Annotated in this window: 50 protein-coding genes and 3 pseudogenes (1 of these 53 cut by a window edge); 28 read left to right on the top strand and 25 right to left on the bottom strand. The window is 66.4% G+C overall.

Going from position 1 to position 56791, the window contains the following annotated elements:
• Positions 1-271 precede the first annotated feature (271 nt).
• The 5 genes from DQ353_RS21645 to DQ353_RS09820 form a co-directional block, all read right to left on the bottom strand.
• Positions 272-418, bottom strand: a complete 147-nt coding sequence (locus DQ353_RS21645) for a hypothetical protein (protein WP_181578322.1) — start codon at positions 416-418, stop codon at positions 272-274.
• Positions 419-603: 185 nt separating this feature from the next.
• Positions 604-1842: an ABC transporter permease gene (locus DQ353_RS09805; RefSeq protein WP_113762582.1), complete on the bottom strand. Its 1239-nt coding sequence runs from the start codon at positions 1840-1842 to the stop codon at positions 604-606.
• On the bottom strand, positions 1839-2720 hold the full coding sequence (locus DQ353_RS09810; protein WP_113762583.1) for an ABC transporter ATP-binding protein: 882 nt from the start codon (positions 2718-2720) through the stop codon (positions 1839-1841). The genes DQ353_RS09805 and DQ353_RS09810 overlap by 4 nt, the downstream gene beginning before the upstream one ends.
• A 119-nt stretch (positions 2721-2839) precedes the next feature.
• The gene (locus DQ353_RS09815; protein WP_113762584.1) at positions 2840-3532 is read right to left on the bottom strand and encodes a response regulator; all 693 of its coding nucleotides are present in this window, start codon (positions 3530-3532) and stop codon (positions 2840-2842) included.
• Entirely contained in the window at positions 3529-4893 is a 1365-nt protein-coding gene (locus tag DQ353_RS09820; RefSeq protein ID WP_113762585.1) for a sensor histidine kinase, read from the bottom strand. Before DQ353_RS09820 ends, DQ353_RS09815 begins: the two co-directional genes overlap by 4 nt.
• Before the next feature lie 122 nt (positions 4894-5015).
• Here DQ353_RS09820 and DQ353_RS09825 point away from each other — a divergent pair, with 122 nt between their 5' ends.
• Positions 5016-6851 (top strand): glycoside hydrolase family 15 protein, encoded by a 1836-nt coding sequence (locus tag DQ353_RS09825; RefSeq protein ID WP_113762586.1) that lies wholly within the window; start codon positions 5016-5018, stop codon positions 6849-6851.
• A gap of 28 nt (positions 6852-6879) precedes the next feature.
• Here the strand turns inward: DQ353_RS09825 and DQ353_RS09830 are convergent, their stop codons facing one another.
• Complete coding sequence (locus DQ353_RS09830) at positions 6880-8070, bottom strand: metallophosphoesterase family protein (protein WP_286166723.1); 1191 nt, start codon at positions 8068-8070, stop codon at positions 6880-6882.
• Between the two features lie 433 nt (positions 8071-8503).
• Between DQ353_RS09830 and DQ353_RS09835 the strand changes: the two genes are divergently transcribed.
• A complete protein-coding gene (locus DQ353_RS09835; RefSeq protein ID WP_113762588.1) occupies positions 8504-8878 on the top strand; it encodes a VOC family protein in 375 nt (124 codons plus the stop codon).
• A gap of 62 nt (positions 8879-8940) precedes the next feature.
• On the opposite strand, the gene DQ353_RS09840 is transcribed toward DQ353_RS09835, so the two are convergent.
• The 3 genes from DQ353_RS09840 to DQ353_RS09855 all read right to left on the bottom strand — a co-directional run bounded on the left by DQ353_RS09840 (position 8941) and on the right by DQ353_RS09855 (position 11969).
• A complete protein-coding gene (locus DQ353_RS09840; protein WP_113762589.1) occupies positions 8941-9432 on the bottom strand; it encodes a hypothetical protein in 492 nt (163 codons plus the stop codon).
• A 456-nt stretch (positions 9433-9888) separates the two neighbouring features.
• A complete protein-coding gene (locus DQ353_RS21295) occupies positions 9889-10545 on the bottom strand; it encodes a DUF6318 family protein (protein WP_146755231.1) in 657 nt (218 codons plus the stop codon).
• Positions 10546-10691: 146 nt separating this feature from the next.
• Positions 10692-11969, bottom strand: coding sequence for an MFS transporter (locus DQ353_RS09855; RefSeq protein ID WP_113762689.1), 1278 nt, complete (start codon positions 11967-11969; stop codon positions 10692-10694).
• A 144-nt stretch (positions 11970-12113) separates the two neighbouring features.
• On the opposite strand from DQ353_RS09855, the gene DQ353_RS09860 reads away from it, so the two are divergent.
• Entirely contained in the window at positions 12114-12662 is a 549-nt protein-coding gene (locus DQ353_RS09860) for an acyl-CoA thioesterase (protein ID WP_113762592.1), read from the top strand.
• On the opposite strand, the gene DQ353_RS09865 is transcribed toward DQ353_RS09860, so the two are convergent.
• Positions 12659-13393 carry a FadR/GntR family transcriptional regulator gene (locus DQ353_RS09865; RefSeq protein ID WP_113762593.1) on the bottom strand — a complete coding sequence of 245 codons (735 nt, stop codon included), beginning with the start codon at positions 13391-13393 and terminating at the stop codon, positions 12659-12661. The genes DQ353_RS09860 and DQ353_RS09865 overlap by 4 nt on opposite strands.
• Before the next feature lie 177 nt (positions 13394-13570).
• Between DQ353_RS09865 and DQ353_RS09870 the strand changes: the two genes are divergently transcribed.
• The 7 genes from DQ353_RS09870 (at position 13571) to DQ353_RS09900 (ending at position 21761) form a co-directional block, all read left to right on the top strand.
• A complete protein-coding gene (locus DQ353_RS09870) occupies positions 13571-15184 on the top strand; it encodes an ABC transporter substrate-binding protein (RefSeq protein WP_113762594.1) in 1614 nt (537 codons plus the stop codon).
• A 108-nt stretch (positions 15185-15292) separates the two neighbouring features.
• On the top strand, positions 15293-16249 hold the full coding sequence (locus DQ353_RS09875) for an ABC transporter permease (protein ID WP_113762595.1): 957 nt from the start codon (positions 15293-15295) through the stop codon (positions 16247-16249).
• A 4-nt stretch (positions 16250-16253) separates the two neighbouring features.
• Positions 16254-18263: a dipeptide/oligopeptide/nickel ABC transporter permease/ATP-binding protein gene (locus DQ353_RS09880; RefSeq protein ID WP_113762596.1), complete on the top strand. Its 2010-nt coding sequence runs from the start codon at positions 16254-16256 to the stop codon at positions 18261-18263.
• Complete coding sequence (locus DQ353_RS09885) at positions 18260-19066, top strand: ATP-binding cassette domain-containing protein (protein WP_113762597.1); 807 nt, start codon at positions 18260-18262, stop codon at positions 19064-19066. The genes DQ353_RS09880 and DQ353_RS09885 overlap by 4 nt, the downstream gene beginning before the upstream one ends.
• Positions 19067-19158: 92 nt before the next feature.
• Positions 19159-20091 carry a dihydrodipicolinate synthase family protein gene (locus DQ353_RS09890; RefSeq protein WP_113762598.1) on the top strand — a complete coding sequence of 311 codons (933 nt, stop codon included), beginning with the start codon at positions 19159-19161 and terminating at the stop codon, positions 20089-20091.
• 6 nt (positions 20092-20097) lie between these two features.
• Entirely contained in the window at positions 20098-21081 is a 984-nt protein-coding gene (locus DQ353_RS09895) for an ROK family protein (protein WP_113762599.1), read from the top strand.
• Positions 21078-21761, top strand: a complete 684-nt coding sequence (locus tag DQ353_RS09900; protein ID WP_113762600.1) for an N-acetylmannosamine-6-phosphate 2-epimerase — start codon at positions 21078-21080, stop codon at positions 21759-21761. The genes DQ353_RS09895 and DQ353_RS09900 overlap by 4 nt, the downstream gene beginning before the upstream one ends.
• On the opposite strand, the gene DQ353_RS09905 is transcribed toward DQ353_RS09900, so the two are convergent.
• Positions 21758-22138, bottom strand: a complete 381-nt coding sequence (locus DQ353_RS09905) for an MbcA/ParS/Xre antitoxin family protein (protein ID WP_113762601.1) — start codon at positions 22136-22138, stop codon at positions 21758-21760. The two genes, DQ353_RS09900 and DQ353_RS09905, sit on opposite strands and share 4 nt — an antisense overlap.
• Positions 22139-22261: 123 nt before the next feature.
• Between DQ353_RS09905 and DQ353_RS09910 the strand changes: the two genes are divergently transcribed.
• The 3 genes from DQ353_RS09910 (at position 22262) to DQ353_RS09920 (ending at position 25375) form a co-directional block, all read left to right on the top strand.
• Complete coding sequence (locus DQ353_RS09910) at positions 22262-23125, top strand: SDR family oxidoreductase (protein ID WP_113762602.1); 864 nt, start codon at positions 22262-22264, stop codon at positions 23123-23125.
• Positions 23126-23235: 110 nt separating this feature from the next.
• Positions 23236-24648, top strand: coding sequence for a DUF222 domain-containing protein (locus DQ353_RS09915; RefSeq protein WP_113762603.1), 1413 nt, complete (start codon positions 23236-23238; stop codon positions 24646-24648).
• A 148-nt stretch (positions 24649-24796) separates the two neighbouring features.
• A complete protein-coding gene (locus tag DQ353_RS09920) occupies positions 24797-25375 on the top strand; it encodes a putative antibiotic biosynthesis monooxygenase (protein WP_113762604.1) in 579 nt (192 codons plus the stop codon).
• Positions 25376-25452: 77 nt separating this feature from the next.
• On the opposite strand, the gene DQ353_RS09925 is transcribed toward DQ353_RS09920, so the two are convergent.
• The 3 genes from DQ353_RS09925 to DQ353_RS09935 all read right to left on the bottom strand — a co-directional run bounded on the left by DQ353_RS09925 (position 25453) and on the right by DQ353_RS09935 (position 29632).
• Positions 25453-26436, bottom strand: a complete 984-nt coding sequence (locus tag DQ353_RS09925; RefSeq protein ID WP_113762605.1) for a diaminopimelate dehydrogenase — start codon at positions 26434-26436, stop codon at positions 25453-25455.
• A gap of 129 nt (positions 26437-26565) precedes the next feature.
• The gene (locus DQ353_RS09930; protein WP_181578324.1) at positions 26566-27048 is read right to left on the bottom strand and encodes a glutathione peroxidase; all 483 of its coding nucleotides are present in this window, start codon (positions 27046-27048) and stop codon (positions 26566-26568) included.
• Positions 27049-27223: 175 nt separating this feature from the next.
• On the bottom strand, positions 27224-29632 hold the full coding sequence (locus tag DQ353_RS09935) for a YhgE/Pip domain-containing protein (protein WP_113762606.1): 2409 nt from the start codon (positions 29630-29632) through the stop codon (positions 27224-27226).
• A gap of 349 nt (positions 29633-29981) precedes the next feature.
• On the opposite strand from DQ353_RS09935, the gene DQ353_RS09940 reads away from it, so the two are divergent.
• Both DQ353_RS09940 and DQ353_RS09945 read left to right on the top strand, forming a co-directional pair.
• Positions 29982-31742: an FMN-binding glutamate synthase family protein gene (locus DQ353_RS09940; protein ID WP_113762607.1), complete on the top strand. Its 1761-nt coding sequence runs from the start codon at positions 29982-29984 to the stop codon at positions 31740-31742.
• Positions 31743-31792: 50 nt separating this feature from the next.
• Positions 31793-32995 carry an MFS transporter gene (locus DQ353_RS09945; protein ID WP_181578325.1) on the top strand — a complete coding sequence of 401 codons (1203 nt, stop codon included), beginning with the start codon at positions 31793-31795 and terminating at the stop codon, positions 32993-32995.
• Here DQ353_RS09945 and DQ353_RS09950 read toward each other — a convergent pair.
• The gene (locus DQ353_RS09950) at positions 32992-34215 is read right to left on the bottom strand and encodes an enoyl-CoA hydratase/isomerase family protein (protein ID WP_286166724.1); all 1224 of its coding nucleotides are present in this window, start codon (positions 34213-34215) and stop codon (positions 32992-32994) included. The two genes, DQ353_RS09945 and DQ353_RS09950, sit on opposite strands and share 4 nt — an antisense overlap.
• A gap of 17 nt (positions 34216-34232) precedes the next feature.
• On the opposite strand from DQ353_RS09950, the gene DQ353_RS09955 reads away from it, so the two are divergent.
• The 4 genes and pseudogenes from DQ353_RS09955 to DQ353_RS22735 form a co-directional block, all read left to right on the top strand.
• Positions 34233-34622, top strand: coding sequence for a YidH family protein (locus DQ353_RS09955; RefSeq protein WP_113762609.1), 390 nt, complete (start codon positions 34233-34235; stop codon positions 34620-34622).
• Positions 34619-34954, top strand: a complete 336-nt coding sequence (locus tag DQ353_RS09960) for a DUF202 domain-containing protein (protein ID WP_113762610.1) — start codon at positions 34619-34621, stop codon at positions 34952-34954. Before DQ353_RS09955 ends, DQ353_RS09960 begins: the two co-directional genes overlap by 4 nt.
• A 776-nt stretch (positions 34955-35730) precedes the next feature.
• Positions 35731-36603, top strand: a pseudogene (locus tag DQ353_RS22730) (SpoIID/LytB domain-containing protein); the annotation flags it as partial.
• Positions 36604-37317: 714 nt separating this feature from the next.
• Positions 37318-37680 (top strand): annotated as a pseudogene (locus tag DQ353_RS22735) (right-handed parallel beta-helix repeat-containing protein); the annotation flags it as partial.
• A 10-nt stretch (positions 37681-37690) separates the two neighbouring features.
• On the opposite strand, the gene DQ353_RS09970 reads toward DQ353_RS22735, so the two are convergent.
• Complete coding sequence (locus DQ353_RS09970) at positions 37691-38626, bottom strand: LysR family transcriptional regulator (protein WP_113762612.1); 936 nt, start codon at positions 38624-38626, stop codon at positions 37691-37693.
• A gap of 84 nt (positions 38627-38710) precedes the next feature.
• Complete coding sequence (locus tag DQ353_RS09975) at positions 38711-38968, bottom strand: hypothetical protein (RefSeq protein ID WP_113762613.1); 258 nt, start codon at positions 38966-38968, stop codon at positions 38711-38713.
• Positions 38969-39102: 134 nt separating this feature from the next.
• Between DQ353_RS09975 and DQ353_RS09980 the strand changes: the two genes are divergently transcribed.
• Positions 39103-39597: a hypothetical protein gene (locus tag DQ353_RS09980; RefSeq protein WP_113762614.1), complete on the top strand. Its 495-nt coding sequence runs from the start codon at positions 39103-39105 to the stop codon at positions 39595-39597.
• A gap of 104 nt (positions 39598-39701) precedes the next feature.
• Here the strand turns inward: DQ353_RS09980 and DQ353_RS09985 are convergent, their stop codons facing one another.
• A complete protein-coding gene (locus DQ353_RS09985; protein ID WP_286166726.1) occupies positions 39702-40739 on the bottom strand; it encodes an LLM class flavin-dependent oxidoreductase in 1038 nt (345 codons plus the stop codon).
• A 45-nt stretch (positions 40740-40784) separates the two neighbouring features.
• Here DQ353_RS09985 and DQ353_RS09990 point away from each other — a divergent pair, with 45 nt between their 5' ends.
• Positions 40785-41447 carry a hypothetical protein gene (locus DQ353_RS09990; protein ID WP_146755232.1) on the top strand — a complete coding sequence of 221 codons (663 nt, stop codon included), beginning with the start codon at positions 40785-40787 and terminating at the stop codon, positions 41445-41447.
• 91 nt (positions 41448-41538) lie between these two features.
• Here DQ353_RS09990 and cspE read toward each other — a convergent pair whose 3' ends face one another.
• The 3 genes from cspE to nirD form a co-directional block, all read right to left on the bottom strand.
• Complete coding sequence (gene cspE, locus DQ353_RS09995; RefSeq protein ID WP_007271190.1) at positions 41539-41742, bottom strand: transcription antiterminator/RNA stability regulator CspE; 204 nt, start codon at positions 41740-41742, stop codon at positions 41539-41541.
• 245 nt (positions 41743-41987) lie between these two features.
• Positions 41988-42779: a sirohydrochlorin chelatase gene (locus tag DQ353_RS10000; protein ID WP_286166727.1), complete on the bottom strand. Its 792-nt coding sequence runs from the start codon at positions 42777-42779 to the stop codon at positions 41988-41990.
• Complete coding sequence (gene nirD, locus DQ353_RS10005; protein ID WP_113762616.1) at positions 42776-43153, bottom strand: nitrite reductase small subunit NirD; 378 nt, start codon at positions 43151-43153, stop codon at positions 42776-42778. The genes DQ353_RS10000 and nirD overlap by 4 nt, the downstream gene beginning before the upstream one ends.
• Positions 43154-43490: 337 nt before the next feature.
• Here nirD and nirB point away from each other — a divergent pair, with 337 nt between their 5' ends.
• The 4 genes and pseudogenes from nirB (at position 43491) to DQ353_RS10020 (ending at position 48254) form a co-directional block, all read left to right on the top strand.
• Positions 43491-46124: a nitrite reductase large subunit NirB gene (gene nirB / locus DQ353_RS10010; RefSeq protein WP_113762617.1), complete on the top strand. Its 2634-nt coding sequence runs from the start codon at positions 43491-43493 to the stop codon at positions 46122-46124.
• A pseudogene (locus DQ353_RS22580) lies at positions 46121-46453 on the top strand (uroporphyrinogen-III C-methyltransferase); the annotation flags it as partial. The gene nirB and the pseudogene DQ353_RS22580, both read left to right, overlap by 4 nt.
• 122 nt (positions 46454-46575) lie before the next feature.
• The gene (locus DQ353_RS22250; protein ID WP_286166728.1) at positions 46576-47142 is read left to right on the top strand and encodes a uroporphyrinogen-III C-methyltransferase; all 567 of its coding nucleotides are present in this window, start codon (positions 46576-46578) and stop codon (positions 47140-47142) included.
• Positions 47139-48254, top strand: coding sequence for a uroporphyrinogen-III synthase (locus DQ353_RS10020; protein ID WP_113762618.1), 1116 nt, complete (start codon positions 47139-47141; stop codon positions 48252-48254). The genes DQ353_RS22250 and DQ353_RS10020 overlap by 4 nt, the downstream gene beginning before the upstream one ends.
• Before the next feature lie 13 nt (positions 48255-48267).
• On the opposite strand, the gene DQ353_RS10025 is transcribed toward DQ353_RS10020, so the two are convergent.
• Positions 48268-49815 (bottom strand): MFS transporter, encoded by a 1548-nt coding sequence (locus DQ353_RS10025; RefSeq protein WP_113762619.1) that lies wholly within the window; start codon positions 49813-49815, stop codon positions 48268-48270.
• Between the two features lie 110 nt (positions 49816-49925).
• On the opposite strand from DQ353_RS10025, the gene DQ353_RS10030 reads away from it, so the two are divergent.
• Entirely contained in the window at positions 49926-50468 is a 543-nt protein-coding gene (locus DQ353_RS10030) for a TetR/AcrR family transcriptional regulator (protein WP_113762620.1), read from the top strand.
• A gap of 5 nt (positions 50469-50473) precedes the next feature.
• A complete protein-coding gene (locus DQ353_RS10035) occupies positions 50474-51733 on the top strand; it encodes an MFS transporter (protein WP_113762621.1) in 1260 nt (419 codons plus the stop codon).
• 14 nt (positions 51734-51747) lie between these two features.
• Here the strand turns inward: DQ353_RS10035 and DQ353_RS10040 are convergent, their stop codons facing one another.
• The 3 genes from DQ353_RS10040 to DQ353_RS10050 form a co-directional block, all read right to left on the bottom strand.
• Positions 51748-52374, bottom strand: a complete 627-nt coding sequence (locus DQ353_RS10040; protein ID WP_113762694.1) for a trimeric intracellular cation channel family protein — start codon at positions 52372-52374, stop codon at positions 51748-51750.
• An 85-nt stretch (positions 52375-52459) separates the two neighbouring features.
• The gene (locus DQ353_RS10045) at positions 52460-53011 is read right to left on the bottom strand and encodes a DUF1697 domain-containing protein (RefSeq protein ID WP_113762622.1); all 552 of its coding nucleotides are present in this window, start codon (positions 53009-53011) and stop codon (positions 52460-52462) included.
• Between the two features lie 126 nt (positions 53012-53137).
• Positions 53138-54445: an Nramp family divalent metal transporter gene (locus DQ353_RS10050; RefSeq protein ID WP_113762623.1), complete on the bottom strand. Its 1308-nt coding sequence runs from the start codon at positions 54443-54445 to the stop codon at positions 53138-53140.
• 407 nt (positions 54446-54852) lie between these two features.
• Between DQ353_RS10050 and DQ353_RS10055 the strand changes: the two genes are divergently transcribed.
• A protein-coding gene (locus DQ353_RS10055; protein ID WP_113762624.1) for a S9 family peptidase crosses the window boundary here: on the top strand, positions 54853-56791 show its 5' portion. Its footprint extends 20 nt past the window's final position; the window shows 1939 of its 1959 coding nt (coding positions 1-1939); the start codon lies at positions 54853-54855; its stop codon lies beyond the right edge, outside the window.

Genomic DNA, 56791 nt, shown 5'->3' on the forward strand with positions numbered 1-56791 from the left:
GAAGGCGTCGGCCCTGTTGCACCATGGGCCGGTCCCGCAGGAGCTGGCCACCAGGTTCTCGGCGGCATCCACGGGGAGTGGTTCTTTGGGTTTCCTTGGTGCTGCGGGCAGCACGCAGGCAGAGCTAGAATGGTTCACTGTCAGGGTCTTTCTTGTGGTTTTCTTGGTCGATAACCATTCAAGAAGGCCCTGACGTCTATCCGGGACAAGGCACGCGGGAAGCCCCGAAAGATGCCTACAAGATTACGGCGTCAAGGCGCCCGCACCACGCTCAAATCCGTAGAGCCACTTTTCCGTCGAACACTTGACGCCACTGGTCGGTTTGTACGAAGTAGGACGCCAATTGGTCCGCTTCTTCTTCTGCAACACGTTCGCCGAATGAGAGATCGCGTAGTACTTCCAGTTTTTGCCTAGTCATGGACGTTATTTTACCTACATGGAAGCCACTGGTGCGCAATGTTAACCAAGATTTTCTGGGATTTTTGAACGATTCAAATTTCAATTTGGGGTTGATACGGTGAATAAAATGTGAGTTGCCCAGAAGAGATTCGCATCCATCGAGTAATCCGATTCAGATTCAAGTCTGGAAAAGGCAACCTTCCGTCACTCCTCGAGACTCAGCGCCTTGCGCCAGGAGAGTGCCGATCCGGTCTGCATGATGGCCCGGCGGTAGATCTTCTCGCCGAACAGGACCATGGCCCAGGCTGCCGCAACGGCGACGGCCAGCGAAACGAACGGCTCCCACAGCGGAACATCGCTGCTGAGCAATCGGATGGGCATGGCCACCGAGGAAATCACCGGAACGTAGGAAGCAACGACCAACAGCGTGCCCTTCGCGTAGATGCCGGTGAACAACACCGCCACCAGCACCATGATCACCGGACCTGTGGACTGCTGCAGGTCCTCGGTGCGCGAGGCCATCGCACCGAGCGCCGCCCACACCGCGGCCAGGATCAGGAATCCGGCCAGGAAGAAGGCCAGGAACCAGCCGGCGGTGGCGAACACCACTGAAATGAACGGGACCTGGGTGGGCATCATGTTCAGGGCCAGCAGGCCGATCCCCACGAACAGGCACAGCTGCCCCATCGCCAGGATCATGTTGCCCAGGATCTTGCCCGCGAGCAGCTGGCGGATGGGGATGGCGGTGGCCAGGATTTCCACCACCCGGTTCTGCTTTTCCTCCACCACCGAGTTGGCGATCGGCATCCCGAAGATCATCGCGGACATGTAGAAGAGGAACGAGAAGATGAAGCCCATGACCATGGCCATCGAGTTGCGTTCCGAATCCCCGTCGAGCAGCACCGGGCTCACGGTGGAACCTGCGGTCAGCGATTCGGGGGAGACCCCCAGCTTCCCGGCGTTGAATTCCAGTGCCTGGGCGCTTGCCGCTTCACCGAGCAGCGACTGGATCGAGCCGGGCACCTCCTTCAACGCGGTGAGGCTGTAGCCATCCGGGGTGGGCGCGAGTACCAGATCTGCGTCCTTGGCACGCAGGGCATCGAGGGCCTCGGTCCCTGACTGCACCGGATGGGATACCAATTTGATCTTCCGGTCGTTGGCGAGGGCCAGCTCGTTGGCCGAGGCCACCAAGGTGGCGGTCCTGCCGTTCTGCTCGAACGCAATCGTTGCGGTGGTGGTCTTCTCTCCCATGATCCCGGCGAACACCACCGAACCCACGATGAGCGCGAGGGTGATCAGCGTGGTGATGATGAACGACTTGTCCCGGATCTTCACGGTGACCTCGCGCAGGGTCACGATCAGCCAGGGCGCGCTTGGCTGCCCGGAAGAGGCGGACCGGCTCGGTGCGTCGGCGGGCCTGGTGCGGTGATCGGTGATGCTCATCGGATGACCTCCCGGTAGATTTCTGCCAACGAGGGACGTTGCGGGGCGAATTCGGTGACGGCCCCGCGATCCACCGCGGTGCGCAGGATACGTTGGGCAGCCGCGTCATCGGTGAACTCCACCAGGGCGCGCGGACCCGCGACATCCAGCACCCGCACCCCGGGCTGCTCGCGCAGCCATCCGGCATCGGGCGGGGTTACCACCACGTGCTTGGCACTGGCCCGGGCCCGCAGCGCCTCGGCGCTGCCGGAGGCCACGATCCTGCCCCCTGCCAGCACCACGAGATGATCGCAGAGCGTATCGATCAGATCCAGCTGGTGGCTGGAGAAGAGGATGGGCACCCCGGTGGCGGCCCGCTCGGCCAACAGCTTGGTCATCGAGTCCACGGCCAGCGGGTCCAGCCCGGAGAACGGCTCGTCAAGCACCAACGCAGTGGGGTGGTGCATCAGTGAGGCGGCGACCTGCACGCGCTGCTGGTTGCCCAGCGAGAGGGACTCGAGCTTGTCCTTGGTCCGGTCGGCAATGCCGAAGCGGTCCAGCAGGTCCAGGGCCTCGGTGCGGGCATCGGTGCGGCTCATGCCGTGGAGCTGGCCCAGGTATTGGAGCTGGTCGAGGACCTGCTGCTTGGGGTAGAGCCCGCGTTCCTCGGGCATGTAGCCGAAGCGGGCCCGGTCGGTGTCGGTGATCTGCGTGCCGTTGAAGTACACCGAACCGGAATGGGACTTGAGCACTCCCATGATGATGCGCATGGTGGTGGTCTTGCCGGCGCCATTGGCCCCGACGAAACCGGTCATGCCATTGGCGGGGACGGCAAAGGCCACCTCGTCAAGCACCGTCCGGTCACCGAATCGTCGGGTGAGACCTTGTACCTCTAGCACGGTGGTGCATTCCTTCGGTTGGCGGGGTGTTCTCCTGCCTTCCAATCTATGTGCAGGGCCCGCCGCGGGGGATCGTTCAAAGGAATGAAATCCGCCTGCGAGGCACCTGCGCCCCTGCCTCAGGCCTCCATCGAAGGGATGAGTCCGACGCGGTAGGCAAAGACGACGGCCTGCACCCTGTCCCGGACCCCGGCCTTGGCCAAGACGTTGGACAGGTGCGTCTTCACGGTTGCCTCCGTGACATACAGCGCACCGGCGATCTCCGCGTTCGACAGGCCCGTGGCCAGCTTGATGAGCACCTCGCGTTCCCGGTTGGTCAGCTCGTGAAGCACCCGCCGGTCATCCGGGGCGAGTGCGGCCTTCGGTGCCGCAGGCGTGCCCGGTACCGAAGAGGCAGTGCCGCGCTGGATGATGCGCAGCGTGACTTCGGGGGAGAGCAGCGCCTGGCCGCCGGCCGCCGCATGCACAGCCTGGATGATCATTTCCGGTTCGGTGTTTTTCAGCAGGAACCCGCTGGCCCCGGCGTCGATCGCGGCAAAGAGGTAGTCGTCGCGGTCGAAGGTGGTCAGCACGACGACCTTGGCGTTGGTTGCCGAAGTGATCTGCGCGGTGGCGCCGACCCCGTCGAGCACCGGCATCTGGATGTCCATGAGCACCACGTCCGGTTCCAGGTCCAGGGCAGCGGCCACGGCTTCCTGCCCGTCGGCGGCCGTGCCCACGACCGCCAGGGCCTCGTCGGTGCCCAGGATCAGGGCCAGGGAGGAGCGGATCAGCGGCTGGTCGTCGCAGACGAGGATGCGGATGGCGCTCATGGGGTTCCTTCAACGGTGTCGGTGGTGTGCAGGGTGCGCAGCCGGGCGCGGGTGCGCCACCCGGCCGGCGAGCGCGGGCCGATGTCCACCAAGCCGTGGTGCAGCGCTGCGCGTTCCTTGATGCCGCGCAGGCCGTAGCCGCTGCCGGCGGTTCCCGGGCGCTGGTCCCCGTCATCGATGACCTCGACCTCCACCCAGTCGCCGTTCCCGTCGCTGCCGCTGCGCAGCGAGAGCACCGCCGAGCGTGCGGTGGAGTGCTCGCGCACGTTGGCCAGGGACTCTGCGGCGATCCGGTACAGCGCCAGGCCCAGCCCGGGGCCTACTTCGCCCAGGAAACCCGGCCGGTGTTCGACGGTGATCAACTGCACCGCGACCCCGGCGCGGGCCGACTGTTCCACCAGCCCCGGCAGCTGCCCCAGCGAGGGCTCCGGCGAACGGTCGGTGGTGCCTTCGGCGTCGGTGTCCCCGTGGCGCAGCACCCGCAGCAGCGAGCGGGTCTCGCCCACCGCCCGGCGGGCCGAGTCCTCGATGCCGAGCATCAGCGCGGCCGCGCGTTCCGGGTCCCGCGGCTGGACCATGCGGGCGGCTGCCGCCTGCACCCCGACGGCCGAGATGTGGTGGGCCACCACGTCGTGCAGTTCCCGGGCAATGCGCAGGCGCTCGTCGACCACGGCCCGGCGGGCCAGCTCCTCGGCCTGTTCCTGCAACTGTGCCGCCTGTTCCACGACGATCTCGTGCCGCCAGGCGCTGCGCCAGGACGTCTCTCCCAGGAAGATGGCCCCGCCGAAGTAGAAGAGGTTGACCAGGAAGTTGTAGCCGGCATAGGCGATGACCGGGTCGATGAAGCCGGAGGTCTCGATGGCGGTGGGCAGCTCCAGCTCGGTGCCGTAGAACAGCTTCGCGTTGGTGATGGCCACCAGCAGCCACACGGCCATGGCAAGGATGACGCCGCCCAGTGCCAGTCTCAGTCCGCGCCTGTCCCGCGCCCAGGTGACCGCCGAATAGAGCCCGACAAAGTAGGCGATCTGCGGTGCCAGCTGCATCATGACCGTCGGAAGCCAGGTGCCGAAGCCGATGAACAGCGCAGAAAGGACCAGCATCGAGGCGATCGGGAAGCGCCGGCGCACCGCCAGCGGGGCAATCATCGCGCACATGGCCAGGTAGGCCGGGACGCGGTCGGGGGCCTCCTGCGCGGGCGCGAAGCTGAGGATCATTTCCATGCCGAGCAGCGCCGCGGCCATGACCAGTAGCGTCACCCAGGCATCGCGTCGCAACTGCTGGATGCTTGGTTGCCGGCGTTCCCATTCCTCGGGCGGAAAATCGCCGGGCAGGAAGCGTTGGCGCAAGGCCAGGAATTTCATGGTTGATCCCCTTGGGGCACGTGAGCGGTCATCATCCCACCCATGAACCTATCCCATGGCCGGCTTCGAGCGGGCGCCCGATGCGGCACCGGAACCCAAATTCCCTTGTCTGGGAGCGGCAAATGCGATTGGGTGGGGCCATGGGCACTTTCATCGAGGACTACGCGTTGCTTTCCGACCAGCGCACCGCGGCACTGGTCTCCCGTCGGGGCTCGGTGGACTGGCTGTGTTTCCCGCGCTTCGACTCGGGATCGGTCTTCGCCTCGCTGCTGGGCGGACAGGAGAACGGCCGCTGGCTGCTGGCACCGCTGCAGGGCGAGGTGGTGAGCCGCAACTACCTCGACGCCTCCTTCGTGCTGCGCACCCTGTGGGCGAGTGACACCGGGCAGATCCTGGTCACCGACTTCATGCCGACGGACAACGGGCACTCGGGCATCATGCGGCGCGTGGAGGGGCTCTCGGGAACCATGCGCATGGAACATGAACTGGTCATCAGGTACAACTACGGGGCGGTGCTGCCGTGGGTGCGGCGCAGCTTCGACCCGGTGAAGGGCACCGAGTCGCTGGTGGCGGTCGCCGGCCCGAAGGCCGCGGTGCTGCATGCCGCCCGGCTTCCCAAGGCCAAGCACCACACCCACCGCGACGAATTCGATGTGCGGGCCGGGGACGTGTTCGACTTCGAGTTCGCCTGCTATCCCGGGCACGCGGCGACGCCCGAGCCCAGCGACGTGGGCCTGGCCATGACCCAGACCGCCAAGCACTGGCACGACTGGGCCGCGAAGATCCCCAGGCACGAGGCCCATGACGCGCTGGTGCGCCGCTCGCTGCTGGTGCTCAAGGCGCTGACCCACCGCGAGACCGGCGGCATCGTTGCGGCGCCCACCACCTCGTTGCCGGAGTTCTTCGGCGGGGAACGCAACTGGGACTATCGCTTCTGCTGGTTGCGCGACGCCGCGCTGACCTTGCAGGTGATGATGACCCACGGCTACGAGCAGGAGGCGCTGCATTGGCGCGACTGGCTGCTGCGGGCCATTGCGGGGGACCACAACGACCTGCAGATCATGCACGGGGTCGGCGGGGAGCGCGAGCTGCCCGAGCGGGTCCTGCAGCACCTGCCCGGGTACGGGGGAGCCAAGCCGGTGCGGGTGGGCAATGCCGCGGTGAACCAGTACCAGGGGGACGTGGTCGGCGAGGTCATGGTCGCGCTCGATGAACTGCGCACCATGGGCGGGCGCGAGGACCACTTCTCCTGGCCGCTGCAAAAGGCGCTGATCGATTACGTGATTGCCAACCTGAAGCGCAAGGACCACGGGGTGTGGGAAATGCGCGGGACCCCGGAATACTTCACGCACTCGCGGGCCATGATGTGGGCCGCCCTGGACGCCGGGGTCCGGGCGGTGACGCACCACGGGCTGACCGGCGACGTGCAGGAGTGGGAGTCCGCGCGCGACAAGCTGCGTGCCGAAATCATGGAAAAGGGCTTCAACGCGGACCTGGACTCGTTCACGCAGACCTACGCCACCACCGAGGTCGACGCCTCGCTGCTGGTCCTGGCCCAGGTAGGCTTCGTCGACTACGAGGACCCCCGGATGCTGGGCACCGTGGCACGGCTGGAGAAGGACCTGCTCGACGAACACGGGTTCATCCGCCGCTACCGCACCGAGGCCGGGGGAGACGGGCTGCCGCCGGGGGAATACACCTTCCTGGTGTGCACCTGCTGGCTCGTGGAGCAGTATGCCCACTCCGGGCGCCTCGACGATGCCCGGGCCCTGTTCGAGAAACTTGCCGGAACAGTCAACGACCTGGGGTTGGTGGCCGAGGAATTCGACCCGGCCTCCGGACACATGGCCGGGAACTTCCCGCAGGCGCTCTCGCACCTGGGGTTGATCCGTGCCGCCGACGCGATCGCGGAGGCCGAGGGGACGCGTCCGTTCCGGCCGCGCCGCGGACCGAAGTAGGCCCGCGGGAACCTCGGCCTCCCAAGGGTTACATGCCCTCGGGCAGTGGCAACGGTTCGGCCAGCGGCTGGCGGGCTGCATTCATGTCGATCCCATAGTCCTTGGCGAAGACCGTGCGGGTTGAAGTGTAGATGCCGTTGGCGTCCTCATCGAGCTCGAAGACGCGGGCACCGCGCAGGTTGTGCTGCTTTGCCCCGCCCAGGCCGTAGGGGCCGAAACCGGTGCCCGGGCCGTACCCCAGCTCGATGCCGAAGTAGTTGCCCATGTAGGTGTTGATGTGGTCATGGCCGCAGTATGCGCCGCGCACGTCCCCGCGCTCCAGCATCGCGGTGAACAGCCCCGAGTTGAACGCGCCGACGTAGACGCCTTCGTTCTTCTCTCCCACGATGCCGTGCTTCTTCGCCGCCTTGGCGTGGTCGGCGTCGTTGGAGGTGAACTGGGAACCGAACCACATGTGGTGGTGTTCCCACAGCGGGATGTGGAAGAACATCAGCGACGGGACCTTGCCGAAGCGCTGTTCGGTGGCCTTGGAAGCCGCGCGGTACCAGGCAACCTGCTCGGGCCGGATCCAGTCGTAGGACTTCAATCCGGCAAAGTTCTGCCCGCCGACCTTGTCGTCGGCGTAGCGTCCCGAGTCCAGCAGCCATACGCCGAACACCGGCTTGTTGCCGCGCGAGGAGGAGATCAGCAGCTGGGAGTTCGAGGACCCGAACACCGCGTTGTCCTTGGTGTTTACGTTGTACTTGTAACCGCGCACGAACTCGAGCATCTTTGGCTCGGTCATCCCGGTGCCATGCACCAGGGAATCCTCGTCGTGATTGCCAAAGGTCAGGGCCCAAGGGATCTGCCGGGATTCCATGGGCATCACGACGTTGTTGATGGCCTGCTTGACCTCGGTGGCGGTGGTGGGTTTGCCGTCAATGACATCCCCGTTGATCACCACGAAGCCAGGTTTCTCGGCATCCAGCACCGCTTTCATGAGTTCCAGGGTGCGCTTGTCGGTCAAATGGCCGTCCTGGGTGTCGTTGAACTGGACGATCTTGAACTTGCCGTCTGGCCCGAACCTCAGCTTGCTGTCGGGTGTGGCCACCGGCTGCACGGGAGTGGGGGTGGTTGCTGCAGTGGCCGGGGAGGTTCCGGCGGCAAGTGCGCCGGAGATGGCCGCGGCGGTGCCGCCGAGCAGGATGCCTCGGCGGGGAACGGACGAGGGAGTTTTCACGTGATGCCTTTCAGGGTTTGCGCCTCGGGGGGACGATCGAACGCGATGGTTCGAGGGCACGAACAAGACCTTAGAAAGGTTTGGTGACCAAAGGGTTAATGCTTGGTTGACGTGGGATTCCGGTGAGTGAAGTCGAAGGTGGGAGCGTTCGGGGTGCGGGGGGCGCTCGCCGAAGACCTTCTTGTGGCGAGCACCGTTGCCTGCAAGAATTCTTGATGCGCCCCAGATGGGCCGAGCTTCCAGGAGGTCAAGGCAACTCACGTTGTTGCCACAATGCAGCGGTTCGCGGACCGCTCTGCGCAGTGGTGACGATCTTGCGTTCAGCAAGAGTCCCTTCCGTATCCGGCGCACACACTTTTCCACACTGCCTGTCGACTGGGCCATGTGTTGCCTGCATCCTTCGGATTCCCCGATTTGAGAGACAGGAAAAACCATGGGCATTTCTTTCAATCACACCATCATTGCCGCCAGGGACCGCGAGGTCTCGGCGCAGTTCTACGTGGACCTCGCCGAGGCCCACCGCATCGAAAGCTGGGGCCCGTTCACCAACCTCCAGCTGGACGACGGGGCCATGTTGCAGTTCGCCGAACCGCCCATCGACTTCCCGCCTCAGCACTACGCCTTCCTGGTTGACGACGAGCACTTCGAGCGCACCTACACGAGGATCCAGGAACGCGGGATCGAGCATTGGGCCGATCCGCAGCAAACCCGCCCGGGCCAGACGAATACCGAACACGGCGGCCGCGGCGTGTACCTCCTGGACCCGGCGGGACACTACATCGAGTTCATCACGCGCCCGTACCTGTAGGGGCCACGAGCAGAGAAGAGAAGGACGTCAGCTGTGTGGCCACCCGGGGAGCCCTTCGGGCGCTACTTGTCGAACAGGGACGCGCAGCCCGGTGCGTGCGGGTCGTTGGTGCAGTTCTCCGCGACCAGGATCTTCTTGGTCCGCCACACGCTCATCGTGACCTGTTCGCTGGGCACGTTGGCGACGCCCGGGATCGGGGTCCAGGGGCCGCCCTCGGTCGAGTACTCCCCGCGGAACCGGGTGGTCAGGCCGACCCTGAAGTCGCCGGTGTCCTGGTAGACGTGGCTGGTGCTGGTGGGTTCGTCGAAGCCGCGCTCGGCCACGGGGCCGCCGGGGAATGGGAATGTCCGCGAGGCTCCGTCGCCGTATGTCCACAGGTAGGAAACGGGGATCGCCCGCACCCGGACATCCTGGTCGAACAGCGTGATGTTGAAGTTCTGGAGTTCGGATTCGGCGTACATGTGGGCGTGTCCGTTGCGCAGCGAGAAGTTCTTGGGCTGGCTGACAATGCTCGAAGCAACAAGCGGCATTCGGCGGAATTGGTCGGGTGTCACCCTCGCAATGTCGTTTTCTGCTCCAGGAACCTCAAGGGTTGGTTCATTTGTGCAGTACTGCCGAGCTGAGACCCTCTTTCCTGCCCGCGGCCCATTCAGTGCCTTGATCACCCTGGTCAACGGATAACTTCCGTCCGGACATGGAGGGTCAGTGTTCGCGCTACAGGATTTGATGAGGGTCATTGCCGGCGAGCACTCTTGGTAATAAGTGACTTCATATCGAATCTTTGGTCCGTTATTGATGGTCTGCGTGCGCCCGCGCTGTTCGTCGCCGTAGGTTTTCCCGCCGTTATCAAAATTGCAGCCCGGCGCTTTAGCAACAAATTCACGATCCTTCGTTCCAAACGATTCTTCAGGGCAGGCATACGCACTAGTCGCAGAAATGGAAATGTTGACGCTGGCCAAGATGATCGCCAGTAAACCGAATATCAAGAACTTTTTGGGTTTCATGAAGAATCACTTCGCATCGAGCCATTGAAGATCGACCACTTGCCAGCCCTTGTCATATTCAAGAACTAGCGTGCCAGCGTCGGGCTTCTTTGTTCCTGGCAGCTTCCCGTAGAAATCGCCATTCTTGCTGTAAACGAGAAGTTCTTCCTGCTCCATGCGGAAATTGGTGACAGCTGAGTTCTTGCTGTCGAGGACTGCCAACGTCACCGTTGCCTTGATTTTTCCACCTACTGACCACGCACCGTTTTTGGCCAGTCCATCAGCTGGGTCGATAATTTTTCGAGCGCACAGGTCACAGGCCGGGAGGGTGATCTCTTTCAACGGACGCGTATTATTCGTGAAATACATGTATTCGAGAACGTCAAACCAGTGTTCGGTGAAGGAAATGATCCCCTCTTCCGTTCTTTCCTTAGCAGCATCCGGCATCTTGGGTATCGGCCAGTTCTTAGCGGGGCCCTTGGAACTTCCCGGAACGGGTGTGGGGGTTGGCTTCGCAGTGGGGCTCGGTGATGCGGATGGTGGTGAGCTGGACGCAGTGGAAGCGGCCGTCGGAGACGCGCCGGTGGATTCGACAGGGTCGGCGCTTCCGTTGCAGCCTGCCGCAGTAAGCACGAGCACGCCGGAGCAGAAGACAAGCATGACTTTCTTGAATTTCGCAAACATGCCAGCGGCCTACGATTCGGTTGGAGTCAATTAGCAGACATCCTAACCCCGTTGCCAAATGTTTGGGAGAGGTTTTCCACAGGCACTCCGTTCGGGTGCCCGTCTGGTGTACCCGGGCCAAGTTCCGGAACACGGCCCGGGACAACTCAGGCGCCGGCCTGCTGAGGTGCATCCACCTGATCGAGCGGATGATCGATTTCGTCCCGATACATTCGCCCTGCAAGCCAAGCCAGGACACCGATCACCGGTGAAGCCACACCCGCCACCACGAAGATGATCCACAGCGGCATGATTGCGCCCAGCGGGCCGGCAAGTGCCATCGACACCGGCATGAGAGCCAGCGAGACGAAGAAGTCCAACGAGGACACCCGCCCGAGCATGTGGGGCGGAACCCGGCGCTGCAACAGCGTTCCCCAGATGACCTGTCCGAGCCCTCCGGTGATTCCCACGACGACCAGCAGCGCGGCCAGCTGCCATGGGGACCGGGTCAATCCGATGAACGCCAGTGGGATCGTGCCGAAGGCCCAGAACGCCATCATGAAGGTCAGGTAGCGCCGCGGCAGGGGAAGCGAAGCGGTGACCATCGAGCCCACCGCACTACCGATGCCGAAAGCCGCCAGCATGAAGCCGAAGGTCTTTGCGTTGCCGTTGAGCTGGTCCTCCACGACGAAGGGCAGCAGAACCTCGATCGGGCCAATGAAACTGAGCACGGCAACAACGGCAAACAACAGGGTCCACAGCAGCCACGGGGTGCCCAGCGTGTAGCTGACCGCCTCCCGCAGGTCGGCCAGGACGCTGGGGCGCTTCTCGTCGGGATCCAGGTGCGCGTCGTAGACGCGGTGGTGGCCGAGCAGGTTCAACACCACGAAGGCCACCAGGTGGCAGGCGGCAATCCCGACAATGGCCATCGAGGGCGCAAAGGAGGCGACGAGCACGCCGGCAATGGCCGGACCCGCAGCCTGCTGCAGTACCGGACGGAACATGCCCTCCATACCGTTTGCGGCCAACAGATCTTCGGCCGGCAGGATTCGGGGAAGCAGCGCCGAGTAAGCAGGGAAGAAGAATGCGGCGCCAGTGCCCTGGATGAAACCTGCCACGGCGAGGTGCCAGAGCTGGATGGAGCCGGTGAGTGCCAGGACCGCCACGGTGCTCATCACCGTGAGCGAGACGGCCTCGACGGCAATGATGATCTTCCGGCAGCTGACCCGGTCGGCGGTGATGCCGCCAATGAGCACGAAGCCGAGCAGACCGAGCGAGGTTGCGGTGGCTACGACCGAAAGCTGGGCCGGGCCGCCACCCAGGTGCTTGACCTGGTAGACCATGGCCACGGCCCACATCCCATGGGCAAAGACGCTGATGGCCATGGCAATGAGCAGGATGCGGTAATCGCGGTGGGCGAAGGGTCGAAGCGCGCGCGGGGCCATGGTGGGGGTCCTGAAAATGGATGCGATGTCCGGAAGCACGGTGGTGTCCGGGTTCCATCTTGAATCAACTCATTGATATAAGTCAATCACTAGCGCGCCACAAAACGGGCGACAGGTAAGTTACCCATGAGTAGGATGGGGTTCATGCATGCTCTCTTTCGCCTCCTGATCCTGCTCGCCACTGCCGGCAGACGCCCCAAGCTGTCCATGTTCGATACCTCTTCGGTTCCGATGCGGGCGCTGCTCACCGACATCGACGTGGCCGGACACATCAACAACGGCATGTACTTCTCGCTCTTCGACCTCGGGCGGTTCGATCTCATGGTCCGCGCCGGGGTGTGGAACGTGATGAAGAAGAACAAGTGGACCCCGGTGGTGCAGGCCGAGACGATCACCTTCCGCAAGTCCGTCGTCTTCAACCAGAGGTTCACCCAGGAGACCCGCATCCTGGGCATGGACGACAAATGCATCTACTTCGAGCAGCGGATGGTTGCGGACGGCGAGATCTACGTGCACGCAACGATGGCCACCCGGTTGCTCTCCAAAAAGGGCCCGGTGTCCAACGAGGCGATCCTTGCCGCGATGGGGCTCGGGGTTCCGGCGGACCTGGTGCTGCCGGACTGGGTGGCGCGCTGGCGCGAGGACACCGCATTGCCCGGCGCCCGAAGGCCCGCGCCGCACCTCTGGGGCTAGTCGACCGAGGCGTTGAAATCCGCGAGCTGGCCGCGGATCCCGTCGAAGTGGCAGGCGAGCAGTGAGCTGGCCAGCGGCTTGTCGCCGGATTTCACTGCCTCGAACAGTTCGCGATGCGAATGCGCGGTTTCGGCAAGGTGCGCGCGGGTGCTGTCCTTGGCGTCGATGCTCTGGTGGATGGTGCGGTACACATCCCAAAAGACGCCCAGGAGGTTGCTCAGCAGTTGGTTGTTCAGCGGCTCGAACAGGATCCGGTGGAAATTCCTGTCGGCATCGACGAAGCTGTGTCCGTCGGCGGCGAGCTGCTCCATGTCCACCACGATGGATTCAAGTTCGGCCAGGTGCTGCTCGGTGATCGCCGACATTGCCGTTCCCACCAGCCCGGCCTCGAGCGCCTGGCGCACGTCAACGAGCTCGTTGGCCTCGTGCCCCTTGTGGCGCAGCGACATCTGCCCGCGGAAGGTCAGCGAGTCGGACAGCGCCACGAGGTTCTCCTCGGCCACGAACATGCCGAAGCCGTGGCGGATTTCCACCACGCCCAGGGCCTGCAGGACCTTGATGGCCTCGCGCAGGGTGTTGCGCCCCACGCCCAGCTCCGCCATGAGCTCCTGCTCGGTGGGCATGGCGTCGCCCGGCAGCAGGCCGCGGTCAAGGATCAGGTCGGTGATGTCGGAGGTGAGCGCACGCAGCCTGGCGTGGGCATCGAGACGAGGTGGTCGCGAGACGGTCATGAGCGGCTGATGCCCCTTTCGGTTATGCGGCGAAACTTCTCCGCTGAATCAATGGTGATGCATGGTTTCCACTGTGACGCGGTTGACGTTTGGTGGTGATGACGCTTACAGTCTATCTCACAGCATAGGACGTCCTACGTCCGACTTTCCCCGTCTTGGAAATGAAAGAGATTAGATATGACCATCAAGGATTTGGCCAGCAAGCCCCGTGGCCGTCGTGAATTTCTCAAGATGACCGGCATGCTTGGTGCAGCCGCTGCCTTCTCGGCAACGGTTGCAGCCTGCTCGAGCACGGGAACCGCAACCGGCGGCAGCGCTGCCGCCACCGGTGCCGCCACCCACCTGGAAGCCGGCATCTCCTACGCCCTGTCCACCGGTTTCGACCCGATGACTTCCTCCGGCGCCACTCCGTTCGCTGCCAACATGCACATCTTCGAGGGCCTGGTCGACCTGCACCCGGCAACCCGCGAACCGTACCTGGCACTGGCCGCAGCCGACCCGAAGCAGCTGACCGACACCAGCTGGGAAGTCAAGCTTCGCTCCGGCGCAAAGTTCCACAACGGCGACCCGGTCACCGTCGAGGACATCGTCTACTCCTTCGATCGAGTCACCGACACCAAGAACGCCTCGCTGTTCGCGCAGTTCGTGCCGTTCATCAAGTCGGTCAAGGCCAAGGGCGAAGACACCGTCGTGTTCACCCTGAACTACGCCTTCCCGCTCTTCGCCACCCGCATCTCCGTGGTCAAGGTCGTCCCGAAGAAGCTCGCCTCCGCAGACCAGGCGGCATTCGACGCAGCCCCGGTCGGCACCGGCCCGTACAAGCTGGTCTCGGCCACCAAGGACGACAAAATCGTCTTCGAGAAGTTCGCCGACTACAACGGCGCCTATGCGGCCAAGGCAGACACCATGACCTGGTACCTGCTCTCGGATGCCGCCGCCCGCGTCACCGCCGCCGAGTCCGGCCGCGTCGCGGCCATCGAGGACGTCCCGTACCTGGACGTCGACCGCCTGAAGTCCAAGATGAACGTCGAATCGGTGCAGTCCTTCGGCCTGCTCTTCCTGATGTTCAACTGCGAGTCCGGCCCGTTCGCCGACAAGCGCGTGCGCCAGGCCTTCCACTACGCCACCGACACCCAGACGGTCATCGACCGCGCACTGCTGGGCAACGCCAAGCCGGCCACCTCCTACGTGCAGGAAACCCACCCGCAGTACGTCAAGGCCGCAAACGTCTACGGCTACGACGCCGCCAAGGCCGAGGCCCTGCTCAAGGAAGCCGGCGTCACCAACCTCGAGATCGAGTTGCTGACCACCGACACCTCCTGGGTCAAGGACATTGCCCCGCTGCTGCTCGAATCTTGGAACAAGCTCCCGGGCGTCAAAGTCACCATGCAGAACCTGCAGTCCGGTGCCCTGTACACCGACCACGTCGACACCGGGAAGTTCACCATCGTGGCCGCCCCGGGCGACCCGTCGGTCTTCGGCAACGACCTGGACCTGCTGCTGAGCTGGTTCTACCGCGGCGACGTCTGGCCGACCAACCGCTTCCGCTGGTCCAAGTCCGCCGAGTACAAGGCACTGCAGGGCATGCTCGATGCGGCAGTGAAGTCCAAGGACGAAGCCGGTGCCACCAAGGCCTGGACCGAAGCCATCAACCTGCTCTCCGACCAGGTCCCGCTGTACCCGGTGCTGCACCGCCAGCTGCCGACCGCCTGGGACGAGAAGAAGCTCGAGGGCTTCAAGCCGCTTCCGACCACCGGCATTTCCTTCGTCGGCGTGGCCCCCAAGGCCTAGTCCTCGAACATTCCGGTTGCGCCGCCGATTCTCCCAAGTCGGCGGCGCAACCGCCACCCTTCTGCAACACCCCTTGCCAACTCATTGCCTACCCATCGGAGTTCTTGCGTGGGAACCCTCCTACGGCTGCTGCTACGCCGCCTCGCCGCCCTGCCCCTGATGATCCTGGGAGTCACCTTCCTGGTCTTCATCATCCTTAAACTTGCACCCGGTGACGAGGCCACCTCCGCCCTGGGCGAAGGCGCCACCGCGGCGGCCAAGGACGCCTACCGCGCCGAACGCGGGCTCAACGACCCGCTGGTCATCCAGTACGTCTCCTTCCTGGGCCGGCTGATCCGCCTGGACTTCGGCACCACCACCCCGCCGGCCCGCCCGGTCGGCGAAATGATCGCCAACGCGTTCCCGCTGACCCTGCAGCTGACCTTCTTCGGCGTGCTGATCGCCGTGGTGATCTCCCTGGTCTTCGGCGTGCTCGGCGCCCTCTACCGCGACCGCTGGCCGGACCAGCTGGTCCGCATCTTCTCCATTGCCGCGATCGCAACCCCGTCCTTCTGGCTGGGCATCTTGCTGATCCAGTGGCTCGCCCTGGGCGCCAACCCGCTCTTCCCCTCCGGCGGTGCGGCCGCCGCTGGCACCGGGCTCGGCGGCTGGCTCGCCCACATGACCCTTCCCGCACTCGCGCTGGCCATCCCGGTCTCCGCCTCGCTGATCCGCGTGGTGCGCACCTCGATGGTCGAGGAACTCGACAAGGACTACGTCCGCACCGCCATCGGCAACGGCGTGCCGCGCGGCGAGGTGCTGACCCGCAACGTGCTGCGCAACGCGCTGGTCACCCCGGTCACCGTGCTGGGCCTGCGCATCGGGTACCTGCTGGGCGGTGCCGTGGTGATCGAGATGATCTTCTCGCTGCCCGGCATGGGCCAGCTGATCATGAACGGCATCACCAACTCCGACGTGAACCTGGTCCAGGGCGTGGTGCTGGCCATCGCGGTCACCTTCGTGCTGGTCAACATCGCCGTGGACCTGCTCTACCTGCTCATCAACCCGCGCATCAGGACGGTGTAACTTCATGGCTCCCCTCGCCCCACGCAACGGACTTGTTTCCCGCCTGAGTGCCGGCGGCACGCGCTTCACCGCGCTGCCGCTGGGCTCCAAGATCTCCCTGGCCTTCCTGGTGCTGATCGCCCTCGCGGCACTCTTCGCCCCGTTGCTGGCCCCGCAAGACCCGCTGGCATCCGGCATCCCCGCCCAGGGCCCCAGCGCCGAGAACCCCTTCGGCACCGACCGGCTGGGCCGCGACATCCTCTCGCGCCTGCTCTTCGGTGCGCAGGCCTCGCTGCTGGTCGGCCTGGGCTCGGTTGCCCTGGCCCTTCTCATGGGCGGGTTGCTCGGCGCGCTTGCAGCCACCAGCGCCAAGTGGGCCAACGAGACCATCATGCGCATCATGGACATGCTCATGGCCTTCCCGGGCATTGCGCTGGCCGCGGCGCTGCTGGCCTCGCTGGGCAACTCGTTGCCGGTGATCATCCTGTCGATCGCGATCATCTACACCCCGCAGATCGCCCGCGTGGTCCGCGCCAACGTGCTGGCCCAATGGGGCGAGGACTACGTGCGTGCCGAGCGTGTCATCGGAGCCGGGCGCTTCTACATCCTGGGCACCCACGTGCTGCGCAACTGCGCGGCCCCGGTGCTGGTGTTCGCCACCATCATGGTCGCCGACGCGATCATCCTCGAGGCCTCGCTTTCCTTCCTGGGCGCAGGCATCCAGGACCCGGCCCCGTCCTGGGGCAATGTGATCTCCTACGGCCGCACCCTGGTGCTCAACGGCGCCTGGTGGGCCACCACCTTCGCCGGCGTGACCATCCTGCTCACGGTGCTGGCGCTGAACATCCTGGCCGAGGGCATGACCGATGCGCTGGTGAACCCCAAGTCCACCAGGAAGGCCGCCTCCACCGCGGAGACCGCGGCGGCCAAGGCAGCCAAGCCGGCCGTCGACACCGCCGCCCTGGCCCGCCTGCGTTCCGAGCTCGAGCTGCTTGCGGCCACCGAGGCCAAGCGCACCGACCGCCTGGTGCTCGATTCCTCGAACGGGGAACCGAAGACCATCCTGGAGGTTGCGAACCTCTCGATCCGCTTCCCGGCCCGCTTCGGCGAAACCAGGATCGTGGACAACGTCTCCTTCACCGTCCGCGAGGGCGAGACCATGGCGCTGGTCGGGGAATCCGGCTGCGGCAAGTCCATCACCTCGCTGGCCATCATGGGCCTGCTGCCGGACACCGCGCTCGTCACCGGTTCGATCAAGTTCAACGGCAAGGAACTGCTGCCGGTCGGTCCCGACGGAAACCACCTCGCCGGGGACGACAAGGTCTACAAGGGCCTGCGCGGCGAACAGATCGCGATGGTCTACCAGGACGCGCTGTCCTCGCTGAACCCCTCGATGCTCGTGGGCGACCAGCTGCGGCAGCTGACCCGCCGCGGCGGGCGCACCAGCCCGGAGGAACTGCTGCGACTGGTCAAGCTCGACCCGGTGCGCACGCTGCGCTCCTACCCGCACGAGCTTTCCGGCGGGCAGCGCCAGCGCGTGCTCATCGCCATGGCGCTGTCCCGCAAGCCCAAGCTCGTGGTCTGCGACGAACCGACCACCGCACTGGATGTCACGGTCCAGAAGCAGGTCGTTGACCTGCTCAACGAGCTGCGCGAATCGCTGGGCTTCGCGATGGTCTTCGTCAGCCACGACCTGGCCCTGGTCGCCTCGCTGGCGCACCGCGTGACGGTGATGTACGCCGGCCAGGTCGTCGAATCCGGCCCGGTCCCCGCGGTGCTCGCCGCCCCGGCGCACGAATACACCCAGGGCCTGCTCGGCGCGGTGCTCTCGATCGAGTCCGGAGCCACGCGCCTGCACCAGATCCCCGGCACGGTTCCCTCCCCGTACTCGTTCGCGGCGGGCGACAGGTTCGCCGAACGCTCCCAGCGGGCCGAGGCGGATCCGGACCGTCCCACCGACTTCGTGTCGGCCGGGGAACACCCGGAACACTTCTGGGCCAGCCACGAACCAGTTTCCCTAGGAGAGTCGCGATGAGCAACGAATCCACCACCCCCGTCGTTCAGCTGCGCGACATCCACGTGCACCACCGGGCCCGCGGCGGCAAGCTCTTCAGGCCGAACATCGTCAAGGCCGTGAACGGCGTGGACTTCTCCGTCTCGCGCGGCGAAACCGTGGGCATCGTGGGCGAATCGGGCTGCGGCAAGTCCACCCTCGCCTCGGTGCTGGTGGGCCTGCAGGAACCGACCAGCGGCCAGGTGCTCTTCCGCGGCAAGGACGCTTCCAAGCGCAACGCCGCGGGCCGCAAGGAATTCGGCCGCTCGGTCGCCGTGGTCTTCCAGGACCCCTCCACGGCGCTGAACCCGCGCATGAGCATTTCCGACATCCTCACGGACCCGCTGAAGATCCACGGCATCGGCACCCCCGCCACCCGCGCCGCCAAGGTCGCGGACCTGCTTTCGGTCGTGGGCCTGCCGGCCTCCGCGGCCTCCGCGATGCCCAACCAGGTCTCCGGAGGGCAGCGCCAGCGCGTGGCCATCGCCCGCGCCCTGGCCCTGGACCCGGATATCATCGTCGCCGACGAGCCGACCAGCGCGCTGGATGTCTCGGTGCGCGCCCAGGTGCTGAACCTGCTCACCGACCTGAAGGCCACGCTGAACCTCGGCATGGTGTTCATCTCCCACGACATCCAGACCGTGCGCTACATCTCGGACCGGATCTGCGTGATGAACGCGGGCAAGATCGTCGAGCAGGGCACCGCGGCCCAGGTCTTCGAGAACCCGTCCGATCCATACACCCGCACGCTGCTCGGCGCGGCCCCCACGCTGCTGCAGCTCTAGACCCGGCGGGCGGGGAACGCGGCACCACACATCCGCGCCCCCGCCCGCCACCTTCCCCACCCCAAGCACCACCCCTAAAGAAAGATTTTCTCGTGGCATTCGCTAACAACCCCAAGTACTCCGGCGTCATCCCCCCGGTCGTGACCCCGCGCACCGCGGATGGGGCCATCGATGTGGCGGGCCTGAAGGCTGTCGTCGAACACCTCATCTCCGGGGGCGTCACCGGCCTGTTCGTGCTCGGTTCCTCCGGCGAGGTCCCGTACCTGACCAACGCCGAGCGCGAACTGGTGGTCTCCACCATCAATGCGGCCAACGCCTCGCGTGTCCCGCTGGTCGTGGGCGCCAACGAGCAGACCACCAACCGCGTCATCGAGGAAGGCCGCAAGATGGTCGACCTCGGCGCCGACGCCCTGGTCGTCACCACCCCGTACTACGCGCTGTCCAACGCCGCCGAGGTCGAGGCGCACTTCCGCGCCATCCACGCGGCCCTGGGCGTCGACATCTTCGCCTACGACGTGCCGGTGCGCACCCATGTCAAGCTGTCGGTGGCCACCGCCGTGGCATTGGCCAAGGACGGGGTCATCGTCGGGGTCAAGGATTCCTCGGGTGACGACGTCTCCTTCCGCCAGCTGCTGCTGGCAACCCGCGACATCGAGGGCTTCTCGGTCTTCACCGGCCACGAGGTCGTCGTCGACGGCGCACTGCTGGGCGGCGCGCACGGCGTGGTCCCGGGCCTGGGCAACGTCGACCCGGCCGGCTACCGCCGCCTCTTCGACGCCGCGGCCGCCGGAGACTTCGCCACCGCCGCCAAGGAGCAGGACCGCCTGGCCCGCGTCTTTGACATCGTCTACACCCCGGATTCCGCACGCGTCTCGGGAGGCGCCGCGGGCCTGGGCGCCTTCAAGACCGCCCTGGTCGCCCAGGGCGTCATCGGCTGCAACAAGATGAGCGTCCCGATGGTTGACCTGAACGACTCCGAGGCCACCGCGATCACCGCGATCCTCGCCGAGACCGGCCTGCTCTAAACACGAATGGACAACGCAACAGCATTGGTGCGCCCCGGGATTCCGGGGCGCACCGCCGCGTTCGGCATCGATTTGGGCGGCACCAAGATCGCCGCCGGGCTGGTTGACGCCACCGGCACCGTCCTGGCCACCGCCTCGGTCCCGACCCCCGCCACCGCCGGCGCACGCGCAGTCCTGGACGCCGTGGCGACGCTGGTGGCCGAGCTTTCGGCCACCGAAGCCGCGGCCCGGCTGCACGTCACCGGACTGGGCCTGGGCGCGGCCGGGGTCATCGACCCGGCCACCGCCCGGGTGCTCTCGGCCACCGACACCATCGCACGCTGGGCCGGCACCGACCTGGCCGCCGAGCTGTACACCCGCACCAACCTGCCCGTGCGCGCTGTCAACGACGTGCACGCCCACGGGCTGGGCGAGGCCTGGTGCGGCGCCGCCGCGGGCAAGGCCAACGTGTTGCTGCTGGCCGTGGGCACCGGAGTGGGCGGCTCGCACCTGCTGCGCGGGGTGCCGCAGACCGGTGCACACCACGTCGGCGGGCACATGGGGCACTTCGCCTCCCCGCTGGCCACGTCCGTGCCGTGCTCCTGCGGGCGCACCGGCCACCTCGAGGCCATCGCCGCGGGCCCCGGTATCCACCGCAACTACCTGCGTCTGGGCGGCGACGCGTCCGTCGCCGACACCCGCGAACTCACGGCCCGCGCCTATGCGGGGGATGCGTTGGCCCTTGCGGCGCTGCGCACCGGGGCGCTGGCCACCGGCATCGCCGCCGGCTCGCTGGCCAACATCCTGGACCCGGAGGCCATCGTGCTCTCCGGGGGCATGAGCGGGGCCGGAACCCTGTGGTGGGATGGTGTGCGGGAAGGCTTCGCCACCGAGGCCATCGACCCGCTGGCCCACCTGGAACTGCTTCCCGCGGCCCTGGGGAACGACGCGGCGCTGATCGGCGCCGCCGGCCTCTTCCTGGCCCCGACCGATTCGAAGGAACTTTCATGATCTTGACCCCCGCCGAACTCGAGGCCCTGCGCGGACGCCTGATCGTCTCCGCGCAGGCCTACCCGGGCGAGCCCATGCGCACGCCCACCACCATGGCGCAGGTCGCCGCCTCCGCCGTCATCGGGGGAGCCGCTGCCATCCGCGTGCAGGGCCTTGCGGATGTGCAATTCACCCGCAGTGCCGTGGAGGTTCCGGTGATCGGGCTCTGGAAGGACGGGCACGAGGGCGTCTTCATCACCCCCACGGCCCGCCATGCGCTGGCAGTGGCCCATGCCGGGGCGCACATCGTGGCCCTGGACGGCACCCGTCGCGAGCGCCCGGACTCGCTGTCGTTGAAGGACACCATCGGGCTGGTCCACGCCGAGTCCCACGCCCTGGTCATGGCGGACTGCGGGTCGCTGGAAGATGCGCTGAACGCGGCCGAGGCCGGGGCGGACCTGATCGGGACCACGCTGGCGGGCTATTCGGGGGAACGGCCCAAGACCCGGGGCCCGGACCTGGAGCTGCTGGAGGCCATCGCCGCGGCCGGCCTTTCGGCGCCGCTGGTCGCCGAGGGCCGCATCCACACCCCGGCCCAGGCCCGCGCGGCCCTGGACGCCGGGGCGTTTGCCGTGGTGGTCGGCACCGCGATCACACACCCGGCAACCATCACCGGATGGTTCGACGCCGCGCTGCGCTAGCGCCGGTCCTCGTGGGTGACCAACGACTCGGCGGTGTTCACGACCTGCTGGGCATGCAGGCGCGCAATGAAGTCCATGGGCCGTTCCTCGTCCAGCGCCCGGTTCGGCGACATGAGCCAGTCGACGGCCGCCTGCGGGTCCTCCAGGGACTGCAGGGTCAGCCAGACCCGATAGCCCAGGCGCAGCCGCTGCTCCGTCATGGTGTCCGGTTCCGTGCTGTCCGGGTGGGCCCAGCGGTGCGGTGCGGTGGCGTCCGTGGTGCCGGCCAACTGCTGCACCGCGGGCGCACCGATGGCATCAACCAGGGTGCGGACGATGTCATGGATGTCTGTCCGTGTTGCTTCGACATATACGGCACTGTGGTTCAACTCTTTCATGCCTTAAGCATCGCCGTGCCGGGCCCGAAAATCCATGGGAATTCGCGGTCTTTTTGCCCAGAGGGGGGACACGGTTCTTGCCGTGCTGTACCCGCCGGGCCGTTTCAGTGATGGAATGGAGCCATGATCATCGTTCCCCCGCCGCTGGCCGTCACCGGGTCCACCGGAAAGCTTGGCGGCAAGGTTGCCGCCATGCTCTCCACGGCGGGCGTGAAACAGCGGTTGCTGGCCAGGACCCCGCGCAAGGCCCCGCCGCTTGACGGCGCCACGGTGCTGGCGGCGGCGTACGAGAACACCTCCGCCACGCGCACGGCGCTTGCCGGGGCCGAGACGGTGTTCATGGTCTCGGCCTCCGAGTCCCCGGATCGGCTCGAGAAGCATTGCGACTTCGTTGATGCGGCGCTCGAGGCCGGGGTCCGCCACCTGGTGTACGTCTCATTTGTGGGCGCCGCCCAGGATGCCGTGTTCACCCTGGCCCGGGACCACTTCGCCACCGAGGAATACATCAGGGCCTCGGGACTGGACTACACCTTCCTGCGGGACAACCTCTATGCCGACTTCCTGCCGGGGCTGGTGGGGACGGACGGCACGATCCGCGGGCCCGCAGGCGCGGGCAGGGTAGCGGTGGTGGCCCAGCACGACATCGCGCGCACCGCCGTGGCGATCCTGCGCGACCCGGCACCGCACGCCGGCACCACCTACGAGCTGACCGGCCCCGAGGCGCTCACCCTGGGCGACTTGGCCAGGGCATTGGGGGAGACCCGCGGGGAGCCGGTGTCCTACATCGATGAGACCCTCGAGGATGCCTATGCCTCGAGGGAGCCGTACGGGGCGCCGAAGTGGCAGGTGGAGGCCTGGGTTTCCACCTACCTCTCGATCGCCGCCGGGGCCATGGAACGCGTCAGCGGCGACATCGAGGCCATCACCGGGGTGCCGCCGATGACGTTTGCGCAGCTTCTGAAAACCCTGCCCGTCGACCGTTCATAGGTTTTGATTGCGTATATCGTCGAGGGAGCCATTGCAGCAAGTTAGAATCTTTTTTCTATAGTCTTCCATTCGCCCTTCTAGCTATCGTCGTTGAGTTCTATAATTGAGGTATGGCAACGGCGTCATCGAGCAGCAGCTACCCCCTTCATGGGACCGCGATGTCGCTCGCCGGACAGGCCCCCACCTACGATGCGCTGGTGCTTGCCGGAGTGGACCTGGACGCGCTGATGGCCGAGCATGTGTCCCGCACCGGCATTGACGGGATCCGCTGCGTGGCCTCAGCGGTGAACACTGCCCCGCTGCACGAGGGAGCTCACCAGGCCATTGAGTCCTTGGGGGCCTTGGAGGCATTGAAGACGGCCACATGGGCGAAGCAGGTAGCGCAGGCGGTGGCCTTCGAGGATACGGTGATCGCCGAGCGGGTTGAAGCAGGAACGCGGAAAGACAATCCTGCGTGGGGAACGCGCGGTGAAGTTGCCCTGGCTTTGCATGTTTCCCCGGACAGCGGGGCCAGCTTCATGAACAACTCGCGGCTCCTGGCCGAAGACCTGCCCAGCACCGTTCGGGGCATGCGGTCCGGATTGATCACCTTCGAGCAGGCCATGGTGGTGGTTTCCGGCGTGCGTGACCTGCGGGTCGAAAACCGGCAGCTGATTGATGCGCTGCTGTGGAACGGGCAGCAATCCTGCTTCGAGGCTGGAACCGCCATGCTGCGGGACCGGATCCATTCCTGGGCGCTGGCCCTGGAACCCAAGGCTGCTGCGGATCTGGAGGATCTTGCCATCAAGCGCCGCTACTTCGACGGGTACCAAATCGATGACTACACCGTGAAATTCAGCGGCAGATTGCCACTGGAGCAGGGCCTGCCGATGTTGCAGGCCCTGCGCAACGCGGTGGACAAGCCCAGGAGTGCAGAGGACGACCGGTCCCGGGCCCAAGTGGCCGCAGACACCGCATTCGAGAAGATATCGGGCACCAAGGCGGGAGACAGTGTTCCTGTCGAGCTCCTGCTGGTGATGAATGCCGAGAACCTGACCGAAGATGCCCAGCACCCGGTGCTGGTTCCCGGCCATGGTTTCCTCAGTGCCGCCAAGGGCCTTGAATTGTTGGCCGGGAGCCCGGAAAATCCATTGGACACCTGGCTTCGGAACCTATATGTGGCCCCGGAGACCGGGAAATTGGTGGCCATGGAATCCACCGGGCGGCTCTTCACCGGGCAACTCAAGAAATTCATCAAGGTTCGTGACCAATATTGCCGGACCCCCTTTTGCAACGGCAGGATACAGGAACTCGACCACGTGGTTCAGGTGAGTCGTGACGGGAAAACCACCGAAGAAAATTCCTCGGGACGCTGCAAACGCTGCAACATGACCAAGGAAGCGCCTGGCTGGAAGGAATCCCCCATCCCCGGCGCCGACCGGCATGCATTCGAGATCACCACGCCCAGCAACCACACCTACATCTCGATGGCACCGGCCCAGACAAATGGAGCTGGCGCCCAGTGGCCACCCAAGCGGCTATAGACGCCCACTTCCACAACCACTTCCAAGCGCGGAAGCCATCACCGGGAACACGCATGTGCTCCCGGCATATCCATGGGCTCGAGCCTTCGATTCGCTGAAATTATCCTCGGATTCGTGGCGGGTACCGGCAGGGGACTAGATTGTGGGAATGCCACAAGCAACCCCAATCACCGTATCGATAACCCGGACGGTACTTCCAGAACATCACCGTCGTTTCAATGCCTGGGTACAGGCCGGCCAGCTACTGGCCCGGGAGTGGGACGGCTACCTTGGATCCGGATGGATCCGCACCGCTCCCGACTCCAACGAATGGCATGTCCTCTACCGGTTCTCCTCCGCCAAGGCCTTGGCGGCGTGGGACGAATCCGAGGAACGTAGCTGGTGGATCGACAGCGCGGCCGAACTGGTGGAGATCACCAAGGTCGAACACCGCACCGGAATCGAGGGCTGGTTCGAACAGCCCGGGGACACGAACCTCACCATTCCAGAGACAGTGGTGCCGCCGCGCTGGAAGCAAGCGGTCAGCATCTTCCTGCCGTTCTTCCCGCTGAGCCTGCTGTCCAACCTCCTGCTGATGCCCTTCTTGGGGGATTGGCCGCTGGCACTGGCGGTGCTGCTGAATATATGTATTCTCACTCCGCTGATGACCTACATCTTCCTGCCGGTGACCACGCAGCTGCTGCGACCCTGGTTGCACAAACCGCGGCGGGACAAACGCAAGAAATGATCTGGCAGGCCGTGAAAAACGGGTGGGCGCAGACCCTGCGGTCTGCGCCCACCCGAAGAACAAAGTCTTGCTGCGAACTACAACAGCTCTGCGCGCAGTTGCTCGGGGGACTTCGGTGACAGCAGGCCCGGGGCCACGTCGAAGACGGTCTTGGCACCGATCTGGCCGGCCTGGTTCATCTTGTGCACCGCACGGGCGTAGGCCACGAGCACGCTGGAGGTGAACTCCGGGTTGGACTGCAGGGTCAGCGAATATTCGATGACCTGGGAGTGCTCGTCGGTGGTGTTGCCGCTGCGGAAGACAAAGCCGCCGTGCGGCATGGAGGAATGCTCGGAGGCCAGGGTGGCGGCATCGATGAAGTTCACCGTGGTGTCGTACTGGTCGAAGTAGTGCTCCATGGTCACGATGGCCTCGCGCACCGCCTCGGCGTCGGCGCCGTCCTCGAGCACCACGAAGCACTCGCGCACGTGCTTCTCGCGGGTGCTCAGGGTCGGCCGGTCGCCTGCACGTACCTTGGCGATGGCCTCGGTGCTGGGGATCGTGTACTGGACGCCGGCGGCAACGCCCGGCACCCGTCGGATTGCGTCGGAGTGGCCTTGGCTCAGGCCGCGGCCCCAGAAGGTGTAGGTTTCGCCGTCGGGTAGCAACGCCTCGCCGTAGACGCGGTTGATGGAGAACATTCCAGGGTCCCAGCCTGCGGAGATCAGTGCGGTCTTGCCTGCTGCGGTGGCCGGGGCATCGACGGCGGCGAAATGCTCGGGGATCCTGGCGTGGGTGTCGAAGCTGTCCACGGTGTTGAACAAGGCGGCCAAGGCCGGGCCCTGCTCGGGCAGGTCGGACTTTGAGCCGCCGCACAGGACCAGCACGTCGATGTCTTCGGTGTGCTTGGCCAGCTCGTCCATATGGAATGCCGTGGCACCGCCGGGTAGGGACAAGGTTGCCGGGTCGCGGCGGGTGTAGACGCCGACCAATTCCATGTCGGAGTTCTTGGCAATGGCTGCCTGCACCCCGCGTCCCAGATTTCCATAACCGGCAATGCCAATGCGGATTGATGCTCCCACGAAATTCCTCACTTCAAACTATTCTTGCGACCCCTCACACGCTAGTGCCTGCGGGGCCCGAACACCTAGAACGGTGACGGGCACCGGAACGGAACACGGCTCGAACCGGTCTGCGTGGGGACCACGTCGCTAGCCCGGGAGATTGACTTCGATCGCGTGAACGATTTCGGGGTCATCGGGCACGGTCTGCGGGCGGAATCGTTGGATTTCTCCCGAGGGCAGCAGCAGGAACTTCTCGAAGTTCCACGTGATGCGCCCGGCCTTCCCGGAAGCATCCTTCGTCTTCTTCAGCTCGGTGTACAGCGGGTGCTCATGCTTGCCGTTGACCCGAACGCGGTCAAAGACCGGGAAGGTGACGCCGTAGGTGCTCGAGCAGAATTCCGCGATCGCCTCGTTGCTGGACAGTTCCTGCAGGAACTGGTTGCTGGGGAAGCCGAGCACGGTGAAACCGCGGTTCCCATAGGCGTGTTGAAGTTGTTCAAGCTGCGCGTATTGCGGGGTGAGCCCGCAGCGTGAGGCGACATTGACCAGCAGGACGACCTGTTCGGCATAGTCGTCGAGGGTCGTCATCGTTCCATCCATTTTTGCGATGGGAATGGTTTTGATGTTCATGCCGGGTACAGCAACGGGGGAGTCTCGTGCATTCCCGGCAATGCACGTTTTTCAGGGTTTCCCGGTTCGAGGCGCTTGAAACGAATGGCAGCAACGGGGAACGCGCAGGTGGCGCGGCCCCAAACCGGGGCCACACCACCTGCTTTCGTCGCAGGGGTGCGATGGGAACTGCGTTCTAGCCGCGCAGGTGCCTGCGGTTGCGAACCATGACCAGCACCGGGATCAGCAACAACGCAAGCGGGATGAGCAGCAGCAGCGCACTGGGGCCGCTGCTGATCGTGGTCGCCGAGACCGCCTGCGTGCTGGCCTCCAACCTCGAGGTTCCGCTGGCCAATTGCGTGGAACCCTCCGCGAGGGTGGACAAGCCGGTGGCGAGCTGGGAATTTCCATCGGCCAGCTTCGCCGCACCGTCGTCGAGCTTATTGGCTCCGGTGGACAGATCCGAGGAACCCTTGCGAAGGGCCTCGAGGCCGAACGCCAGTGTTTCGGTGCCGCCCGCGAGCTTCGCCGCACCGGCGTCGAGGCTTTCGGCGCCGTGGGCGAGCTTCGTGTTGCCTGCAGCCAGGCTTCCGGCACCGTTCTTGACCTTGGCTGCACCTGCTGCCGCCGAGTCGGCGCCGTGGGCCAGAGCGGGGGTGTTGGCCGCAAGTTTGGAGGTTCCTGCCTTGAGCTCGCCGGTTCCTGCGGCCACCTTGTCCATCCCGGCCGCAAGCTTCTTGCCGCCCTCTGCCAAATCCATGGCCCCGGTGTTGAGCTTGGCTGCTCCGGTATCCAGGGCCGAGGTGCCGGCCGCGATCTTGCTTCCGCCCTGTGCCAGGGCTTCGGCGCCGGTGCTGAGCTTGCCTGCCCCTTCTTCCAATGATCCGGTTCCGCGCGCCAGGGAACCGGCTCCGTCGCTGAGCTTGGTGGTGCCGGCGGCCAAGGCGTCGGTGCCCTCGGCCAGCTGCGAGGCGCCATTGCCCAGCGAGCCCAAGCCCGCTAGAAGGCCTTCGGAAGAATCGTTGAACCCGGCGTCGAGTTGGCCGAGTCCCGCGTTGAGGTTCTTGGCCCCGGCATCCAAGTCGGTGGCCCCGGCCTTCAGCGCGCCGATGCCCTCGCCGAGGGCCTTGGATCCTTCACTGAGTTTTCCCAGTCCTCCATCGAGCTGCGCGGCACCGGACTTCAATGCCTGTGCGCCGTCATCCAGCGCGCCGGTCTGCTGGGGAAGATCCTTTGTTCCCGCTTTCAGGGCGTCCATGCCCTGCGAAAGTTGCTTGCTTCCGGCGGCAAGCTTCTGGGCGCCGGTGGACAGACTGGTGGTGCCGGCATGCAGCTTCCTCAAGCCGCCGTTGAGGTCCTGGGAACCCGAGCTCAGGGCGTTGACCTTCTCCAGCAACAGGCCTGCCGGCACCGCCGGGTTTTCCTTCACGAATGCTGCCAGGTCCTCGAGTCCGTTGGAGAGACGCGCGGATCCGGCGGCCAGTTCGGAGGTTTTCGCATCGGCCGTGGCCAGCCCGTCGGACAAGTTTTTGGCGCCGTCCTCGACTCCGGAGGCACCCTGTTGCGCCGCCACGATCCCGCCGCGCAATTGCGGTGCGGCGGCGGCCAGCGCCTTGGTGCCTGCGGCCAGCTTGGTGCTTCCGGAGGCAAGCTGACCCGAGCCGTCCTTCAGGCCCGCCACGCCTTCGAGCAGGGCGGGTGCCTTGGAGGCAAGTTCCTCGACGCCGCCAAGAAGCTTGCCGCTTCCAGCGGCCAAGGCACCGGATCCGGCCGCGGCGCTCGAGGTGCCATTCGCAAGTTTTTGCGCGCCCGCGTTTGCCGCCTGGGTTCCGGCGGCGAGTTTCTGCGCCCCGTCCCGGGTGGCATCGGCGCCGGCGGAGAGCTGCTGCGCGCCGGCGGACAGGTCCTGGGCACCGGCGTTGGCCTGGCCCGTTCCCAGGCCCAGCTTCGCCATTCCCGCGGACAGTGCGAGGGATCCGGCCTTGAGCGTCTGCGCCCCGGAGTCCAGGGTGGCGGTGCCCGTGGCCAGCGATTCGGTTCCGGTGGCGAGTTTGGTCGAACCCGCACTCAGCGCACCTGCACCCGTATGGGCGTCCCGGGCCCCGGTGGCCAGTTTGCCGGCACCGGCATCGAGTTTGCCCGCCGCGGCATCGAGAGAAGCGGTGCCCGCGGCAAGCTTGTCCACACCGATTGCCAGGTCGCCGGCCCCGCTCCCCAGCTTGGAGGCGCCGGCCGCAGCGTCCCGGGCACCGAGGGAGAGCTTTGAGGTGCCCGCGTGCAGTGAGACCGCGCCATCACCGAGCTTGTCGGCGCCCGCGGCGGCGTCCTGGGCACCGTCGGCCAGTTTCTGCGCGCCGACTGACAGGGCACCGGTGCCGTTGGCCAGCTCCGTGGCTCCGGAGGCTGCCGCGCCGGAGCCGTCGGCCAGCTTGGCGACGCCGTCATTGGCCTTGCCCATGCCGTTGTTCAACTCGGAGGCACCGGAGGCGACCTGCGATGAGAACATTGCGTAGAAGGCCACGAAGGCGATCAGGAACAGGCCGAGCAAAACCGTGATGACGGCATGCAGCAACGTGTGCCGCTTGGCGGCAATATGTGCATTCAACTGGACTCCTTGAGGGAAAGCGTTGGATGGTGCAGTGTCTTGCCACAGCGTTTTTGGGCGCACCGAAGTACGCCGAGCACTGCGGCACGGTGGAGCGGGAAGGGTCCGCAGCCGGCGGCCGGACGGACCCGGGATCGGTCTGTGATGGGAGTAACAAAAGGGCTAGACCCATTGAACTTACTCGTGGGTAGGTTTGCAAGCGTTTTGGCGAAAAAACTTACCGGACAGTAAGTTGTGACGTCTTTTGGGTTTTTGCCGAGGCGTCCGAGAATGCCCCTCAGCTGGTGCCGATGGGCGCCGGATTCCTGAATCGGCCCGAATGGCGCGCGAAAGTTGTAGGCTCGCAGACATGGTGAGATTCCTGATTATCGCGTTGTTGTCATTGCTCGGCTTCATCACGGTCGTCGCCGCGTCCTTCGGTCGCGATGGATGGTGGGCGATTGCGGCGCTGGCTTTGCTGCTGTTGGGGTTGGGCATCCATGACGTGATCCAGACCAAGCACGCGATCCTGCGAAATTTCCCGGTGCTCGGACGCATGCGCTTCCTCTTCGAGTCCATCCGCCCCGAGATCCAGCAGTACTTCATTGAGCGGAACACCGACGGACGGCCCTTTGACCGCGACACCCGCTCGTTGGTCTACGCGCGTGCCAAGGGCGCCGACAGCCACAAGGCCTTCGGCACCGAACGCGACGTCAACGTGGTCGGCTACGAGTTCCTGTTGCATTCCACCGCCCCGGTTCCAGTCAGCGGCGAACAGCACCGGGTGCGGATCGGCGGACCGGACTGCACCCAGCCCTACGAGATGTCGCTGATGAACGTGTCCTCCATGAGTTTTGGGGCGCTGTCCAAGAACGCAGTGCTGGCCATGAACAAGGGCGCCGCCATGGGCGGGTTCGTCCAGGAAACCGGAGAAGGCGGTCTGGCCCAGTATCACTTGGAACACGGGGCGGACCTGTTCTGGGAGATCGGCTCGGGCTACTTCGGGTGCCGGGATGCGGAAGGAAACTTCGACCCCGAAGTCTTCGCCCAAAAGGCGGCCAACGAACACGTCAAGGGCATCACCATCAAGCTCTCCCAGGGTGCCAAGCCGGGCCTGGGCGGGGTGCTTCCGGCGGCCAAGATCACCCAGGAAATCGCCGAGACCCGTGGGGTTCCGATGGGCGTGGATTGCATTTCCCCGGCATCGCATTCGGCCTTCAGCACCCCGCGCGAACTCATGGAGTTCGTCGCCCGGCTAAGGGAACTTTCCGGCGGCAAGCCGATCGGCTACAAGTTCTGTGTGGGTTCGCGCACCGACGTGCTTGCCATGTGCAAGGCCATGATTGAAACAGGAGTCACCCCCGACTTCATCACCATTGACGGTTCCGAGGGTGGCACCGGTGCCGCCCCGCTGGAATACGAGGACCATGTAGGGACGCCGCTGACGGAGGGCTTGATGCTGGTGCACAACGCCCTGGTCGGTTCCGGGCTGCGCGGCAGGATCCGGCTGGGTGCGGCCGGAAAGATCGCCACCGGCTCCGACGTGGTCAAGCGACTGATCCAGGGCGCCGACTTCACCTTCAGCGCACGCGCCATGATGATGGCCACCGGCTGCATCCAGGCACAGAAGTGCCACACCAACCGTTGCCCGGTCGGCGTGGCCACCCAGGACCCGCGGCTGATGCGGGCGCTGGACGTCACGGACAAGGGCAACCGGGTCTACAACTACCACAAGCTCACCGTCCAGGAAGCTGCACAGCTGATGGCCTCGATGGGTGTGGGGGCTCCCGGCCAGTTGAACCTGCGGATGCTGCGCAGGCGCATCGACCAGTTCACCACGCGCAGCTACGCCGGCCTGCACAACTGGCTCGCGCCGGGCGAGCTGTTGGACAACCCGAAGCGCGGCTGGGCGATGGACTGGGAGGAGGCGGACTCCGGCACCTTTGGCGAGCACGTGCCCCTGTTGTGGTCCAACGATCGTGAACCCGCTCCGGCGGCTGTTGCCGGGACGGTGCCGACCCGGCGTGTGGAGCCCAAGGACTCCACGCACCACACCGTGGCCCCGGTGCACCCGAACGCCGAAAGGCCCGAAGGGCGCCCGGCACCCAAGGCCACGCACAAGGCAGGCTAACTTCGTCATGAATGCGTAGGGCCGGGCAGCCCAGCGCAATAATTGTCGCCATGGACGCATCCGGCACGGCACCGAAAATAGGATTCCCCTCGGTGCTTGCCCACGCCTTCTTCCTGCAGGGAGCGGTCTACCTGGTGCGCCCGGCAACCTCCTACAGGGCGCTCGAGCTGGGGGTGGACCCAGGACTGCTGGGGCTGGTGGTCGCCAGCTTCTCAATCCTGCCGGTCTTCCTGGCCATCGCCATCGGGCGTGCCACCGACCGGGGGCACGAAAAGCAGGTGCTGCTCGGCGGCGCGGGGCTGATGCTGGCCTCGGGCGCAGGGCTGCTCTTTGCCGCGCCCTCGCTCCCGGCACTGCTGGGCTGGAACGTGGTCCTGGGCGTGGGCCACCTGATGAGCATCATCGGGGAACAAAGTCGGTTGGCCTCGGCCAATGCCCGGAACATGGATCGCGTCTTCGGTTTCTACACCATGGTCACAGCGGTGGCGCAGGCCGCGGCCCCGTTGCTGCTGGGGTTCCTGGGAGGGGCGGCGGTGAACCCGGACACCGCGGTGCTGCTGCGCGCCTACCTGCTGGCCACCGCCGCGATGTTGGTGGCCACGTTCCCCATGGTGCGGCACTCGGTCCCGGTGGCGCCCGGCGGTTCCAATGCCCCGGTGAAGCTGGGCACCGCGTTGAAGGTCGAGCCCGCCGCCCGCAACACGCTCATCGCCTCGATCGGGTTGAGCATGATGGTGCTGTGCAGCATCGACCTGCTACAGGTCTACCTTCCGGCGCTGGGCGTCGAACGGGGGATCCCCACGCAAACCATCGGCGGACTGCTGGCGCTGCGTGCCGCGGCCACGGTGCTCTCCCGACTGGGCATGGACCGATTGGTCCGCGCCGTGGGCAGGGCCCGGCTGCTGCTGGTCTCCACTGGTGCTTCGGCGCTGCTGGTCGGTCTGCTGGTGCTGGATCTGCCGGTGCCCGCGATGGCGGCGCTGCTGGCGGCGGCCGGTCTGGGCCTGGGGCTGGGGCAGCCGCTGAGCATGACGGTGGTGTCCACCGCTGCCACGGAGGGCACCCGCGGGACCTGGATGTCGATCCGACTGCTGGGCAACCGGCTGGGCCAGGCCGTGATCCCGGTGGGCGTTGGCGTCTTTGCCACCTCGATGGGCGCCGGGGGAGTGTTCCTGGTCCTGGGTACGCTCATGGGAGCAGCGACGCTCGGGTCGATCGCGCCGCTGCGCACCCTGCGGAAGCGAAGTGACTAGGGCACCTCGGCAATGACAGCGGCAACCTCGGCGGTGTCCACCTGATCCAGCCCAGCCGGGTTCCACTGCGGGTTCTTGTCCTTGTCGATGACCTGGGCGCGGATGCCCTCGGCGAGGTCGGGACGGTGCATCAGGTAACCGGCGACGCGCAGCTCGCGATCCAGCGCCGAGCGCAGGTGGTCCTCGGCGCGCGCCGCCCGCACCGCGGCCAGCGCGCAGTGCAGCGACGTGGGGCTGTTCGCGCGGATCGCCGCCGCGGCCCCGACAGCGTCGCTGTGGCCCATCGCATCGAGGCGATCGAGGATCCCGGCCAGGTCCGGCGCGGAAAACGCCGCATCGATCCATGGCCGTGCCGCAGCGAGCCCGGATGCGGCGAAGGACCCGAAAAGCACCTCGAGCCCGGCGGCGATCTCGGCTGCCGGCATCGCCTCAAAGTCCGCCAGCGCGTCGATGACCTCCTCGAAGCGATCGGATTCCACCATCATGTCCGCAAAGCCCAGCTCCACGGCATCGGCACCGCTGAAGGTGGAGGCGGTGAGCGCCAGGTATTCGCCCAGGTGCCCCGGGGCGCGGCCCATCAGGTGCGTGCCACCCACGTCGGGGCTGTAGCCGATGCGGGTCTCGGGCATCGCGAAGCGCGCCTCGGGGGTGGTGATGCGGATCGAGGCGTGCGCGGACAGCCCGATCCCGCCACCCATGCACAGCCCGTGAACCAGGGTGAGCACCGGTTTGGGGTAGGTGGAGATCATCTCGTTGAGGTCGAACTCCAGGGACAACAGCTCCAGGAAACGGGCATGCTCCGAGTCGGTGACCGCGGCATGGAAGTCCTTGATGTCCCCGCCGGCGCAGAAACCGCGTTCCCCCGCGCCACGCAGCACCACCATGGACACCGTCGGGTCCTCGCGCCACGCGGTGAACAGGTCGGTGAGCTGGGCCAGCATGCCGCGGGTCAGCGCGTTGATGGCCGCGGGCCGGCGCAGCTCGATGAGTCCCAGCGAACCGTTGCGGGCGGAATGGATGAAGGTCTTGATCGTGATCGTCCTGTCGTTGCGGCTGCGGTGCTGCTGCCAAGATATCGCCGATGCACCCCGGATGCGAAACCACCGGCAGGCAACATCGCCGACTTGAACAGCGGGACACCTGCGCTTCGCCGGTATCCTGAACAGGAATTCACCACACCGGTGCGGTGCACCGCCGCACCCCAGGGAAACAAAGCGCAAGGGAGCACTCCGGGGCCATGGGATCGACCGACGAAAACGACGAGCGCGGATCCATCGCCCGGCGCGTGCTGCCCGGTGGCAAGGAACCTGATCCGCGCTTCACGCTGGCCAACGAGCGCACGTTCCTGGCCTGGATACGCACCGCCCTGGCGTTCCTGGCCGGAGGCATCGCACTGGAGGCATTCGCCGCCGACGCATTCCCGGGCCCGCTGCGCACCGGGATCTCGGTGCTGCTGATCGTCATCGGCATGCTGGTCAGTGCCGGTGCCGCCGTGCGCTGGCGCCGGATCGAGCTGTCGATGCGCCATTCGCGTCCGCTGCCGTTGCCGCTGATCGTCCCCATCCTGGGCCTGGGCGCCGCCGTCGCCGCCGCGGTGGTGGCCGTGCTGATCGCCCTGGGCCGATGAGCGCCGGCCCGCGGGAACCGCTCCACCAGGACCCCGGGCTGCAGCCCGAGCGCACCGTGATGTCCTGGGGCCGGACGACGCTCGCGCTGTGCATCGCGGCCCTGGTGTTCCTGCGTTGGCTGCCGCATTACGGGGTTGGGATCCTGGCCATGGTTGTGCTGGCGACGGCGGCCGCCGGGGGCATCTACGCCACCCAGCGCCACCGTTACGCACGTTCCTCCCGCGGGATCAGCTCCGAGCTCTTGCACGCCGACGTCGTGGCCGTGCTTTCCATCAGCGCCCTGGTGCTGGCGCTGGGCGTGATCGGGATCCTCGTGGTGCTGGGCCCGTAGCGCCCAAAACCGGCAGGTCATCTCCGGTACCGGCCGATGACCGGTGGCATATGATCGGTACTTGATGTTCCGCCGGGAAAACGCCCGGTTCCCCGCCGCACCGAGGTCCAAGGATCAACATGAGAAAAACCGCCCTTGCCGTATCGGCCGTGCTGATTGCCGCACTGCTGGTTCCCGGCGTTCCGGCCCTGGCCATTGCCCCCGCCAGCGCCGCCGTGGCCACCGCGGGCATCAAGGACACCAACAAGGCCTACCTGGCCAAGGCCGCCAAGACCCTCGGCGGGGCCGACGCGGCAACGGGCAAGCTCAGGGACGGGACGCTGTGGCGTTCACACCGAGACGGAATCGTGGTGTACTCCGACAAGCGCCGCGCGCTGACGGTGCGCAACGCGATGGCACGGGCATGGGCGGACACCGGTTGGGAAAACGGCCGTTTCGGCTACCCGGCGGGCGAACAGTACAAATCCGGGGCCGACACCCGGCAAAACTTCGGCGGCGGCGTCATCGGCGTGCGCCCCAACGGAACCTCATACTGGCTGCCCAAGACGCCGAAGCTCCCCGACTTCACCGTCACCGGGGCCGGCTGGGGACACGGCGTGGGCATGAGCCAATACGGGGCCCGGGCCATGGCCGCCGAGGGCAAGAGCGCCACCGGCATCCTGCAGTACTACTACAACCCCGCCAAGGTCACCGCCGGCAAGAGTGCACCGGCCGGAGACCTCCGGGTGCAGGTGCTCAAGTCCGGCAGCAGCTCCCTGGCCGTTGCCGACGGGCGCATGCGCGTGACCGACCCGGCGGCCAGGAAGACCTACACCGCCCCGGCCGGCTCCACACTCACGCTGAAACGCAGCGGATCGCAACTGTCCTACGTGCTGAAGACCGCCGCCGGATACGACGTGGTGCCGCGCGACGCGAACAAGGACGGGGTCAACGACAAGAACCCCAAGGCGCAGGAAAACAAGACCAGCAGCAAGCTGCGGATCACCTGGGAGGGCACACGCGCCTGGGCCTCGACCAAGCGCGCCACCATCTCCATCCCCAAGGCCAACGCCGAGTCCTCGGCGCCGGGGCTCTACCGCCACGGATACCTGGAAGCGGGTCTGCTCAAGGACCAGGTGAACCTGGTGACATCGCTGCGGCTGAACGACGAATACCTCTACGGCCTGGCCGAGGTCCCGTCCTCCTGGCCTTCCGCGGTGCTGCAGGCCCAGGCCATCGCCGGGCGCACCTACGCCATGCGCAAGGTCGCCAGGCTCAAGGAATCCTGCGACTGCAACGTCACCGACGAGGTCCAGGACCAGAAATTCACCGGCTGGACAAAGGAAAACGAGCAACCCGGCTACGGGGCCAAGTGGAAGGCGGCGGTCAACGCGACGCTGACGCGCAACGCCGCGGGCGTTCCCACCTCCGGCAAGGTTGTCGCCTACGCCGGGCGACTGGCCGAGACCCTGTACTCGTCATCGACCGGCGGGGCCACCCGCAACAGCGAGGACGTCTGGGGCGGGGCCGCGCTGCCCTACCTGCGCTCGCGCACCGACCCCTGGTCGCTGAAGGCCAGCGCCAACAACCCCTACCGGACCTGGACCCAGCGCACGTCCCAGCGGGAGATGGCCAAGGTCTTCGGCCTGAACGATGTGGTGGGCGTGAAGTTCACCCGTGCCAAGGACCTGACCATCAGCTCGGCCACCGCCACAACCTCCTCCGGGGCGGCCAAGACCCTGATGGGGAACGCCTTCCGCTCCTGGGCCTCCGGCATCGGCGCGCACTCGGCCTGGATCACCGGCATCAAGGCCAGCACCACGGTTCCCAAGGCCACGGCCATCAACCCCCGGAACTTCTGCACCACCACGGTGAAACCCGGGTCGAACCTTGCCAAGGCCGCCTCCAGGGCCCGCGACGGTGCGGTCATCTGCCTGAATGCCGGAACACACAAGGCCGGCAACGTGGTGCTCAAGCCGCGCCAAACCCTCACCGGGCACACCCGGTCCAATACCCGGCTCGACGGGACCATCGCGGTCACGACGAAGAAGTCCGGCAAGCTGCACCGGATCGGCACGGCGCGGATCCCGGCAAAGGCCCCCATGAGGCTTTCCTGCAACACGTCGAGCCCGTGCAACTCCGCCCAGGTGCTCTTCGCCAACGGGGCCCAGCTGACCGCGGTCTCCTCCAAGTCCAAGGTCAAGGGCGGAACATACTGGATCGACCACAAGAACCGGGCCATCTTCACATCCAAGGCAAGCAGCAAGAAGTACAAGTACACCCTGGCCACCACGGCGCGCGCGGCAACGCTGGGCACGCGGGCGCGGATGGGCAACGTGACAGTGTCCGGCTACGCCAACCCGGGCAACACCGGGGCGGTGTGGCTGCGCGGCGCACATTCCACGCTGAGCGGCTCGACCGTCACCTCGAACCACGGCATCGGCGTGCAATCCAACGGCCAGGCAACGGCGGTCCTGGACTCCTTCGTCCGGCGCAACGGCCAGGCGGGCATCAGCGCCTCGGGCGGGAAGAACACCGTGGTGCGGGGCACCGAGGTCGGCAAGAACGGATGGGCCGGCTTCAGGCCCGCGACCTTCACCGGCGGCATCGCCGCGTCCAACAAAGCCGCGGTAAAGGTGTCCGCCTCCAGGATCCTGGACAACAGGGGAGCGGGGACCCGCGGGGTGCGCGCCAGGAAGGGTGCCAAGGTCTCTGTCGTTTCCAGCACGGTGCGCGGAAACAAGTAGGAGCTGTCCCCTAGCGGCGTTTGGGACCGATGGCGGTTTCCGCCAGCACCTTGGTCAGCCGGTCCATGAACACCCCGGTCTTGGGGTTGTCCCTGCCTTCGGGCCGCAGCGCGAAGATGCTGCGGGCCAGGCGGATTTCCGGTGCGTCAATGACCTGGATGCCCTCGGGGGCCCGCAGCATGGCCAGCTCGGGTACCAGGGCCGCGCCCAGCCCGGCAGCGGCCATGTGCAGCGAGGCGTTGAAGTCGTCGGAGTGGGCGACCACGCGCGGGTGGATGTTGAAGGCGGCAAAGAGCCGGGAGATCACCGTGGCGTCGGAAGTTCCCGGATGGTGCATGATCCAGGGCATGTCGGCCAGCTGGGAAGCGGAAAAGACCGAGGAGCCATCGAGATTCCAGGAGGCGGGGACCACGACACGGAACGGGTCGTCGCCCAGCCACTGGCGCTCGAGCTGCGCCGGCCAGGCCAGTCCGGCCTGCCCGACCTGGAAGATCAGCGCCAAATCCAGTTCACCGTCCCGGCGCAACCCGGTGATGGTCTGGTGCGGCTCGCCGACATTCACGCGCAGCGCGATGCCCAGCCGATCCCATTCCTTGGAGCCGAGCAGCCGCGGCAGGGCGAAGGTGGCCAGCGACGGAAAGATCCCGATGCGCAGTTCCTGCAGCGGCTTGCCGCTGGGGTCCAGGTCGGGGGTGGAGGTCGCTGCCATGAGCGCATCGATGTCGGTGAGCACGCGCTTGGCGTGGCGCACCATGGTCAGCGCGGCGGGCGTCGGCTCGATGCTCTTGGCACTGCGGGCAAAGAGCGTGGTTGAGGTGTCGCGTTCCAGGGCAGACATCTGCTGGGAGACCGCCGAGGGCGTGTAGCCCAAGGCCAGGGCGGCGGCGGCGAAGGACTTGTGCCTCACCACTTCCAACAGGGTGCGCAGATGAACCGGATTGACCACGTAAGGACTCCTGTGCCTGGGGGCGGGTTGAGGGCGCGAACCGGTGAGGCTCGCGCTCCCCTCAATCCTAGGCGGACACGGAAGCTATTCGGTTTCCTCGGCGAGGACTTCCTCTTCGGTCCATTCCTCTTCGACGGTTTCCTCGTCGTCGTCCTGGTCTTCTGCGGTGAGGTCGTCATCGAGCAGGTACAGGTGCTTGCGCAGCGGATCCAGGGCCGTCATGGTCTCCGGGCTGTCGGAGGAACCCTCGTAGGGCTGGCCGTCACGGCCGTCGTCCGGCTCGTACATGTCGTCGTCAATCGGCTCGTCAAAGATGGTGTCGTCAAAGCTGTTGCCCATCATGTCCCTCTTTCCTCGATCGTGCGGGATTTGCGGCTGAACCCCGATTGATTACAGCCTATGTTGCCTCGACGCGTATGGGAATGGGCACTTTTTCGTGGGCGGATCCGGGTGCCGGCGCGCGGTATGGTCGATATATGGACAGCGACACCACACCCAGGTTCTTCACCCCGGCCATCAGCCGCCCGGCATTGCTTGCCGCCGCCGGAAGGATCCTGGCACCGGCATTGTGGCTGGGATTGCTGATCGGGATTTCGTTCATCGAGACGCCGCTGAAGTTCCTGGCCCCGGGCATGACCCTGGGTCTGGGGCTGGGGATCGGGCAGCTGGTCTTCGCCGCCATGAACATCGTGGAGGTCGTGTTCTTCATCGTGCTCGCTGCCTCCTGCATCAAGCGCGGCCTGGACAGGGCATTCCTGTGGGTCGTCGCGTCAACCGGCCTGGTGCTGCTGGCCAAGGTCGCCTTGATCCGCCCGTTCCTGGCCAAGCGCACCGAAGCGGTGCTGGCCGGTGTCGAGGCCGGCGGTTCGAGCTGGCACTACTTCTACATCGCCGCCGACGGGTTGCTGACCGTCTTGCTGGTCACGCTGCTGGTGATGGGCGTGCGCCGCTGGGTGCTCCCGGGACGCTGAGCCGGGCGGGCACCGGGGCACAAGAAGGCCGCGCCGCGCGGAAGCCGAGGAACACACAGGTGTTCCGCGGGCCTTCGCGCGACGCGGCCTGTTTGGTTGCGGCGCTATACGCCTGCCGGCGCCATGGCCCGGGCGGTGATCTTCACCGAGGCCAGGCGCTGGGCCGGGTCGCTGGCATTGTGCACGGTGATCAGCTCGTCGGCCTGCGCGGTGCGCGCGAACTCCTCGAGGTACTGCGCCACGGCCGGGCCGTCGCCCACCGCGGTGTACTTGAGCATGTTCATGATCGAATCCCCGTGCGGGGAATCCAGCAGCATCTCCACCTCGTCGTCGGTGAACTCGACGGGGCGGTTGCGCCCCAGGAAGAGCCGGATGCGGTCGCGGCGGACCTGCTCGAAGATGGCATGGGCCTCGGTGTTGGTCTCGGCGGCCACCACACCGACCCCGGCGATGACCCAGGGCTCGGCGAGGAATTCGGAGGGCTGGAATTCGTTGCGGTACGCGGTGGTCGCCTGGATGAGCGCGTCGGGGGCAAAATGCGAGGCGAAGGAGTAGGGAAGGCCCAGCTGGGCGGCAAGCCTGGCCCCGAACAAGCTGGAGCCCAGGATGTAGAGCGGGACGTTGGTGCCGTGGCCCGGGTAGGCGTTGACGCCCTCGATGCGTGATTCCTGCCCGAAGTACGCCTGCAGCTCCAGCACGTCGTGCGGGAACGCGTCGGAGGCGGAGGGGTCCCGGCGCAGGGCCCGGAACGTGGCCTGGTCGGTGCCCGGCGCGCGGCCCAGGCCCAGGTCGATGCGGCCCGGGAAGAGCGTTTCCAGGGTGCCGAACTGTTCGGCGATCACCAGCGGGGAGTGGTTGGGCAGCATGACGCCGCCGGCACCCAGCCGGATGGTGTTGGTGTGGTGGGCGACGTGGCCGATGAGCACCGCGGTTGCCGAGGAGGCGATCGAGCTCATGTTGTGGTGTTCGGCGTACCAGACGCGTTTGTAGCCGTTCGCCTCGGCGGTTTGCGCCAGTTCGACGCTCTGGGCGAAGGTCTCGGCGGCTGAACCGCCACGGCGGATGGGGGCAAGATCAAGGATCGACATAGGAATGCTCACATAGGCGGCAACCAGCGTCCGCCCGCATTCATTCCCCGACATCGAGCACGCCACACCGCGACCGGGTCCGGGCGTAGGCTTTGGGGCATGAGGCGGATTCCGTTGATGCTGGCGCCCGGACTGCTGGCCTGTTTCCTGGGCGCCTGCACCACCCTTGTGCCCGATCCGCCGGAGCCTGCTCCCTCCACCCAGGCGAACACCCAGCCGCTTCAGCTGCCGGGCGATTGCCCGCAGGCCGGCGCGGTCGAACCGGTGAAGGGCATCGCGGTGGGGACCGATGCCCAGATTGCCGCGGACCTGTTGGCCGCGGTGGGACGGTGGACCAACGCCGGAACGGCAATGGTCACCAATGAACCGGCCTGGATCGGCCCCGGGGTGCCCGGGCATTGCCTGGCGGACCTGGCCGAGGCGCTCGGGCGGATCTACGGACCGGTGCTGTTTGCCGGAAACGCGGACGAGACGCTGGCAAGTTTTCGGGCCGGGATCGTGCAGGAGAACCTGGCGAACCTGAAAACCGCGCAGGCTCAGGGCCGGGCCACGGATGCCAAGCGGGAATTGGCGTTGATCCAGCAGTCGTCGCAATCGGAGTCCGGGACATTCTTGAATCTCGTCGTGCGCCGGCTGGAGAGCGGATCAATCCAGCCGGCAGGCATGGAGACATGGTTCGTCATCGTGGGGCCGCCGAAATCGCAGAACCTCGTGTTCCACCTGGAGAGAAAGGAGAGCCCGCACGGATCTTTCAGCTGGTGAGGCACAAATCGTTAAACAGCAAGGGCGCCACTCCCATAAGGAGTGACGCCCTCGCCTAGTCAGCTAAAAGCCGCAGGTGATGATCCGAAGCTTAGACAGCGCGGATATCGGTGGCTTGCAGGCCCTTCTGGCCCTGGGTAACTTCGAACTCTACGCGCTGGCCCTCTTCGAGCGAGCGGAAGCCGTTCGACTGAATGGCGGAGTAGTGTGCAAAGACATCATCCGAGTTGTCGTCCGGAGCGATGAAGCCGAAGCCCTTTTCGGCGTTGAACCACTTAACGGTACCTGTTGCCATGATGGGTGTGTCCTTTCGAGACTGTCCTGAAATGGGACGTAGGGGAGCGAACTCCACTGTGGAATTCACTTGCAGCTACGTGATTCAACGCGGTTCAGAAAGGTACTCGCCCCGGCAACGGGGTATTTGCACTGCTTTACTGCGAGAAAAACTAGAACTACAAGCTCAACGGTACGCTACTTAGCGCCGAGTTACTACCATCGGGGTACTTTCGAGACAAAATTGGCCTGAAAACCCCCGTTTGTTTACCTCTTGATGGACTGGTGAAACCGGTTGACAACGATATCCACCAGCTCCTTCGGAGGACGTTTCATGGAATCCAAAAGAGGAGCGCTCAGCACGTCGGCGGCGCATTTGGCCGCCAATTGGGCGAAGTATCCCGGTGCCAGCAGGTAGCTGGCCACCACCGTGCGCCGCCCCGGATTGTGTGATCGGGCATAGGCGAGCGCATCTTCCAGGCGAGGTTCCTCCACTGAGATGTAGGCAACAGTCACCGGCACCTGCAATCGGCCCGCAAGCAGCTGTGCCATGGTGCGGCAGTCGGTGACCCCCACCGGATCCGTGGTTCCGGCGCAGGCCATGATCACTGCTTCCCCGGGAACCCAGCCCGCCTGCAGTAATCTCCGGTGCATCACCGCCGCAAGGGAGGCCTCGGGGCCCAAGGGGGCGGCCACCGTGGTGCCCGCGCGCAGGGCAGCGGCGGCGCCCAGATCTTTTGAGGCATGGGTGCCGGCAGATAACAGCAGGGGAATCAGTGTGGCCCGATTCCCGGGGTTTATGGTGGGTGACGCAATCAGGTCTTCCACTCGCGGCTGCTGCACATCAACAAACGCGCCGTGCACCGTGATGCCGTCAAGCGCCCTGGCCACCTCCTCAACCAGGGAAAGAACGGCTGCGCTCCCGGTGGGACTATTCGTCCCGTGGGACACCGCCACCAGATCGGGATGGGGATCGGCTTCCATCCAGCCGAGCCATGCCGAATGTTCAATGCGTGGTGCCAAATGCGTGCCGTTGCATGGCGCGGCGTCGATGCTCATTGTCCGGCCTCCATCCAGAGCGTGCCATCCAGGCGGTGCACGGCGAAGACCGGCAGTGGAGCAGCGGCCGCGCTGAGGCATGCGCCGGTGTCCAAGCGGTACACCTCCTTGTGCAGCGGGCAGGCAATGGTGGGTACCCGGGCGCCGTCGATGGTCTTGTCTCCGAGAATGCCGCGTGCCATGACCTTGGCGCCGGAACCCGGGCAGTGGTGTGAGGTGGCGTAGAACTCGTCGGACTCGGTGCGGTACATGGCGACCTGCGTGCCGTCGACCCATGCGGCTTCACCCCACCCCGGTTCGAGGTCGCCGGCGTTGCAAACGGCCACCATGGGCGTGGTGCTCTCGAGCGTGGTTTCTTGAACTGATGCACTCATCGCTTGTCCTTTCAACGGGGGGTATTCGATGAATCGAGCTTGGCAGTTCCGTGTTACAGCGGTGCGGGTCGGATATTGCCTGTGGGTAAATCCCGGCTCACGAGTGGGGGACCGGGCCCGTGAACACCGAGCGAGCAGTGCAACCACTTCCGGCACGCCCAACTTTCGGTCCTTCTATTTCGAACGTGTTTCCCGATTCTCACGAGTTGGTATGCGCGGGGGATAGAGAGTTGTCCTGAACGAAACAAAGGGGAAATTGGTAGGCAAAGCGCGTTTCCTAAGCTGAAGGCAATCAAGCACGCGTCACAAGCGCAAGAGTGAAAGTCGGGTAACAGGCATGGGTGCAGGAAACGGCATACGACGCATCGTAGTCATCGGTGGCGGTCCAGCCGCACATCGGTTCACCGAAGCCATGGCAAAACGTGAACCAAGCAATCTGGAAATCACCGTACTGACCGAGGAAGCGCACGTTCCCTACGACCGGGTTGCCTTGACCAAGGCGCTGACCAATACCTCGGTGGACCTCACGCTGGGGGGCCCGGAACTCTGGGCCCGAGATAACGTCACTCTCGAAACAGGTGCCGGTGTGAAAGCACTGGACAGCATCAACAAGCAAGTGACCACCAACGATGGGCGCAGCTTCGGCTACGACGAACTGGTGCTGGCCACCGGATCGAATGCGGCAACTCTGTCGATCCCGGGCAACGAGCACACCCACGTGTACCGCACCCTCGAAGATGTCTGGGCGATCAACGCCGGCATTCGGAGCCTCGCCGCCCAACTGGGGCGCAAACCCGTTGTCGCCACCATCGGCGGCGGACTGCTGGGGCTCGAGGCGGCTGCCGGCTCCCAGTCATTGGGTGCCGAGGCAGTGGTCATCGATGGCGGCAAGTGGCTGATGGGCACCCAGCTGGATGAGGGCGCGGGCCAAGCCATGGGACGACTGATCGCGCAGACCGGATTCACGGTCCATGGCGGGGTCTTCCCCAAGGAGATCGCCACCGAAACGGTGGACGGCGTTGACAAGGTCACCGGCGTGCTGATGGCCGATGACAAACACATCCCCGCCGACATGGTCATTGTCTCCATCGGTGTGCGACCCCGTGATGAGCTGGCCCGGAAACACAACCAGGTCCTCGAGGAGAGCGGCACGGACGCGCCGGTCTTTGGCATCGGTCCGCGCGGTGGCATTGAGATCGACGCGCACTGCGCCACCGCGGTGCCCAACGTCTGGGCCATCGGCGAGGTGGCGAACTTTGGAGGCAGGTGCATCGGACTGGTGGCCCCGGCCAACGCCATGGCCGAGGTGCTCGCGGCGCACCTGCAGGGCGGGGATGCCGAATTCACCGGCTTCGACACCGCCACCAAGCTCAAGCTCTCCGGGGTCGACGTGGCAAGCTTCGGCGACGGGTTCGCCCGCACCGAGGGCGCGCTGGAGGTCGTCTACGCCGACGCGGCCCGCGGCCTGTACCAAAAGATCGTCGTCTCCGGCGACGCCAAGGTCCTGCTCGGCGGCATCTTTGTGGGGGATGCCAGCCCGTACCAGTCCCTGCGCCCGCTGCTGGGTTGCGAGCTGCCCGCCGCGGCCGGCGCCTACCTCAGCGCACTGGGCGGCGAGGTGCCAGACGGGGAACTGCCCGATGACGCGGTGCTGTGTTCCTGCAACGGCGTGTCCGTCGGATCCATCAAGGACGCCGTGGGTGGCTGCGGGTCCTGCGAGGGCAGCGAACCGGTCAACGACCTGGCCGCGCTGAAGACCTGCACCCGGGCCGGAACCCAGTGCGGATCCTGTGTCCCGATGCTCAAGAAGCTCATGGAATCCCAGATGACCAACAACGGCGTCGTCGTCTCCACCGCCATGTGCGAGCACTTCGAGCTCTCGCGCTCCGAGCTCTTCGAAGCCGTCCAGGTTGCCGGGCTGCACAGCTACCGGCAGATCATGGAGCGCTTCGGAAAGGGCAGTGGCTGCGACATCTGCAAACCCGTGATCGCCTCGGTGCTTGCCTCCCAGACCTCGGCCCACCCGATGGAGGCGGGCCTGGCCGGCGCGCAGGACACCAACGACCGCGTCATGGCCAACATGCAGAAGGACGGCACCTACTCGGTGGTCCCGCGCATCCCCGGTGGGGAGATCACCCCGGAAAAGCTCGGCGTCATCGCCGCGGTGGCAGCGAAGTACCAGCTGTACACCAAGCTCACCGGCGGGCTGCGCATCGACATGTTCGGCGCCCGGCTCGAGCAGCTGCCGGAAATCTGGAAGGAACTGGTGGACGCCGGGTTCGAATCCGGGCAGGCCTACGGCAAGTCGCTGCGCAACGTGAAGACCTGCGTCGGTTCCTCTTGGTGCCGCTACGGCATGCTGGACTCGGTGGCCATGGGCATCGAAATGGAGCTGCGCTACCGCGGGCTGCGCGCCCCGCACAAGTTCAAGATGGGTGTCTCCGGCTGTGCCCGCGAATGCGCCGAGGCCCGGGCCAAGGATGTGGGAGTCATCGCCACCGGGGAGGGCTGGAACCTCTACGTGGGCGGCAACGGCGGGGCGAATCCGGCCCACGGGCAGCTGCTGGCCGGCGGGATCGATGACGCGACGCTGATCCGCTACATCGATCGCTACCTGATGTACTACATCCGCACCGCGGACAAGCTCCAGCGCACCGCGCACTGGATCCAGGACCTGGACGGCGGCATCGGACACGTGCAGCGCGTGGTCGTCGAGGACTCCCTGGGCCTGGGCGAAGAGCTCGAGGCGGCCATGGAAACCCACGTGGGCAACTACCAGGACGAGTGGGCCGCCACGCTCGCGGACCCGGAAAAGCTGCGCCGCTTCCGCTCCTTCGTCAATGCCCCGGAACAGGCCGACCCCGACCTGCACTATGTACCCGAACGCGGGCAGCACCGCCCCGCCGAACCGGTGCGCCTCGGCGCAACCATCTCCATCGGTGCCCCGACCACGACCCAGGAGTCCTCATGAACATCACCGGACTGCAACTGCACGGCCAATTCGTCCTGGTCGCCGGCGCACGCTGGGCCGCCCGGCATGTGGTGGCACGCTATGTGTCCGCGGGAGCGCTGGTGTTGCGGGCGCACCACCCGCATGAGGTGGAGGACCACCGGCAGCTGCTGGCCTCGGTCCGGCTGCTGGTCGCCGTCGATGACGGCGCCCAGGGCTGGGACGTGCTCGAAGGCCTGGCCCGGCGCGAATCGATCCTGCTTTCGCGCGAACCGGCGGCCTCGCGCAACGGCAGCATCACGCTGCTGGGCGGGGGCCCGGGCAGCAGCGACCTGCTCACGGTGCGCGGTGCCGCCGCGCTGGCGAACGCGGACGTGGTCTTCCACGACCGGCTGGGCCCGGGCCAGGACCTGGCCGCAATGGCACCGGGCGCGCAGCTGGTCGACGTTGGCAAGGCCCCGGGAACCACCAGGTGCCCCAGTCACGCATCAACCTGCTGCTCGTCGCCGAGGCCCGGGCCGGGCGCACCGTGGTGCGGCTCAAGGGCGGGGACCCGTTCGTCTTCGGCCGAGGGTCCGAGGAACGCGACGCCGCGCTGGCCGCGGGCATCCCGGTCACGGTGGTGCCGGGGATCAGCAGTGCGATCTCGGTGCCCGGCGCGGCCGGGATCCCGGTGACCGCGCGCGGGGTCTCGAAGTCCTTCACCGTCATCTCCGGCCACGACCCCTTCACCGAGGCGGAGCTGGGGCATCTGGCGGGGATCGGCGGGACACTGGTGGTGCTCATGGGAGTGGCCACGCTGCAGCAAAACGTTGCCGGGCTGCTGCGCCACGGCCTGTTGCCCGACACCCCGGCGGCAATCATCGAACGCGGCTTCGCCGACACCCAGCGCAGCACCCGCGCCACCCTGGGCACGCTGGCGGCAGCCGCGCGGGCTGCAGGCTGCTCGAACCCCGCGGTCATCGTCATCGGATCCGTCGCGGCCCTGGGGGCCGGCACCGACGATATCGCCGCCCTGCTGCCGGCGGCCGCGCGATGAGCGCGGGGGCAACGGCAACGACCGGGGTGCTGTCCGGATTCCGCATCGCGGTGACCTCGCAGCGGCGCTCGGTCGAGCTCATCGAGGCCCTTGAGCGCCGGGGCGCGCAGGTGCTGCACGCCCCCGCCCTGGCCACCGCCCCGCTGCAGGGCGAGGCGGAGTTGCTTGGAAGCACCCGCCGGGTCCTGGAGCTGCACCCGGACGATGTGCTGGTGTGCACCGCCTACGGGTTCCGCCGCTGGTTCGAATCCGCGGAGGCCGCCGGGATGGGAGAGGAGCTGGCCGCGGTGCTGCACGCCTCGAGGATCCACGTGCGCGGGCCCAAGGCCCTGGGCGCGGTGCGCGCGCTGGGCTTTGACGCAGAATCTGTGGCCGCCGACGAGCTGACCGGCACGCTGGTGGCCGGGCTGGCCCCGGGCCTGGCCGGGAAATCGGTGGTGCTGCAGCACCACGGGCACCCGGACACCGAGGCCACCGCCGCACTGCTGGCGGCCGGGGCCACGGAGGTGGTGGGGATCAGCCCCTACCGCTGGGTGGCCCCGGAGGAACCGGGGAAGCTGGAGGTGTTGCTGCGTGCGCTGTGCTCCGGCTCGCTGGACGTGCTCACCTTCACCAGCGCCCCGGCGGTGCACGCCCTGCTCGATGCCGCCCGCTTGCATGATTGCGGCGACGAGGTGCTCGCTGCCCTGCAGTCCACGGTGTGCACCGTGGCGGTGGGGCCGGTGACCGCCGCCCCGCTGCGGGAGGTGGGCATCGAGCCGCTGGTGCCCGAGCGGCACCGGATGGGTGCAATGATCCGCACGCTGGTCGAGCACCTGGGGACCAACGGGTCGATCCAATGCGCCACGGCGCTCGGGAACCTGAGCCTGCGCGGGGCCACCGTGCATTTGGAGGGGGCGGTGCGGGAGCTGGGGGAGTCGCAGCTGCGGATCTTCAAGTCCCTGGTCTCGGCCGGAGGGAACGTGGTGGCCCGGCCCGCGCTGGCGGCGCTGCTGCCTGCCGGCTCCTCGGACCACGCGCTGGACATGGCGGTGAGCCGGCTGCGCCGGGCGCTGCCCGATGCCCGGCTCATCTCCACGGTCCTCAAGCGCGGTTACCGGCTCAACACCTGAGCCGGCACGGCGACTAGGCCCGGGGCTGCTCCTTGACGGAGCGCAGCGCGATCGCCACGATCACCGCGGAGGCCAGGGCCAGGACCATGGCGATCGCCGAGGTGTACACCACGCCCTTGTCGAAGGCGTGGGCGGCGGATTCCAGCAGCCTGCCGGCCGCCGGCTCGCCGAGGGACCGGGCCACCTCGTGGGCGCCGCCCAGGGTCTGCCGGGCGGTCTCGGCCGCGGTCTCTCCCAGCTGCCCGGGGAGCTGGATGTTGCTGCGGTACGCGGCATTGAGGATCGAGCCCAGCACGGCCGTGCCGAGCACCGAGCCGACCTCGTAGGCGGTTTCGGAAATCGCCGAGGCCGCACCGGCCTGCGCCGGGGGCACAGCTGAGAGTGCCATGTCATTGGACAGGGTCTCGCTCATGCCCACGCCCGCGCCCAGCACGCCGAAGGCCACCATGAGCATCAACACCGAGCCGGACTGGCCGGTGAGCATCACGATGCCGTAGGCCAGCGCGTTCAGGACCAGCCCCCACACCATCACGTGCTTGACCTCGAAGCGCCGGGTCAGGCGCACCGCCAGCAGGCCGAAGCCCACCGTCAGTGCCAGTCCGGGCAGCATCAGCACCCCGGCCATCATCGGCGTGTAGCCGGCGACCAGCTGCAGGTGCTGGGCGATGAAGTAGATGAAGCCGACCAGCGCGAAGATGCTCAGCAGGTTCACGGCCAGGGCCGCGGAGAAGGACGGGTTGGCGAAGAGCCGCACATCCAGCATCGGGTTGGCGCGCCCCAGCTGGCGCCGGGTGAAGGCCACCCCGGCGGCAACGCCCACGGCAATGGCAAGGCACGGCAGCACCGGGGATCCGGCGGCGGTCAGTTCCTTGATGCCGTAGACGATCGGCAGCAGGGTCATGATGGCCAGCCCGATGGAGATCGGGTCGATGGCACCGGGGTTCGGGTCGCGGGATTCGGGGACCAGCGCCGGGGCCAGCACCAGCAGCGGCAACAGCATCGGGACGGCCAGCAGGAAGACCGAGCCCCACCAGTAGTGCTCGAGCAGGAAGCCGCCGACGATCGGGCCCAGGGCGGCGCCTCCGGAGAACCCGGCGGCCCAGATGGCGATGGCCTTGCGGCGTTCGAGGGGGTCGGTGAAGATGTTGCGGATCAGCGAGAGCGTGGCGGGCATCAGCATTGCGCCGAAGATGCCCAGCAGGGCGCGGGCGGCAATGAGCTGCTCGGCGCTGGTGGCAAAGGCGGCGGCCGCGGAGATGGCGGCGAATCCGCTGGATCCGACCAACAGCAGCTTGCGGCGTCCGAACCTGTCGCCGAGCGATCCCATGGGCACCAGCAGTCCGGCGAGGACCAAGGGGTAGATGTCAATGATCCACAGCAACTGGTTGCCGCTGGGGGTCAGTGCCTCCGAGAGTGCGGGAACAGCGAAGCTGAGCACCGTGTTGTCGACCGAGATCAGCAGGACCGGGAACATGAGCACGGCAAGGGCCGCCCAGCGTCGGCGGTGCATGGAGCCGGTGTTCGTCTGCGGGGTTTGGCGGCTCAGGCGGGAAGTGCTCATGGGGATCTGTTTCCTGGAAAGGTATTTGCGGGTTGACAACAATAACTGTACCGTCCAGACGGTATAGTTTCAACGTGACGATGCCTACAGGAAAGGATAGGGTTCAGTACATGTCTCGACCGCCATTAGCCAAGGAAAAGATCGTCGACGCCTACGCCTCGATGCTCTGCGACGAGGGCGAGCGCGCAGCGACCATCGAAGCCACCGCCGCGCGCGCCGGCGTCTCCAAGGGCGGACTGCTTTACCACTTTGCCTCCAAGGAGGCCCTGGCGCAGGCCGTCATCGAGGGGCTGCTCCAGGCGCACGCCGAGGACCTGGAACGCATGTCGGCATCCCCGGAGGGCGCCTCGCGGTACTTCGTGCGTACCTCGACCATCATCGGCAGCGAACTGGACAGGTACTTCCTGGCCGTGCTGCGGCTGGCCCAAGCCGGGCACGAGCCCTCCATCGAGGCGCTGGATGTGGTGCACGCCGGATGGCTGGACCTGATCCGCGTCGAGGTGAAGGACAAGTACGTGGCCGAAACCATCATGCTCATCGGCGAGGGGCTGTACTACCAAACCTCCATGCCCGGACCATGGTCCAAGGGGACCTTCGCCAAGGACCTGGAACACCTGCTGCTCCAGGTGGAACGACTCAAGAACGGTAACTAAGCCCCATGGCGCTGACCCCACCCCGACAAAAGCTGGCCGGCCGGATCGGTGCGTTGCTGGGCATCATCCTGATGGCCCTGTCCCTGCGTGCGGCCGTCGTCTCGGTGCCCCCGCTGCTGGGAAGCATCGGTCCGGAACTGGGATTCGATTCCTTTTCCACCGGCCTGCTGGCCATGCTGGCCCCCGTGGTCTTTGCCGGGTTCGGGCTGCTGACCCCGCGCCTGATCCGCTGGTGGGGGCTGGAAAAGGTGCTGGTGACCGCGGTCCTGCTGGCCGTTGCCGGGCAGCTGCTGCGGGCCGCGATGGGGGATGTGACAAGCTTCCTGCTGCTCTCGGTCATCACCCTGGCCGGGTACGGCATGGGCAACGTGGTGCTGCCGCCGCTGGTGAAGAAGTACTTCCCCGACTACCTGGCCATCGTCACCTCGGGCTATGTCACGATGCTGGCGGTGGGCACCTGGATGGCCCCGCAATTCTCCGTGCCGCTGTCCAACGCCACGGGCAACTGGCGCACCTCCATCGCGGCCTGGGCGCTGCTTTCGGCCGTGGTCCTGGTGCCCTGGGGCATCCAGATATTCAGGGACCGCAAGAGCCCTCGCCCGGACACCCCGCTGGTCAACGGGCTGGTGGCAGCGCCCCCGGCGCGGATCAACCCGTGGAAGTCCCCGGTGGCCTGGGGCCTGGCCATCTTCCTGGCCGGCAACTCGGCCCAGACCTACGTCTATTTCACCTGGATGCCGCCCTACCTCTCGGAGCAGGGGCTGGACACCATGACCGCAGGTTCGATGCTGGCCCTGTTTGCGATCCTGGGCCTTCCGGTCAGCCTGCTGGTGCCGTTGTGGGTTCCGCGCCTGCGCCACCCGATCGTGGCGGTGCTGGTGTTCACGGTCTTTTGGATCACCGGACACCTGGGCCTGTATCTCTCGCCGACCGAGCACACCGTGCTGTGGGTCATCTCCGCCGGCCTGGGCCAGGGCACCTTCGCCATTGCCCTGCTGATGATGAACCTGCGCTCGCGCAGCACCTACGGCTCCGGCGTGCTGGCCGGCTTCAGCCAGGGGCTGGGCTATGCCGGTGCGGCGATCGCCCCGCTGCTCTTTGGCATCGTCAAGGACGCCACCGGCGGCTGGAGCGCCTCGTTCGCGATGCTCGGGGCCTGCATCGTGGTGATGCTCACCGGTGCGGTGATGATCAACGGCCCGCGCAAGATCGAGGACGCAAAGGGCGAAGCCGGGATGGCCGGCGAGCTCGAGCGCGTCACCTGAGCCGGCGCATCCCCCTAGCGCAGTTCGGTGTCGCGGTGCCAGGGGCCGGCCGCCTTGGGCACATGCCAGCGGAACTTCAGTGAGAGCACGCGAAGCGAGAAAACGACCGCGGCCACGCCCAGCTCCCAAACCCACCCGCTGATGCCAGCCACCCACAAGGTTGCGATCAGACCGGCACCGAGCATGGCCGGGACCGCGTACATGTCGCGCGGGTCGAAAATCGAGGGGGTCTTGTTGGCGACCACGTCGCGCAGCAATCCGCCGCCCACCGCGGTGGTGACGCCCAGCAGCGTGGCGGCAAAGGGATTCATCCCCGCCTCCAGCGCCTTGATGGTGCCGGCGGTGCAGAACAGGGCCAGGCCGGCGGCGTCAAAGACCAGCAGCGGCCGCTTCAGCCGCTGTACCCCGGGGGCCACGAAGTAGACCAGCAGCGCGGCCAGGATCGGTGGAATGAAGTAATACGGGTTCTCGAATGCGGTGGGCACCACGCCCAGGATCACATCGCGCACGATGCCGCCGCCGATCCCGGTCAACCCGGCCAGCAGCAGGGAACCGACGATGTCGAAACCGCGCCGCGCGGCCAGCAGCGACCCGGAGACGCCAAAGAAAAAGACCCCCAAGAGGTCAAAGAGCAGGGGCATGGTCAACGGGTCGTATCCTCGGGTTTCACGTTCGCGGGCGGTGCGGCACTGGAGGTTCCATTACAACATGGCCGGTGCGGCGGGTTCACCGCGCCAGGGTGCGAAGAGCAACCAGGACCTTTTCGACGGTGTTCATGTTCCGGGTGGTCACCAGCTTGGAGGATGCCACCTTGGCGAAGTGCTTCGCCAGGGCCGTGCCCAGGGAATCCCCGCGTGGCACCTCCCAACAGATGCAAGAGCCCAGCTGCGCCACGCGCTCGGAATCCGTGGGGGCCGGGGCGCTGCCCAGGACCTCGCCGGCATCCCGGGCGTTGGGCGTGAGCACCAGGTAGCGGTGCCGGGCCACCCCGTCGTCGGGAGAATCGAAGGGGTAGTTCCGGGTGAGCGATTCCAGCTGGTCCCCGTCTTGGACGATCACGCCGATCTCCCGGCCGTAATGTCCCCGCAGGGCTTGCTCGATTCTTTCCTTCACTCGGGAGGGGTCGGATTCGTCGGTTCCCACCACCACGTTGCCGCTGGCCAACAGGGTCTTCACCGGCGCGAATCCGGCCTCCTGCAGCAGTGTGGCGAGGTCCTTCATCAGGACCTTGACCCCGCCGACGTTGACCCCGCGCAGGAAAACAGCAAAAAAGTTCATGGGGCCAAGTCTGCGCCGAGTGCCACTGGGCTGTCCATTTGCGCCCTTCACACACGAACGGGGCCGCACCCGCAAAAAACGGATTCGGCCCCGTGGGGATTCATGCGTTGCCCCGAAAGGGGAATGCTAGCCCTCCCAGAGCGGCGAGACTGCCTTGTACAGCTGTTGGAGACCCAGGGAAATGAACAATGCGGCGGTAATGGCCAGCAAGATGTTGGTGTGCAGCTTGTTGGCCCAGGCCTTGGGGATCCGCTTGCCGTTGAGCAGGCCCAACAGTGTCACGGCGAGGAAAGGCATGAACAACGAGCCGAGCACGCCGTAGGCCAGGATCAGGCCGATCGGCTGGTCCAGCAGGAACAGGACCATCGGCGGGAAGGTGAGCCACAGGACGTAGAACTTGAAGTACTTGCCGCCCACGCGGGTGTCCGGGTGCCCGGATTCCTTGCCACGGATGTTGCCCCAGAAGTCGGCGAACATCAGCGAGACGCCGTTCCACACCCCGATGATCGAGGAGAAGGAGGCTGCCCAGAATCCGATCAGGAACCCGGTGCCGACCACGTTCCCGTACTTCTCGTTCAGCACGGTGGTCAGATCCAGCAGGCCGGCATCGCCGGCGCTCAGCGAGACGCCTGCGGCGCGCACGACCTCGGCGCCGACAATCAGCATGGCAATGACGAAGATGCCGGTGATCACGTACGCCATGGTGTTGTCGATCCGCATGACCTTCATCCACTTGGGCGTGTACCAGCCCTTTTCGCGCAGCCAGTAGCCGTAGGCGGCCAGGGTGATGGTGCCGCCGACGCCGCCGGCCAGCGCCAGGGTGTAGACCAGGCCGCCGGCGGGGATCATGGGGATCAATCCGGAGAACATCTCGGGGATGTTGGGCACGGCAATCACTGCCAGGCCGACGACGGTGACGAACATGATGCCCACAAGCACCGCGGTGATCTTCTCGAAGAAGGAGTAACGGCCAAACCAGACCATGGCAAATCCGGCCAGGCCCATCAGGACCGCCCAGATCTTCAGGTCGATGCCGGGGAACAGGGCCGCCAGCGGCATGGCCGCCGAGGACATCGCGGTGGCACCGTAGACGAAGCCCCAGATGATGATGTACGGACCGAAGTACCAGGTGGTCCACTTGCCCAGGGACTTCCATCCCTCGAAGATGGTCTTGCCGGTGGCCAGGGTGAAGCGCCCGGCACCCTCGACCAGGATGATCTTCAGGATGACGCCGAGGATCACCGCCCAGAGCAGCGCGTAGCCGTAGCGGGAGCCCGCCACCAGGGTGGCGACCATGTCGGCGGCGCCGACGCCGGTGGCCGCGACGACCAGGCCGGGGCCGACGATTTTCCATTTGGCCGGCTTGCCGCCGTCGTCGTCGATGCGGTCGGCGTGCAACGCCTTGACCGCTGGTGCATTCTCTTCTATTGGCATCTGCCTTCGGGTCCTAACCGGTTGAATTTGCCGTCGGTGCGCGCGGTGCCGCTTGGCACGGCGGCGCGTCCAGGTCGATTCCGCGTCCCGCTGGCGGGCCGGCATGTTGCCCGGGGGACGAATCGTGGAATCCTTCATTGTTGTGTCTTGGAACCGGGCCGGGGGTCCATGTCGCTTCCTTGCGCCATTCCCCTGCCGCGTTTCCTGCGCGAGAGTCACATCACAGGAAACGTTATAGGTGATCGCACGCACAATCGTCCTTGCGAGGTGTTTCCTAACACTTCCTTAGGAATCGACAAAAGACTCCCGCACCTTGTTCCAAGGCAATGCCCACCTCCGGCAGGGAAGGAAAAATCCCTTGTCGGGTGATGATTCACTCCTGGAGCGGGGAGGACTAGGATCGCATCATGACATCGCGTTTGCCCTACGGCTCCTGGCCCTCACCCATTTCCGCCGCACAGGTTGCGGCCGGCACCACGCCGGTGGGAGGCGGTGGATTCGTCGGGGATGAATTGTGGTGGCTCGAGGGCCGCCCGGCCGAGGGCGGGCGGCTGACGGTCCTGGCCCGGGCCGCTGCATCAGACGCACCGGCGCGCGAACTCGTGGCCGCCCCCTTCAACGTCCGCAGCCGCGTGAATGAATACGGCGGAGCGTCCTGGGCCGCAGTGGGCGCCGGGGACGGGCGGAAGCTGGTGTTCGCGAACTTCCGCGACCAGCGCCTCTACCTCGTCGATGCCCACGGCGGCACGCCCGTTCCCCTGACCCCGGACAGCGCCGGGGCCGACGGGGATCCGGCCCTGCGCTTCGCCGAGATCATCCAGGGCCCCGCCGGGCACGTGCTGGCCATCTGCGAGGACCACCGCACACAGCTGCGCCGCTACATTGCCGCGATCCCGCTCGATGGCTCCGCCGCCGCGGATCCCGGCGCGCTGAAAGAGGTCACGGGCTCCTCGCGCTTTGTCGCGGCCCCGCGGCTGAACCCCTCGGGCAGCAGGATCAGCTGGATTTCCTGGGAACACCCGCAGATGCCCTGGGACGGGACCGAGCTGCACGTGGCCGACCTGGGGGACCTGGCGGCCGTGAACGACACGGTGCTGGCCGGTTCCACCACCGAATCGGTGCTGCAACCCGAATGGCTCGACGAGGACCGGCTAGTGTTCATCTCCGACCGCAGCGGCTGGTGGAACCCCTACCTGCACGATCTGTCCTCCTCGTCCCAGCGCCCGCTGTGCGAAAGGGAAGAGGAATTCGCCGGACCGCTGTGGACCGTGGGCCAGAGCTGGTACAAGGTCATCGATGCCAACACCCTGCTTCTGACCCACGGCACCCACGGAAGCTCGCTGGCCACGCTGGATGTTCCCAGCGGCAAGTTGCAGCAGCTCGTGCTGCCCTTCACCCGCATCTCGCCCACCGGGCTGCGCGGCAACGAGTTGCTCGCCACCGCAACCTCGCTGGTGGAGGGCGACGGGCTGCGGCTGATCGACCTGGACACCCTCGCGGTGCAGAACATCTCCCTCGCCCTGAAGGACCTGCCCGACCCCGATTCGCTGCCCGGTGCCGAGGCCATGGAATTCACCGCCGCCGACGGCTCGCGCGTCTACGCCCACGTGTACGAGCCGAGGCTCGGAAACCTCACCGGGGCCCGGGACGAGCTGCCGCCCTTCGTGGCCTTCGTGCACGGCGGGCCCACGGCCCAGGCCTTTGCCCAGCTTTCGCTGTCCATCGCCTACTACACCTCCCGCGGGATCGGGGTGGTGGATGTGAACTACGGAGGGTCCACCGGGTTCGGCCGCGCCTACCGCCAGCGCCTGAACGGGCAATGGGGCGTGGTCGACGTGCAGGACACCGTCGCTGTGCTCGAGGGCCTGGCGGCCGCCGGCATGGCCGACCCGAAGCGCCTGGCCATCGAGGGCGGGAGTGCCGGAGGCTGGACCGTGCTCAGCGCGCTGACCACCACCAAGACCTTCTCCGCGGGCATCTCCCGCTACGGGGTCTCGGACCTGGTGGGGCTGGTGCGAGACACCCACGACTTCGAATCGCGCTACATGGACTCGCTGGTCGGCCCCTACCCGGAGGCCGCCGAGCTCTACGCCCAGCGCGCGCCGATCAACCACGTCCAGGACATCAGTTGCCCGGTGCTGCTGCTGCAGGGGGACCAGGACAAGGTGGTGCCCCCGGCCCAGTCCCGGGTGGTTGCCGATGCGCTGGCCGCCAACGGGATCCCGCACGCCTACGTGCTCTACGAGGGCGAGCAGCACGGCTTCCGCCGCGCCGAGACCATCGTCAACGCGCTGGAAACCTCTCTCGGCTTTTATGCCGCGGTCTTCGGCTTCGAATCCGACGTCC

The organism is Arthrobacter sp. AQ5-05, from assembly GCF_003287975.1.
GTDB lineage: Bacteria > Actinomycetota > Actinomycetes > Actinomycetales > Micrococcaceae > Paeniglutamicibacter.

What these genes read in the sequence shown, in the direction of transcription:
- DQ353_RS09900 (WP_113762600.1), top strand. Translation starts at nt 21,078, where the DNA reads ATGATCTTGACCCCCGCCGAACTCGAGGCCCTGCGCGGACGCCTGATC.
- DQ353_RS10050 (WP_113762623.1), bottom strand. Translation starts at nt 54,445, where the DNA reads ATGCCAATAGAAGAGAATGCACCAGCGGTCAAGGCGTTGCACGCCGAC.
- DQ353_RS09805 (WP_113762582.1), bottom strand. Translation starts at nt 1,842, where the DNA reads ATGAGCATCACCGATCACCGCACCAGGCCCGCCGACGCACCGAGCCGG.
- DQ353_RS10000 (WP_286166727.1), bottom strand. Translation starts at nt 42,779, where the DNA reads ATGAGCATCGACGCCGCGCCATGCAACGGCACGCATTTGGCACCACGC.
- DQ353_RS10045 (WP_113762622.1), bottom strand. Translation starts at nt 53,011, where the DNA reads ATGAACTTTTTTGCTGTTTTCCTGCGCGGGGTCAACGTCGGCGGGGTC.
- DQ353_RS09860 (WP_113762592.1), top strand. Translation starts at nt 12,114, where the DNA reads ATGCATGCTCTCTTTCGCCTCCTGATCCTGCTCGCCACTGCCGGCAGA.
- DQ353_RS09885 (WP_113762597.1), top strand. Translation starts at nt 18,260, where the DNA reads ATGAGCAACGAATCCACCACCCCCGTCGTTCAGCTGCGCGACATCCAC.
- DQ353_RS09865 (WP_113762593.1), bottom strand. Translation starts at nt 13,393, where the DNA reads ATGACCGTCTCGCGACCACCTCGTCTCGATGCCCACGCCAGGCTGCGT.
- DQ353_RS09945 (WP_181578325.1), top strand. Translation starts at nt 31,793, where the DNA reads ATGGACGCATCCGGCACGGCACCGAAAATAGGATTCCCCTCGGTGCTT.
- DQ353_RS09985 (WP_286166726.1), bottom strand. Translation starts at nt 40,739, where the DNA reads ATGTCGGGGAATGAATGCGGGCGGACGCTGGTTGCCGCCTATGTGAGC.
- DQ353_RS09955 (WP_113762609.1), top strand. Translation starts at nt 34,233, where the DNA reads ATGGGATCGACCGACGAAAACGACGAGCGCGGATCCATCGCCCGGCGC.
- cspE (WP_007271190.1), bottom strand. Translation starts at nt 41,742, where the DNA reads ATGGCAACAGGTACCGTTAAGTGGTTCAACGCCGAAAAGGGCTTCGGC.
- DQ353_RS09895 (WP_113762599.1), top strand. Translation starts at nt 20,098, where the DNA reads ATGGACAACGCAACAGCATTGGTGCGCCCCGGGATTCCGGGGCGCACC.
- DQ353_RS09815 (WP_113762584.1), bottom strand. Translation starts at nt 3,532, where the DNA reads ATGAGCGCCATCCGCATCCTCGTCTGCGACGACCAGCCGCTGATCCGC.
- DQ353_RS09975 (WP_113762613.1), bottom strand. Translation starts at nt 38,968, where the DNA reads ATGATGGGCAACAGCTTTGACGACACCATCTTTGACGAGCCGATTGAC.
- nirD (WP_113762616.1), bottom strand. Translation starts at nt 43,153, where the DNA reads ATGAGTGCATCAGTTCAAGAAACCACGCTCGAGAGCACCACGCCCATG.
- DQ353_RS10035 (WP_113762621.1), top strand. Translation starts at nt 50,474, where the DNA reads ATGGCGCTGACCCCACCCCGACAAAAGCTGGCCGGCCGGATCGGTGCG.
- DQ353_RS09820 (WP_113762585.1), bottom strand. Translation starts at nt 4,893, where the DNA reads ATGAAATTCCTGGCCTTGCGCCAACGCTTCCTGCCCGGCGATTTTCCG.
- DQ353_RS09880 (WP_113762596.1), top strand. Translation starts at nt 16,254, where the DNA reads ATGGCTCCCCTCGCCCCACGCAACGGACTTGTTTCCCGCCTGAGTGCC.
- DQ353_RS09905 (WP_113762601.1), bottom strand. Translation starts at nt 22,138, where the DNA reads ATGAAAGAGTTGAACCACAGTGCCGTATATGTCGAAGCAACACGGACA.
- DQ353_RS09870 (WP_113762594.1), top strand. Translation starts at nt 13,571, where the DNA reads ATGACCATCAAGGATTTGGCCAGCAAGCCCCGTGGCCGTCGTGAATTT.
- DQ353_RS09920 (WP_113762604.1), top strand. Translation starts at nt 24,797, where the DNA reads ATGCCACAAGCAACCCCAATCACCGTATCGATAACCCGGACGGTACTT.
- DQ353_RS21645 (WP_181578322.1), bottom strand. Translation starts at nt 418, where the DNA reads ATGACTAGGCAAAAACTGGAAGTACTACGCGATCTCTCATTCGGCGAA.
- nirB (WP_113762617.1), top strand. Translation starts at nt 43,491, where the DNA reads ATGGGTGCAGGAAACGGCATACGACGCATCGTAGTCATCGGTGGCGGT.
- DQ353_RS09915 (WP_113762603.1), top strand. Translation starts at nt 23,236, where the DNA reads ATGGCAACGGCGTCATCGAGCAGCAGCTACCCCCTTCATGGGACCGCG.
- DQ353_RS10040 (WP_113762694.1), bottom strand. Translation starts at nt 52,374, where the DNA reads ATGCCCCTGCTCTTTGACCTCTTGGGGGTCTTTTTCTTTGGCGTCTCC.
- DQ353_RS09855 (WP_113762689.1), bottom strand. Translation starts at nt 11,969, where the DNA reads ATGGCCCCGCGCGCGCTTCGACCCTTCGCCCACCGCGATTACCGCATC.
- DQ353_RS21295 (WP_146755231.1), bottom strand. Translation starts at nt 10,545, where the DNA reads ATGTTTGCGAAATTCAAGAAAGTCATGCTTGTCTTCTGCTCCGGCGTG.
- DQ353_RS09940 (WP_113762607.1), top strand. Translation starts at nt 29,982, where the DNA reads ATGGTGAGATTCCTGATTATCGCGTTGTTGTCATTGCTCGGCTTCATC.
- DQ353_RS09960 (WP_113762610.1), top strand. Translation starts at nt 34,619, where the DNA reads ATGAGCGCCGGCCCGCGGGAACCGCTCCACCAGGACCCCGGGCTGCAG.
- DQ353_RS10020 (WP_113762618.1), top strand. Translation starts at nt 47,139, where the DNA reads ATGAGCGCGGGGGCAACGGCAACGACCGGGGTGCTGTCCGGATTCCGC.
- DQ353_RS10025 (WP_113762619.1), bottom strand. Translation starts at nt 49,815, where the DNA reads ATGAGCACTTCCCGCCTGAGCCGCCAAACCCCGCAGACGAACACCGGC.
- DQ353_RS09835 (WP_113762588.1), top strand. Translation starts at nt 8,504, where the DNA reads ATGGGCATTTCTTTCAATCACACCATCATTGCCGCCAGGGACCGCGAG.
- DQ353_RS10030 (WP_113762620.1), top strand. Translation starts at nt 49,926, where the DNA reads ATGTCTCGACCGCCATTAGCCAAGGAAAAGATCGTCGACGCCTACGCC.
- DQ353_RS09980 (WP_113762614.1), top strand. Translation starts at nt 39,103, where the DNA reads ATGGACAGCGACACCACACCCAGGTTCTTCACCCCGGCCATCAGCCGC.
- DQ353_RS09930 (WP_181578324.1), bottom strand. Translation starts at nt 27,048, where the DNA reads ATGAACATCAAAACCATTCCCATCGCAAAAATGGATGGAACGATGACG.
- DQ353_RS09910 (WP_113762602.1), top strand. Translation starts at nt 22,262, where the DNA reads ATGATCATCGTTCCCCCGCCGCTGGCCGTCACCGGGTCCACCGGAAAG.
- DQ353_RS09990 (WP_146755232.1), top strand. Translation starts at nt 40,785, where the DNA reads ATGAGGCGGATTCCGTTGATGCTGGCGCCCGGACTGCTGGCCTGTTTC.
- DQ353_RS09825 (WP_113762586.1), top strand. Translation starts at nt 5,016, where the DNA reads ATGCGATTGGGTGGGGCCATGGGCACTTTCATCGAGGACTACGCGTTG.